The 57671-nt window shown below is 41.0% G+C and carries 65 protein-coding genes and 1 pseudogene (2 of these 66 cut by a window edge); 3 read left to right on the forward strand and 63 right to left on the reverse strand.

What is annotated here, in order from left to right; all coding sequences use genetic code 11:
- From CS562_RS13520 to metH, 21 genes are all read right to left on the reverse strand, one after another.
- Positions 1 to 1189, reverse strand: partial view of an ABC-F family ATP-binding cassette domain-containing protein gene (locus CS562_RS13520; RefSeq protein WP_076289118.1) — the 5' portion only. It extends 362 nt beyond the left edge of the window; 1189 of the gene's 1551 nt are visible here — the first part of the coding sequence; the start codon lies at positions 1187 to 1189; its stop codon lies beyond the left edge, outside the window.
- A 132-nt stretch (positions 1190 to 1321) separates the two neighbouring features.
- The gene (locus CS562_RS13525; protein ID WP_099856297.1) at positions 1322 to 2305 is read right to left on the reverse strand and encodes a hypothetical protein; all 984 of its coding nucleotides are present in this window, start codon (positions 2303 to 2305) and stop codon (positions 1322 to 1324) included.
- Positions 2292 to 2843 (reverse strand): hypothetical protein, encoded by a 552-nt coding sequence (locus tag CS562_RS13530; RefSeq protein WP_099856299.1) that lies wholly within the window; start codon positions 2841 to 2843, stop codon positions 2292 to 2294. The genes CS562_RS13525 and CS562_RS13530 overlap by 14 nt, the downstream gene beginning before the upstream one ends.
- On the reverse strand, positions 2840 to 3238 hold the full coding sequence (locus CS562_RS13535) for a hypothetical protein (RefSeq protein ID WP_099856301.1): 399 nt from the start codon (positions 3236 to 3238) through the stop codon (positions 2840 to 2842). Before CS562_RS13535 ends, CS562_RS13530 begins: the two co-directional genes overlap by 4 nt.
- Positions 3239 to 3254: 16 nt before the next feature.
- Positions 3255 to 3740 carry an ABC transporter permease gene (locus CS562_RS13540; protein WP_076289114.1) on the reverse strand — a complete coding sequence of 162 codons (486 nt, stop codon included), beginning with the start codon at positions 3738 to 3740 and terminating at the stop codon, positions 3255 to 3257.
- Between the two features lie 54 nt (positions 3741 to 3794).
- Positions 3795 to 5861, reverse strand: coding sequence for a hypothetical protein (locus tag CS562_RS13545; RefSeq protein ID WP_099856303.1), 2067 nt, complete (start codon positions 5859 to 5861; stop codon positions 3795 to 3797).
- On the reverse strand, positions 5851 to 7677 hold the full coding sequence (locus CS562_RS13550) for an ATPase, T2SS/T4P/T4SS family (RefSeq protein ID WP_099856305.1): 1827 nt from the start codon (positions 7675 to 7677) through the stop codon (positions 5851 to 5853). Before CS562_RS13550 ends, CS562_RS13545 begins: the two co-directional genes overlap by 11 nt.
- A gap of 6 nt (positions 7678 to 7683) precedes the next feature.
- Positions 7684 to 8514: a CpaE/TadZ family protein gene (locus tag CS562_RS13555; protein WP_099856307.1), complete on the reverse strand. Its 831-nt coding sequence runs from the start codon at positions 8512 to 8514 to the stop codon at positions 7684 to 7686.
- Entirely contained in the window at positions 8511 to 9224 is a 714-nt protein-coding gene (locus tag CS562_RS13560; RefSeq protein WP_076289110.1) for a hypothetical protein, read from the reverse strand. Before CS562_RS13560 ends, CS562_RS13555 begins: the two co-directional genes overlap by 4 nt.
- 69 nt (positions 9225 to 9293) lie before the next feature.
- Positions 9294 to 10316, reverse strand: a complete 1023-nt coding sequence (locus tag CS562_RS13565; RefSeq protein ID WP_099856309.1) for an SAF domain-containing protein — start codon at positions 10314 to 10316, stop codon at positions 9294 to 9296.
- Positions 10317 to 10342: 26 nt separating this feature from the next.
- Entirely contained in the window at positions 10343 to 11821 is a 1479-nt protein-coding gene (locus tag CS562_RS13570) for a serine/threonine protein kinase (RefSeq protein ID WP_099856311.1), read from the reverse strand.
- Positions 11822 to 12000: 179 nt separating this feature from the next.
- The gene (locus CS562_RS13575; protein WP_076289107.1) at positions 12001 to 13050 is read right to left on the reverse strand and encodes a 23S rRNA (cytidine(2498)-2'-O)-methyltransferase RlmM; all 1050 of its coding nucleotides are present in this window, start codon (positions 13048 to 13050) and stop codon (positions 12001 to 12003) included.
- 6 nt (positions 13051 to 13056) lie between these two features.
- Positions 13057 to 13836: an ABC transporter ATP-binding protein gene (locus tag CS562_RS13580; protein WP_076289106.1), complete on the reverse strand. Its 780-nt coding sequence runs from the start codon at positions 13834 to 13836 to the stop codon at positions 13057 to 13059.
- Positions 13833 to 14150 carry a thioredoxin family protein gene (locus CS562_RS13585; protein WP_053780884.1) on the reverse strand — a complete coding sequence of 106 codons (318 nt, stop codon included), beginning with the start codon at positions 14148 to 14150 and terminating at the stop codon, positions 13833 to 13835. The genes CS562_RS13580 and CS562_RS13585 overlap by 4 nt, the downstream gene beginning before the upstream one ends.
- Positions 14150 to 14488 carry a cyclic-phosphate processing receiver domain-containing protein gene (locus tag CS562_RS13590; RefSeq protein WP_076289105.1) on the reverse strand — a complete coding sequence of 113 codons (339 nt, stop codon included), beginning with the start codon at positions 14486 to 14488 and terminating at the stop codon, positions 14150 to 14152. The genes CS562_RS13585 and CS562_RS13590 overlap by 1 nt, the downstream gene beginning before the upstream one ends.
- Before the next feature lie 21 nt (positions 14489 to 14509).
- Positions 14510 to 15358, reverse strand: a complete 849-nt coding sequence (locus CS562_RS13595; protein WP_099856313.1) for a deoxyribonuclease IV — start codon at positions 15356 to 15358, stop codon at positions 14510 to 14512.
- Positions 15348 to 16169 carry an Fpg/Nei family DNA glycosylase gene (locus CS562_RS13600; protein ID WP_099856315.1) on the reverse strand — a complete coding sequence of 274 codons (822 nt, stop codon included), beginning with the start codon at positions 16167 to 16169 and terminating at the stop codon, positions 15348 to 15350. Before CS562_RS13600 ends, CS562_RS13595 begins: the two co-directional genes overlap by 11 nt.
- Positions 16170 to 16176: 7 nt before the next feature.
- Positions 16177 to 16986 carry a TIGR01457 family HAD-type hydrolase gene (locus CS562_RS13605; protein WP_076289102.1) on the reverse strand — a complete coding sequence of 270 codons (810 nt, stop codon included), beginning with the start codon at positions 16984 to 16986 and terminating at the stop codon, positions 16177 to 16179.
- Positions 16987 to 17085: 99 nt separating this feature from the next.
- Positions 17086 to 17214 carry a hypothetical protein gene (locus CS562_RS33430; protein WP_256716804.1) on the reverse strand — a complete coding sequence of 43 codons (129 nt, stop codon included), beginning with the start codon at positions 17212 to 17214 and terminating at the stop codon, positions 17086 to 17088.
- Positions 17215 to 17342: 128 nt separating this feature from the next.
- Positions 17343 to 18281: a ribonuclease Z gene (rnz, locus tag CS562_RS13610; protein ID WP_076289348.1), complete on the reverse strand. Its 939-nt coding sequence runs from the start codon at positions 18279 to 18281 to the stop codon at positions 17343 to 17345.
- 73 nt (positions 18282 to 18354) lie between these two features.
- Positions 18355 to 21795, reverse strand: a complete 3441-nt coding sequence (gene metH, locus CS562_RS13615) for a methionine synthase (RefSeq protein WP_099856317.1) — start codon at positions 21793 to 21795, stop codon at positions 18355 to 18357.
- A 179-nt stretch (positions 21796 to 21974) separates the two neighbouring features.
- Here metH and CS562_RS13620 point away from each other — a divergent pair, with 179 nt between their 5' ends.
- Positions 21975 to 22520: a cupin domain-containing protein gene (locus CS562_RS13620; protein ID WP_090899920.1), complete on the forward strand. Its 546-nt coding sequence runs from the start codon at positions 21975 to 21977 to the stop codon at positions 22518 to 22520.
- Between the two features lie 89 nt (positions 22521 to 22609).
- Here CS562_RS13620 and CS562_RS13625 read toward each other — a convergent pair whose 3' ends face one another.
- The 8 genes from CS562_RS13625 to CS562_RS13660 all read right to left on the reverse strand — a co-directional run bounded on the left by CS562_RS13625 (position 22610) and on the right by CS562_RS13660 (position 29636).
- The gene (locus CS562_RS13625; RefSeq protein WP_099856319.1) at positions 22610 to 23284 is read right to left on the reverse strand and encodes a GntR family transcriptional regulator; all 675 of its coding nucleotides are present in this window, start codon (positions 23282 to 23284) and stop codon (positions 22610 to 22612) included.
- 104 nt (positions 23285 to 23388) lie between these two features.
- On the reverse strand, positions 23389 to 25020 hold the full coding sequence (locus CS562_RS13630; RefSeq protein WP_099856321.1) for an ABC transporter substrate-binding protein: 1632 nt from the start codon (positions 25018 to 25020) through the stop codon (positions 23389 to 23391).
- A gap of 69 nt (positions 25021 to 25089) precedes the next feature.
- Positions 25090 to 25959, reverse strand: a complete 870-nt coding sequence (locus CS562_RS13635) for a carbohydrate ABC transporter permease (protein WP_024630394.1) — start codon at positions 25957 to 25959, stop codon at positions 25090 to 25092.
- 12 nt (positions 25960 to 25971) lie between these two features.
- On the reverse strand, positions 25972 to 26934 hold the full coding sequence (locus CS562_RS13640) for an ABC transporter permease (RefSeq protein ID WP_099856323.1): 963 nt from the start codon (positions 26932 to 26934) through the stop codon (positions 25972 to 25974).
- 544 nt (positions 26935 to 27478) lie between these two features.
- Entirely contained in the window at positions 27479 to 28285 is an 807-nt protein-coding gene (locus tag CS562_RS13645; protein WP_099856325.1) for an HAD family hydrolase, read from the reverse strand.
- A 28-nt stretch (positions 28286 to 28313) separates the two neighbouring features.
- Positions 28314 to 28826, reverse strand: a complete 513-nt coding sequence (locus tag CS562_RS13650; RefSeq protein WP_076289095.1) for a hypothetical protein — start codon at positions 28824 to 28826, stop codon at positions 28314 to 28316.
- Positions 28827 to 28952: 126 nt separating this feature from the next.
- On the reverse strand, positions 28953 to 29162 hold the full coding sequence (locus CS562_RS13655; RefSeq protein ID WP_099856328.1) for a DUF896 domain-containing protein: 210 nt from the start codon (positions 29160 to 29162) through the stop codon (positions 28953 to 28955).
- A 96-nt stretch (positions 29163 to 29258) separates the two neighbouring features.
- Positions 29259 to 29636 (reverse strand): LysM peptidoglycan-binding domain-containing protein, encoded by a 378-nt coding sequence (locus CS562_RS13660; protein WP_099856330.1) that lies wholly within the window; start codon positions 29634 to 29636, stop codon positions 29259 to 29261.
- Between the two features lie 305 nt (positions 29637 to 29941).
- Between CS562_RS13660 and lexA the strand changes: the two genes are divergently transcribed.
- The gene (gene lexA / locus CS562_RS13665; RefSeq protein WP_024630400.1) at positions 29942 to 30568 is read left to right on the forward strand and encodes a transcriptional repressor LexA; all 627 of its coding nucleotides are present in this window, start codon (positions 29942 to 29944) and stop codon (positions 30566 to 30568) included.
- 113 nt (positions 30569 to 30681) lie between these two features.
- Here the strand turns inward: lexA and CS562_RS13670 are convergent, their stop codons facing one another.
- Complete coding sequence (locus CS562_RS13670) at positions 30682 to 31983, reverse strand: aldehyde dehydrogenase (protein ID WP_099856332.1); 1302 nt, start codon at positions 31981 to 31983, stop codon at positions 30682 to 30684.
- 550 nt (positions 31984 to 32533) lie between these two features.
- Here CS562_RS13670 and CS562_RS13675 point away from each other — a divergent pair.
- Positions 32534 to 33193, forward strand: a complete 660-nt coding sequence (locus CS562_RS13675; RefSeq protein ID WP_099856334.1) for a CatB-related O-acetyltransferase — start codon at positions 32534 to 32536, stop codon at positions 33191 to 33193.
- 111 nt (positions 33194 to 33304) lie between these two features.
- Here CS562_RS13675 and glnA read toward each other — a convergent pair whose 3' ends face one another.
- From glnA to thyX, 33 genes and pseudogenes are all read right to left on the reverse strand, one after another.
- Positions 33305 to 34633: a type I glutamate--ammonia ligase gene (gene glnA, locus CS562_RS13680; protein ID WP_076289091.1), complete on the reverse strand. Its 1329-nt coding sequence runs from the start codon at positions 34631 to 34633 to the stop codon at positions 33305 to 33307.
- A gap of 129 nt (positions 34634 to 34762) precedes the next feature.
- On the reverse strand, positions 34763 to 35176 hold the full coding sequence (locus tag CS562_RS13685) for a MerR family transcriptional regulator (protein WP_063563200.1): 414 nt from the start codon (positions 35174 to 35176) through the stop codon (positions 34763 to 34765).
- An 83-nt stretch (positions 35177 to 35259) separates the two neighbouring features.
- Positions 35260 to 36513, reverse strand: coding sequence for a methionine gamma-lyase family protein (locus tag CS562_RS13690; protein WP_099856336.1), 1254 nt, complete (start codon positions 36511 to 36513; stop codon positions 35260 to 35262).
- A gap of 84 nt (positions 36514 to 36597) precedes the next feature.
- A complete protein-coding gene (gene hflX / locus CS562_RS13695; protein ID WP_076289089.1) occupies positions 36598 to 37884 on the reverse strand; it encodes a GTPase HflX in 1287 nt (428 codons plus the stop codon).
- A gap of 119 nt (positions 37885 to 38003) precedes the next feature.
- Positions 38004 to 38420 (reverse strand): annotated as a pseudogene (locus CS562_RS13700) (AAA family ATPase); the annotation flags it as partial.
- Entirely contained in the window at positions 38395 to 40059 is a 1665-nt protein-coding gene (locus CS562_RS13705; protein WP_099856338.1) for a recombinase family protein, read from the reverse strand. The pseudogene CS562_RS13700 and the gene CS562_RS13705, both read right to left, overlap by 26 nt.
- 55 nt (positions 40060 to 40114) lie before the next feature.
- Positions 40115 to 40276: a hypothetical protein gene (locus CS562_RS32910; protein WP_180287122.1), complete on the reverse strand. Its 162-nt coding sequence runs from the start codon at positions 40274 to 40276 to the stop codon at positions 40115 to 40117.
- Entirely contained in the window at positions 40266 to 40841 is a 576-nt protein-coding gene (locus tag CS562_RS13710; protein ID WP_257219480.1) for a Holliday junction resolvase RecU, read from the reverse strand. The genes CS562_RS32910 and CS562_RS13710 overlap by 11 nt, the downstream gene beginning before the upstream one ends.
- Positions 40842 to 40845: 4 nt before the next feature.
- On the reverse strand, positions 40846 to 41049 hold the full coding sequence (locus CS562_RS13715; protein ID WP_099856342.1) for a hypothetical protein: 204 nt from the start codon (positions 41047 to 41049) through the stop codon (positions 40846 to 40848).
- Complete coding sequence (locus CS562_RS33435; protein WP_257219481.1) at positions 41042 to 41176, reverse strand: hypothetical protein; 135 nt, start codon at positions 41174 to 41176, stop codon at positions 41042 to 41044. Before CS562_RS33435 ends, CS562_RS13715 begins: the two co-directional genes overlap by 8 nt.
- Positions 41177 to 44392, reverse strand: coding sequence for a PHP domain-containing protein (locus CS562_RS13720; protein WP_306554179.1), 3216 nt, complete (start codon positions 44390 to 44392; stop codon positions 41177 to 41179). It lies immediately after the preceding gene.
- An 81-nt stretch (positions 44393 to 44473) separates the two neighbouring features.
- Complete coding sequence (locus CS562_RS13725) at positions 44474 to 45454, reverse strand: AAA family ATPase (RefSeq protein ID WP_099856346.1); 981 nt, start codon at positions 45452 to 45454, stop codon at positions 44474 to 44476.
- A gap of 94 nt (positions 45455 to 45548) precedes the next feature.
- A complete protein-coding gene (locus CS562_RS13730; RefSeq protein ID WP_099856348.1) occupies positions 45549 to 45848 on the reverse strand; it encodes a hypothetical protein in 300 nt (99 codons plus the stop codon).
- On the reverse strand, positions 45818 to 46798 hold the full coding sequence (locus tag CS562_RS13735) for a ParM/StbA family protein (protein WP_099856350.1): 981 nt from the start codon (positions 46796 to 46798) through the stop codon (positions 45818 to 45820). Before CS562_RS13735 ends, CS562_RS13730 begins: the two co-directional genes overlap by 31 nt.
- Before the next feature lie 201 nt (positions 46799 to 46999).
- Complete coding sequence (locus CS562_RS13740) at positions 47000 to 47491, reverse strand: hypothetical protein (protein ID WP_099856352.1); 492 nt, start codon at positions 47489 to 47491, stop codon at positions 47000 to 47002.
- A 419-nt stretch (positions 47492 to 47910) separates the two neighbouring features.
- The gene (locus CS562_RS13745) at positions 47911 to 48099 is read right to left on the reverse strand and encodes a hypothetical protein (RefSeq protein WP_099856355.1); all 189 of its coding nucleotides are present in this window, start codon (positions 48097 to 48099) and stop codon (positions 47911 to 47913) included.
- A gap of 35 nt (positions 48100 to 48134) precedes the next feature.
- Positions 48135 to 48623 carry a hypothetical protein gene (locus CS562_RS13750; RefSeq protein WP_099856358.1) on the reverse strand — a complete coding sequence of 163 codons (489 nt, stop codon included), beginning with the start codon at positions 48621 to 48623 and terminating at the stop codon, positions 48135 to 48137.
- Entirely contained in the window at positions 48616 to 48864 is a 249-nt protein-coding gene (locus tag CS562_RS13755; protein WP_099856361.1) for a hypothetical protein, read from the reverse strand. The genes CS562_RS13750 and CS562_RS13755 overlap by 8 nt, the downstream gene beginning before the upstream one ends.
- A 48-nt stretch (positions 48865 to 48912) precedes the next feature.
- Positions 48913 to 49554: a sigma-70 family RNA polymerase sigma factor gene (locus tag CS562_RS13760; RefSeq protein WP_180287123.1), complete on the reverse strand. Its 642-nt coding sequence runs from the start codon at positions 49552 to 49554 to the stop codon at positions 48913 to 48915.
- 182 nt (positions 49555 to 49736) lie between these two features.
- A complete protein-coding gene (locus tag CS562_RS13765) occupies positions 49737 to 51566 on the reverse strand; it encodes a hypothetical protein (RefSeq protein ID WP_099856366.1) in 1830 nt (609 codons plus the stop codon).
- Positions 51567 to 52103, reverse strand: coding sequence for a hypothetical protein (locus CS562_RS13770; protein ID WP_099856368.1), 537 nt, complete (start codon positions 52101 to 52103; stop codon positions 51567 to 51569).
- A complete protein-coding gene (locus tag CS562_RS13775) occupies positions 52100 to 52459 on the reverse strand; it encodes a hypothetical protein (protein WP_099856370.1) in 360 nt (119 codons plus the stop codon). Before CS562_RS13775 ends, CS562_RS13770 begins: the two co-directional genes overlap by 4 nt.
- Positions 52460 to 52513: 54 nt before the next feature.
- The gene (locus CS562_RS13780) at positions 52514 to 52921 is read right to left on the reverse strand and encodes a hypothetical protein (protein WP_099856372.1); all 408 of its coding nucleotides are present in this window, start codon (positions 52919 to 52921) and stop codon (positions 52514 to 52516) included.
- 31 nt (positions 52922 to 52952) lie between these two features.
- Entirely contained in the window at positions 52953 to 53231 is a 279-nt protein-coding gene (locus CS562_RS13785) for a hypothetical protein (RefSeq protein WP_099856374.1), read from the reverse strand.
- Positions 53232 to 53242: 11 nt separating this feature from the next.
- Complete coding sequence (locus CS562_RS13790) at positions 53243 to 53977, reverse strand: hypothetical protein (RefSeq protein WP_099856376.1); 735 nt, start codon at positions 53975 to 53977, stop codon at positions 53243 to 53245.
- A gap of 46 nt (positions 53978 to 54023) precedes the next feature.
- Positions 54024 to 54437: an HNH endonuclease gene (locus tag CS562_RS32600; RefSeq protein WP_125477275.1), complete on the reverse strand. Its 414-nt coding sequence runs from the start codon at positions 54435 to 54437 to the stop codon at positions 54024 to 54026.
- A gap of 222 nt (positions 54438 to 54659) precedes the next feature.
- Complete coding sequence (locus CS562_RS13800) at positions 54660 to 54986, reverse strand: hypothetical protein (RefSeq protein ID WP_099856380.1); 327 nt, start codon at positions 54984 to 54986, stop codon at positions 54660 to 54662.
- Complete coding sequence (locus tag CS562_RS13805; RefSeq protein ID WP_099856382.1) at positions 54983 to 55369, reverse strand: hypothetical protein; 387 nt, start codon at positions 55367 to 55369, stop codon at positions 54983 to 54985. The genes CS562_RS13800 and CS562_RS13805 overlap by 4 nt, the downstream gene beginning before the upstream one ends.
- Positions 55370 to 55574: 205 nt before the next feature.
- Positions 55575 to 55781, reverse strand: a complete 207-nt coding sequence (locus CS562_RS13815; protein WP_099856387.1) for a hypothetical protein — start codon at positions 55779 to 55781, stop codon at positions 55575 to 55577.
- A 51-nt stretch (positions 55782 to 55832) separates the two neighbouring features.
- Positions 55833 to 56204, reverse strand: coding sequence for a hypothetical protein (locus tag CS562_RS13820; protein ID WP_099856389.1), 372 nt, complete (start codon positions 56202 to 56204; stop codon positions 55833 to 55835).
- A 55-nt stretch (positions 56205 to 56259) separates the two neighbouring features.
- Positions 56260 to 56547, reverse strand: coding sequence for a hypothetical protein (locus CS562_RS13825; RefSeq protein ID WP_099856391.1), 288 nt, complete (start codon positions 56545 to 56547; stop codon positions 56260 to 56262).
- 182 nt (positions 56548 to 56729) lie between these two features.
- Positions 56730 to 57230: a CPBP family intramembrane glutamic endopeptidase gene (locus CS562_RS13830; protein WP_099856393.1), complete on the reverse strand. Its 501-nt coding sequence runs from the start codon at positions 57228 to 57230 to the stop codon at positions 56730 to 56732.
- A 113-nt stretch (positions 57231 to 57343) separates the two neighbouring features.
- Positions 57344 to 57671 carry the 3' portion of an FAD-dependent thymidylate synthase gene (gene thyX, locus CS562_RS13835; protein ID WP_099856395.1) on the reverse strand. It continues 446 nt past the right edge of the window, so the window shows 328 of its 774 coding nt (coding positions 447–774); its start codon lies beyond the right edge, outside the window — the gene reads right to left on this strand; it ends in the stop codon at positions 57344 to 57346.

Here is a 57671-nt window from a genome sequence, read left to right on the forward strand (position 1 = left end):
GTACTTCCTGTTCGAAATAGGCTGTTTCCAGATAATCACCCAAGAAAGTCTTACCGCTGATAGGTGGGATTTTCCCCAGAATAGTCTTGAGCAATGTGGATTTACCTACACCGTTACATCCAACAATGGCAATTTTCTCGCCACGCTCAATCGTCATCGTCATTTTAGGCAATAATGCATATGAATATCCAATTTCAAAATCAATACCCTCAAAGACGGTTTTACTACTCGCCCGGGCATCCTTGAATTTGAATGTGGGTTTAGCTGCTTCGTCTGGACGATCAATCCGTTCAATCTTACCGAGCTGCTTCTCACGGCTCTTGGCACGACCGGAAGTAGAAGCGCGGGCTTTGTTCCGCTGAATGAAATCTTCCTGCTTCTTGATAAACTCCTGCTGTTTCTCATAAGCATCAATATGCTGCGCCTTATTCATGTCGGCCATTTCAAGGAATTTGTTATAGTTCGCTGCATAACGCGTCAACTTGGCAAATTCCAGATGATAAATAACATTAACGACCTCATTCATAAACTCCGTATCATGCGAAATCAGAATAAACGCATACGGGTAATCCTTCAGGTAACGCGTCAGCCATTCGATGTGTTCCACATCGAGATAGTTCGTCGGCTCATCTAGCAGAAGTGCAGTTGGTTTCTCCAGTAAGAGCTTGGCAAGCAATACCTTCGTACGTTGACCACCACTAAGCGCGGCCACGTCACGATCCAGCCCAATGGCGGACAAGCCCAGTCCATTTGCCATCTCTTCCACTTTCACATCAATCAGATAAAAATCACCTTGCTCCAATTGCTCCTGAATGTCACCCATTTCTTCCAGCAACAATTCGAGCTTGTCCGGATCGGCGTCTGCCATCTGATCCGTGATGGACATCATTTCTTTTTCCAACTCAAGCAAGGGCAGGAACGCATCCTTAAGCACATCACGAATCGTTTTTCCAGGCGTGAGCTTGGTATGCTGATCCAGATATCCATAACGAACTTTGGGGGTCCATTCAACCTTCCCTTCGTCCTTTAACAATTTCCCGGTAAGGATGTTCATCAGTGTGGACTTGCCTACACCATTTGCACCAACAAGGCCAACACGCTCTCCAGCAAGTAAACGAAAAGATACATTTTTAAATAACGTGCGGTCTCCAAAATTGTGACTCACGTTCTCTACTGACAATAAACTCATAAGATGAGGTTGCTCCTATCTATTGGACATTACTATCGTTCCGAAACCCTATTTTAGCACAGGTGTCGCCTTTTCTGAAAGTAATGTAAACATCTCACGCAACCTCGCTTTTATATTTCAAACAAACTGCCTTTAATTTATGGAACAGTTATACTCAAAATAACCTTGCGCTGCCGCTTGTTTAGCATTTGTAAACACTTCTTCGGCTCTATAGCCATTGTTACATGTGGAAGGATAATAGTATTTAATTCCACTCACCGGATCCACTCCGCCAACGATCGCTGTTTTCTTCACCAGTCTGCCACCACCAATGGCATAATTGTTAATCTTTTGGTTACCTACAGGTATTCCCTGTATAAAAGCCATAAGCCCCGTGTCATTAATCGAATTGTACCAATCTTCCTGAGAAATCAAAGGCATTGTAAAGGTATAGGAAACACCATTCCTTCTTGCAAACTCATTATGCCGGTTAATAACATCTGCCAAATCTTCCTGCACACTTGTCACGATACGACTTCGTCTGATCTGCTCAAACGTCTCGGCATTTTGAAGCAGAGGGATTTGTGTACTGGAGGCGAGTTCTTTCTGGAAACCTTCAACCCACATGCCCAAGCCTGCATCATAGGCATACACATACCCATCAAGTGTGAAGTTAATACTGTTACCATTTGAATCAGAATATGTATAGGGCTTTTTTGGACTCCAAACTTGCCGGATTGAATCTTCAAGATCACCAGTCATCTCATTTTCATTCGCCAAAATGTAGTAACCATCATAATCCAGCACGACCATTGCTGGAATGTAATTAAACATGGCCCGTATAGCAGCAGGATCATCCTGGATCCCCATATTTAGCGCCATTGTTTGGGTAAAGGTAGTCAAGGCAAGCTCTTTGTCCGCTTTTACAAATTTGGTCGAATCATACCCTGCTTCATCGTTTTGCTTCTCATTTTGATGCATCACGGCCCCTGCATCCAGTACAGCAGTCTGAAGTGCCATCTTATATCGATTGCTTAAATATTGAGCCTCCTGGGCATTGTCTGTATTGTGAGAAATAACCCAGAATATAGGTAAAAAGATAAGCACAAACACAATAGAAAGATCAGTAATCTTCATTAAGCACCATACCCCCATATGTGGTAAACACAGCTGCAGCTTGCGCAGACCCGTTTAACCACTCACGAATCAGCATGGCAGGTGTGCGATTGGTGTTTTTGACGGTTACTGTGAAGAAATCCCCCATTGCCAGTGTATATCTGCGCCCAGGATCGTCTAAAGCCAGCACACCAGACGAAGGAAACAGCTTTGCTTTAATCTGGGCTGAATAATAGCCATCCTGCACGGTTTCATAAGTACCAGAAAATGTGCTCTGATCCATCGGATCTGAGTAATGAGGAACATATTTTTTGTGCAAATGTTCCATGGAAATCTCATAGGCATTCCCCGTTCGGGCCATCTGTTCTTCGAACTCTGCATACATGGCAGGGGAAATGTATCCCTTTGTTTTGACTGCATCAACAAAACGGGTAACCGTCTGAACAACGGTCATGCGTGCCATATCATCCTGTCGATCTGCAGTCTCTGCTGCCGGGTATACATAAAGCAAAATCGCTGCCAGCAAAACAGCAAGCAACTTGGATGCAGCATTAATCAAGGTGTACTGGCCTCCTTCCAAAATGCAATTTTCAGCAGTTCGCCAGTTTCACTTCTTATGAACTCAGATCTATACGAAGCTGCAAGTTGCACAGGTATGGTTCCTCTTCTGTTTACAAGGGGATCAATGACATATGCAATCCCGTCCACCTGCACCCTGACCGTTGTCCCTGTCATTTGCCTCACAGTGTGTAACACTTCCGCACCACTATAACGGATTGGCTCGCTTATACGCAGCGTGGTATTCAACCGTCCTTCCATGTCTGTTGTCGTCTGCAGCAAGTGATTCAAAGCGTCTGATAGAACCCGAACATTCTGCTGCCCGTACAGGCAAGCTGTCACAAATAGGACAACCGCCGTACAGAACAACATGAGCTGCTGTGTATTCTGGGACATGTTGAACCAACTCCTGTCAGGATTGCTGGAAAATAAGTCCTCTTACCACATTGGATTTGTCTTTTACGATAATTGCTTTGAATTTACCACTTGGATTGACATATTGATTGTCTTTTTCACTCATGGTCTGGTTGATAACACCCACTTTCTCGTCAGGTTTAATAACAGAACCATAATCTGCATTATTGAGATCCTGGGAGATGTTCAACTGATTACCGTACCATTGTCCTCCTTTATTTTTACCTGTAATAACTTGAATCCCGAACTGGTCTTTGTCCGCATATTTACGCAACGCGTTTGTAACTTGTGATCCGCTAATGGTAGTTCCGTCATACACCGTAAATGCAGCTTGGGACAACTCGGTCTGGATATCTGCAAAATTGTTCTGTGCCGTTTTGGTCGCCTCCTGAGCCGAAATAAACAACAAAACTACAATTGTAATAAGGGCAATGGTCAGAAAGATGCCTGCTGCCACCTTTAAAGCGCTTGATGCATTGTTCATGATAAATCCTCCTATATCGTTTTTAATTTATTTCAGACTGTGACGTAATGGTCGTTACAGTTTCTGAATCTGTTCATAATACATGTTCATTTGCAGGAAACTCATACCTACCAGCGGAATGACCAGATAGAGGAAGATCAGGGCATACATCGGTGTAAACCCGATCATTCTTCCCCATGATGCTTTAACATCAATCATCTTGGTGTATTCCTGCTTCCTTTGTTCAAAATAAAATGCCATCATGCTTTCCAGATCATCAAATGCTTCTCGAATCGAAATTTTCCCAAGTGCAAGTTGCAGCTTATCAACCAGACGCTGAAATTCAGGCAGCCCTGCTTCTTCTTTCAATTGTTCAAGTGCATGCTCCGGGCCATGTTCAAAATGCAACAGACATTTTTGCAGTGGTCTTTTGAAAATAACAGCAAAGCGATTAAGCCATTCCAATATCTCCTCTACAGACATACGGTCCATCTCCCGCAAGATCGATATAACGGTCTGAAACTGATAGATCTCATGCCTCATGTCCATGCTTCTCATCTTGCGCTGGAACATCATGAGCCAGATCGGCATGTGATAACCCGCTATACCTATCATCATTGCAATAATTAACTCCCACCAGTGGAGATATTGCTTGTTGTAACCTTCCAGCTTCTGCAGGATGCGTGCAATAGTTTCAGTCTGTGCATCATGATCCAGTGGAACGGGATTCACGGACTGCAATGCGTTGGAGATCTCATCAAAAGTTGCTCCTCGCTTCATTTCGATGCGTTCGAGTACAGCTTGATCTAAGCTTGTCTTTTCTGTAGCCTGCTTCAACTCGGCCTCTCCCATCGCGCCAAACATCCGGTCATCTCTCACCGGATCATATAAGATATGATTTCGTTCAACCTGATGCAGCAACAAGACACAGCCAATGGTCAGGACAAAACAACTTGCAAATAACATCAGCCTTCGTATAGCCAGCCATTCATATTTCAGTTCCGAGCTACTTTCCCGCATCAGTCTTACGGTTTGACTATAATTGGTACTACCAGGTTTGGCCGCGAACAACATCGCCACCTTACGAACGAACGTCTGCTTGTATAGAAACTGATCCATTCTGGAGTGTTTGCGACCTGTCCGATAGCGGGTTTCATCATATTGCTGAAGTCTTTGCAAAAGCAGGTAGGCAAGTATGATAATGACGTAGATCGATATTTTGGTTACAAACCCGATTTTGCTGCGATAGAATTCATCCATAGTTGGAAAACTTCCTCTGGCCCAACGTTCAATTGGAGCTGTGAAAAGAACGGGAGCCAGAGCGATGAAATTCAACCCTTTTAACAAATAGTCCAATTTGTCCCGCCGTAAAATCTCCAGATGAATTTCCTGCGTCAGATTCCCCAGGCCTTTCAAGTAAATCGAACCCTGTGCTCTGTCTTTATCCCCGAACTCCATCACCATATATGAAATACCGGCGAAACCTTTAAGAAAGCGATTTGGGGCAATCTCGTAATATCGTTCCAAAGCTTCGTTCGGATCTGGAGAAGTCAATGCTTCATAGATCAACAGCACTTGCTCGGCAGCCTCTCCTTTACCTGCTTCCGCCGCTTCATACAGTGCTTCCTCTACCATTCCATGCTGATGATACCGATGTCTCACGTCGGCAAACAGGTCCAGCATCTGTACCAACAGTCGTTTCTCCATACGATTCAGACACATATCCAGTACAAGGCTGTTTAGAACTACAGCACAGAGTACCGACAATATGACAAAGGCGATACCCGGTTGCATTAGGAAAAGGATTACACTGATACTCCCGTATCCTCCGAGGATCATTAAGACCACGCTCATCGTCATTCGTCTTAATGATGGTTCGTCGCCGACATGCCGGAATGAAATTCGTTTCTGTACTTGCAGAATATAGGAAGAGAGAAGCGGCACTTTCATGCCCCAGCGATAAGACTGTAACAGGAACGCTCCCCACCGCAGCGTACGATTTCCGTTTAGCTTAGCGATCCCGATAGATTTACCAGCATTGTCTCCTCCTCTGTGACGTAACAGGTTCAGTATAAGTAGCGTGATTATCAAGCCACCTGCACACATCCCCAGCACCAAGAGAAGAACAAACTTAACGGTCATAGGTATCACCCCAATGTTGCTTGATGAACTGTTCGAACCACGCAGCGTCCTGCAGTGTCATCTGATCCCGCATATCCGTAATGCTTCCTATGGAGATTGGAGCTGTAGCGACGTAATTGCCATCCCTGTACTCGATCACATTGCGAAACGTAAATCCCGCTCGTTCCTCCACGCTATCCCCTTTATTCGCACGTGGCAGACACTCCGTAATTCGTTCGATATATCTTCGTCCCTCTGCGTCCTTTTTCATATGTACATCGAAATTAATGACACTTACTACCTGCTCCTCGGCAATATGTTCATGTTGGAACATACCTGTTTTGAGCAGTGAATTACGGAGGGAGAAAACCAGATCACGAAACGTTTTGGCATGATGAGTAAACAAGGTGAACAGACTGGCAACCTGGGACATCTGAATCATCCATGCGGCTACTTCGTCACTTGCGACCTCACCAAGAATATTTACAGTACCATCGGTCTTTTTCTGTAAATCCAGTCCCTGTTGACCTGAGATGTGCTCCGTTTCCCGGAAACTTAGTATGTTACGCCGACTGTATATACGCCGAAGCTGTAGCTCGAAAGCCATCTCCTGTACACGCAGCGTATACGAAGCGTAAATATGCTTCACCATCGCCATAAGTAGAGTCGTCTTACCTGATCCCTGTGCTCCTGTTACAGCTGTGATTCGACTGCCTTTCATCAAATATTGCAGTAAGGTGATTGGCAGATCTGCGTTGTTACCAGTAATCAACTGTTCCAGTGAAGCATTGGGAATATCGAATTTCCGGACAAAGAATGCCCATGATTCGGCAAAGGGAGGACGTACAACAACGACACGTGATCCGTCCTTCATCTCGTTCACCTTGTATCCATTCGCCTCCGAAAGCTGTCCCGGATAGTTGTATTTATAAATATTTTGACATACCCTCTTCAGTTCACGTATATTGCCAAATGACAGGAAGGACAGATGAATGGACTTACCTTTATAGAAAATCCAGACACTTTCCATTCCACTAAGTGGTTCTTCTAGGGGAGCATCCTCAAGTCCATCCGTGAGCAGATCATTCCACGAAGCTGGCTGCCTTAGCCCCATATCCTGCAGGGCATCCAGCATGCCGCTCACACCACCACTAACGCCATCTATTCGTTGATCTCTTATTTCATCAACCACCGAGAAGCCTTTGTAATGTTGGTAGATCCGTTGAACGATGATATCTGTTTTTTCTCTGAATCCAAGCTCTCTATACTCACATTCAAACACATACCGGATGTCCTCCTCGGAGATATAGTAACTTCCTCCGTCGTCTGTACCCTCACTCAGCCTCAATCTGCCAAGATCATAAGTGTCAATCATGCGTGACAAGGCATCGACACCAAATTGCTGCCGGTATAGATAAAACACGATTTCGAATTGATCTTGGACCGTCAGTAACTCAGTGTCTCCGAAATAAATGACCTCATCGATATTTGACTTATTCAGTCCTATACTGCGAGTAAGCAGATCACCTATCAGATTTTTGACATACGTTTTGTCACTGATGCTTCCTGATACACAACCTTTAAGCGCCTTGCGCATCTCGGCACGCTGATTGATTCTTCGCCGATACTCTTCTTCATGTAATCCGGCATCCGCAAGTTGACTATGACTAAGCTCATGAAGCGAGTTCTTTACTTTCTCTGTCAGCACTTCAATGGTGAAGGATTCACGCTCGGGAGCACGGTTATTTTTTTCACGATGAGAAGCTCTGTACTTGAACCAAACATACGCAAGGCATAACAGCAAAATTAAAATTAACCATAGGGTATTCCAGAGCATCAGAGGTCAGGCTCCCCTTTCCAGCCTCTTTAGTACGGTACGCATCCCTGCCCCGTCCATAACTAGGCGAGCAAGTTCAGCCATACTTGCGGCAAAGCTCCCTTTACGTATATCTTTATTGTTGCTTAGACCTTCCAATTGCAAATACGAGGCCGCATCACGACGATTGAAGGCATCCATAAATCCGGTGGTATAAGGCAACACCGATATCGAGCCTTTGTATCGAAAACGCCGACGAATATTGGTGATGGTTGCACGTGAATGAGGATCATACTTATTCAGCACGATGTGCAGCTTCTGATCACCCATGCTCTCGGGTCTGATTTTTTCAAAAAAATACTCCAGATCCCTCATATTTTGATTCAGGTTCACCACAACATAGTCCGCTTGATCCAGCAGAACCTGATCATTAGTGCCTGCGCGATCTGCATCGAGAAGAACCAGATCATAATATTCATTGGCTACGTGCAGCAACCTTTTTAATGTCTCCACATGCTCTTCTGTTGAACGTTCCAATCTGTTAATTCTGCCAGTCAACAAATCCAAACGGTCATTAAGGAGCGGCTTGGTATAATCCCTCAAATTATGCTTGTTCAAACTTCCGCTGATATGCAGCCGTTCCACAGCATCCCATCCCCCCTCCTCGAATGTAAATACAGATCCTGTGTCCTCTATTTCTTTAGGTGGGAGGGCAGCTTCCGTACTGCTCCCGACTGGACCTGTATTTACAAGCAAAATTCTTGTCCTATATTGAAGGGCCATCGCATAGGCGCCAATTAACGCACTTGAGGTGCTGCCTGTTCCTGCAAAAGGACTCCAAAACGTAATGGTGCTCATGCTCTCATCCTTTCTGCTTCTTTAATGGCCCGGCGACTCTGGACATTTTCCCATCCGGTCAACTGCTCCACTAACCTGCATAGCGATTTTTTATAGTTCCGTGACAATGACCCCAGGCGAATACGGCGATGATGTTCGTTTTCCAGTTTCACTGCTGCAGTCAGTTCATCCCAAGGCAACATCAGCGATTCCCCTGTCCATACAAATGGACTACCTTCCAGATACGCCCACAAATATCGAGCTTCCAGTTTGCAATCAACGGCATTAATCAAAATGCGCTGAAATGGTAGTTCTGCTGGCAGGGACTGTTCTTCAAGCAAACGCTTGAGCCACCCTTTACCTCGTTCCAGATTGTAACGTTCATAGTCACTGACCCAGACACGAGTATCTGCCGTGAGCCATAGGTCACGTGATGCAAAGTGTGATGTTTCCATGTCGTAAAGGACGTAATCATAACTCTCTAATTTCTCGCCATTCGCTTCAAGATGACTCTCAACCGCTGTTGAAGTTACGAACTGACAAGCGATATCAAAACCTTCAAATTCTGTAATACGCAGAGATTGCTGACTTTCCCCAACGCCGTATCCATATTTCTGCTGTAATGTTCCATCAACAAGCAAGACACGTTTTCCGGAGGACGCTAGTATTTTGCAAAGGTACAGCATCAGGTCATTCTTCTCGCATAACCCAGCAAAGATCCATGTTTGCATAGCTATCGAATCCCCTTTTAAGTTCTTTTATGCGTTGTTACATGTATAAAAAATCGTTTCCTCTCCGTCTTACTCCCCACCCGTCAGTAAACTTTTCTGCTCACCCGTACTTGAAGTTGATGCTGAAGAATCATTGCTGGCATTTCCAGTCGCTCCATCGCTACCTGAACCGTCATTCCAGATGACCCCATCAGTAGATGAAGAATTATTCGCTCCAGGGCGACTATTGTATGAAACGGACGACTGCGCAACGTCCTGCTCCACACCTTGGGATGGCGCTGAGATGGATGCGGCGAGTGAGCTTTCTAAAGAACTCCTTACCTGCCGTGCCAACTCCACCTCAGCACGCCGCACAAGATTAGGATCACTCTCCAGCAGTTTTAACACTTCATTGTTGGCAGGGTATGTCGGGATTGCTGGTGTCTGGAACTGTGGTTCTACATAGGTTAGGGCATAGATTGAAGCTTTATGTAAATAGGCATCTACAATTGCACTTGAAAGGGACAGGATCTCCTCCTCCGTCATCGTAATCCATAGCGTAGCTGCATTTAATCTTTCGACTTTCTTTTTAGACAGGAGAATGTAGTCTTGACCCGTTGGAAACTGAATACGAATATCAATGATATCTCCCTTAGCAAGTGAAGACGGTAATAACACAACCTGTAGTTCACGATTTCTTAAATCGGGCGGTGCCGGGGTATCTTCATACACCATTTCAGTTGTAATGGCTGTTCCCTTTTTTAATTCTATTTTCGCCACTTGACCATCCATCTGCTTGGAGCTAGACCACAGATTCCTTGGTGCCTGTGCATCCGGAACGGCTATCAGTTTGATATCCTCGGGCAATATCGGCTCTCCTGCTTCAACATCCCGTATAGTTACCCATCCCTGTGCCCCCGAGTTCCATTGTTGCATCAATTCAGCTTCTTTTTGTTCGTAGGCTGATGAGTAACGGGCCTCCACTTCAGCCCTCGTATCACTCATGGTTTTGACATTGTAAATGACATATGCCCCAAACAATAAACCGATTGCTCCTGCTCCCGTCAATCCAGCGTAAATCAGTTGACGGCTTTGTTTTCTTAATTTAGACAAAAGAGGCTCTCCTTTCGCAATCTCTCCTAATCATGTACTTTTTTTCTTGCAAAGAATGAACGTTTCTTGGGAAGCTGCCCCATCATATGAGTCAGAATATGAGCAAAAACCTTATCCATCTGCGGTTCCCGATCAAAGGGATCGATATGTAAAGGCAGACCGTAGACACTGGAAGTATCCAACGTCTTGCGCATGCGCTGAACGGCATCAGCTGCTGCCAGTGGTAGGCAGTAGATCCATTTGTCTCGCGGGTATCGGTTGTGTGAACGGACAAAAGATCCAATCTCCGCTTGTCTCCATTCGGCACCGGAACCTATAACAATGGGCAAGTCAGCTCTGAGAAACTCTTCAAGCCGGTTCTGATCTTGACCACTGCCCAGATCCATCACAATGAACTGATAGCTGCCTCCTAATAAAGACAGGATGTCTGCACGTCCCGATTGTTTCCAGTAATGTACACCATCCACTGCAAACTGTCTGCCTGCTGGCACGGGTTTACCTGCATGCGCCACTTGTTGAATTCGTGCAAACGATTGGGAACGTGGTGACATCTCGATTATGGCCACTTTGAAGTTCTGCCGCTCCAGATAGTGACTGATGGCTATGGCCGTATGCGTAACCCCAACACCAGATGATGCCCCCGTCAAAGCGATTACTCTTGTCCCTCCGCTTATCGTCACCGTCGTTTCTGTACCAACAGACGCTATTCCCGGTCTGCGCAGCAGCTCCTTACGAACTTCATCAGCCGATTGAAAGCGTTCATTTGGATTCAGTCGCAACAATCTTCTCGCAACAGGAATATAGGTACGCGGAACATCGCTGCGAATGGAACTCTCTACTCCCTGAATCCATTCCGTATAAGTCCCACAAGTCATGAGATATAGCAGCAATGCTCCAAGCCCATAAAGGTCAGAACGCGCATCCGTCTGTCCTGAACCATATTGTTCTGGTGCAGCGAAGCCGGCCGTTCCCAATTTAACCGTATCATCGACTCTTTGTGCTTTATAACTCCGCGCTATACCAAAATCAATCAGTCTGACTTCATGTTCTGGTGTAATCATAATGTTGGATGGTTTCAAATCCCGGTAGATGACAGGTGGGTCCAGACTGTGCAAATAACTTAATACATCCAGTAGCTGAAGCACAAACTCAGTCATATGTTCAAGCGGAATCTTCCCACGACATTGCTTGAAATAGTCACCAAGTGTCAATCCCTCAATGTACTCCATCACAAGATAGGTATACCCGTGCTCATCAGGAACAAAAAAATCTACGATTTGCGGCAATCTGGGATGCCTCAGAGATGTAAGAAGAGCAGCTTCTGACTCCATACTGCCTTCGTATGGCATCGCCGTCACGCTTTCTTTGATCGCCCAGGTTTTGCCTGGCAACTTCAAATCCTCTGCTTCATATACATGGCTCATGCCACCTGAACCTAGAATGGACACAATACGATACCTTCCTCCCAGCAGGCTTCCACGCTCGAGCCTGGCCGGATGTCTCATATAGACTCCTCCTTGTGTGCATAACAAAAAAGGGAAAGCTTCACCGAAGCGTAACAGACCGGATATCCGGACTCTTCACTTCGGGATGCTTTCCCTCAACTTGTTATGGTTAATATTGGTATCATTATAGTATAGGCAATAAGGTATTGTAAAGCATAAATTTTAACGCCTTTAATATCTTAATACTTAATCATATATAGCGTGATTTCTTCACGGTTGTGAAACAACTGTTTGGAACGTTGAATCTGCATCCGGGAGCGCTCAAATGTATCGATGACTTCTTTAATCAACGCAAGCGGCTTCTTATGCAGTAACTTCACTGTCACAACTGCTGTTCCCCCTGATTGAAGGCTGTATAACAGATCCGATATAAGACGGCTCATCAGCTTTGGACTCCAGCTCATATCACATACGAGCAGATCGAATTCTCCTTCGCGGAAACGTACATCACCGGCATTTTTTTTCAAAAAGGTCAATTTGGGCGATTTCAGCAGGGTCGCATCCATCTTGGCCGGATCAACAGCAGTAACTTCAAGCCCTCGCTCTAGCAGGAAAGAGGTCCATCCACCTGGTGCAGCACCGATGTCCAAGGCTTTGTGGAAAGAAGTAAAGTCTATGCCAAATGTCTGCTCCGCTTCAAGCAATTTGAATTTGGCCCGAGAGATTTGGCCCTCTTCCTTCTGAAAACGAACTGCTCCGCCACTCCAGTCCGACAGATTTTGATCCGGTCTTGATACACCGGCATATAACGTATCATCCGAAACAAAGACAGATATAACATGATCCGCATCACGGACAACCCACTCACAACCAAGGTCATCCAGCTTCTCGGTCAAGAGCTGTTTCAATGAAGCAGCGTTCTCCTGCCAGAAGGCACTTTCCGTTTTTCGAACTTGTAATGCAACTTTAGTGCCCGTTAACTCTGTATGGTTCAACACAAATGAAATCAATTTTTCCATAGCTTGCGCTGATTCTTCCGTATTTTCCTGAAATTGAACAGGTTGTATATGACGTAAAAACGTCGGGCTTTCTTCCAAAAGCTTAATCGCTACCTCTTCTTCCGCAATTGGAAGACCGGCAAGCAGAATCTCACCTGGTACGAGTACCGTGCTCTTTACTGCCCCAAACGTACGGCGCAATTCCTCCTGAGCATAGGGCGCAAAGCCATGATTGGCTGTGCAGATAAAACGGGAGAAGTCTCCTTCACCCCAAGATGACTGTGTACTCAAAATGTGTTACCCTCCAGAACGTACGCGAATCCAGGGACGTCCATCTTCCCACTGGATATCAACCGGAACATCGTACGTATGCTTAATTGTATCTTGTGTTAAAACTTCATGTTTGGGCCCTGCCGCAGCAATACGTCCATCGCGGATCAAGGCCACATGTGTGAACAAAGGTACGATCTCTTCAACGTGATGAGTTACATAAACGACAGTGATATTACGCTTACGCAAAAGATCGATTTCGGCCAACATTTTCTCACGTTCATACAGATCTAGTCCGGCACAAGGCTCGTCCATAATCAACAATTTAGGATCTGCCATCAATGAACGAGCCAGCATTACTTTTTTGCGCTCCCCTTGAGAAAGGGTGCCGAGCGGATGATTAGCCAGTTTTGCAAACCCCATTTCATCAAGCAGGTTCAATGCTTTGGCCTTCACGTCATCCGGAATCGTTTGATAGAAACGCAAAAAAGCATAAGCTCCTGTTGCGACCACTTCCCACACCGGATCTCGTGGTGTCAGTTTCTCAATTAATGTCTGACTGATATAACCAATTTCTTTTCGAACTTCCCGCACGTCACATTGACCATACAGGTTGCCCAATACTTCAATGCGCCCCTGACTTGGAAACATATATCCATTCATCATTTCCAGCAGCGTTGTTTTACCTGAACCATTGCGCCCGAGAATCACCCAATGCTCGCCTTCTTTAACATGCAGATGGACGTCATCCAGAATCTGATTGTCTTCCCGTCTAAGAGAGACATGCTCCATCGAGATTACACTCATTTTAGCACCGCCTTTCGGATTTCCCCTAACAGATGCTCGACAGAGTTCATACGATAAACCATTCTGGGCACATCATGTTCTCCATCAAAAAGCATAACCGCAGGCACGCTCGAAATCTGAAACTGCTGTACAAGTTCCGGGATATCGTGAATATTCATCTCGGTCAAAATCCCTTCGGGCAGCAAATGTTCGGCGATCTCAAGCATTCGACGCGCTGCTGCGCAAGTTCCGCATAGCGGGGTATATATAAATACAGCCTGAGGCATGCCTTCCCACACACCACGCATTAACATTTTGGTCGTAATCGGCTTCATCAGCTTTCTTCTCCCGCAGCAACTCGCATCATAACCTCACCTGACATCGGACCATTATGGACGGTAACAGAGTCTGGTTTATTGCTGTACAACAATTCGTACATCTGACGTTTGCCATACATGCTGGACGTGTGCAAATAGATCTGACTTGGAAATAAACCTTCCCGGACGATCGAAGCAGCAACTTCACCGCCATTCGGCGAATCCGGACCCAATTCATAATCCAGGGATAGAATGTCCACGTCACCTTCTCTAAGCAGCATCAGGCACTCTTCTGCATTGGTAGCCAGAACAAACCCTTTCGGACATGCCCGGTAATCATCCAAAAAAACATGCATTACAATCGCTCCTCTCCCCATTTAAAGCCAGGAACGCATGAGCTCAATGTCTCCACGGTGTGTTCCATCTTCGCCTGATTCGGTCTCCAGCACAACTACCGCTTGCTGAAATTCAGGCGCACATAACAGTTCCTGCATCGCTTTTTTCCCTATATAACCCTGTCCAATCCGTGCATGTCTGTCCTTGCATGAACCGGAAGGATATTTCGAATCATTAAAATGAACAGCTGCAAGAGCATCCCAGTATCCCAGCAGTCTGCCTTTCTCCAGCATTGATGCCTCATTGCCTGTCGTCCACATGCCTGAAGCAAAAGCATGACATGTGTCAAAACAAAAAGCAATATGTTCAGGATACCGGCTTAGCTTACGAATCTGTATCAACTCTTCCATCGTCGTACCCATGGGACCATGACCTCCAGCCTGATTTTCAAGCAGAACCTTAGCCTGTCCATTCCAATCTGCTAAAGCGGTATCCAGACAGGATATGAGATTCTGATATCCTTCAAGTGGTTCATTGCTCTTGAGATGTCCAAAGTGAACTACAGTTCCTACTGAACCGCAGGCATCTGCAATATGCAGATCATTTTGTATCGAAGCGATGGTTGCATGAAAACCCGCCTCTCCTCGGGTTTTGCCCAAAGCCGGATTCGTGGGATAGGGTGAGTGGGCAATGGAAGATATCCCCTGCTTCTCACACCAGTCCCGACACTGTTCAGCATCTTTGAGGTCCAATTCTTTCAAGCCAAGGCTACGCGGGTTCTTCGGAAAATATTGAAATGCCGTAGCCCCCATCTCAGTTGCCCGCTTGGCTGCCTGTAGAAATCCACCTCTGGTGCTGACATGTGCCCCGATTCCGCTTTTAGGCCTCATGCTGGCAATCTGGACAGAAGAAAGCCTTCTTGCCCGTAATTTCCACGCGTGCTATCGTTCCCCCACAACGAGGGCAAGTTTCCCCTTCACGATCATACACTCGACACTGCTCGTCAAAACTTCCCGTCTTGGTATCTCCCTGCATCAACGGCATTTCCATATAACCGCCTTCCGAAGCAGCTTCCCGCAACACGGATTGCACAGAATGGTACAAACGTGTTGTGAGTTCAGGCGATGCAGCAATATTTTGCGTCTTGGAGCTTGGTCTCAGACCTGCTGCAAATGCAATCTCATCCGAATAACAATTTCCGATGCCTGCAATAATGTGTTGATTGACCAGTGTAGTTTTAAGTGTACCCCGACGTCCTTTCAATAGGGCAGCAAAACGTTCTGCATTCATGCGCCGATCAAGAGGTTCAGGTCCAAGATCAGACATAGCCTCTTCCGTCTCTTTGGAAGTAAGCAGATGCAGATATCCTAAACGGAGCCCAATAAAGAATAAAGTATATTCTCCAAATTGAATTTCCACTTGAGTGGAGCGATCAGGACGTTCAGCTTCCGTGCCCCAGAAAATCATTCCGCCCAGCATGAGATGTAGCACAAGCCGCTTACCATTAGCCAGATGAAAGATCAGATGTTTGGCCCGGCGCTCTACAAATATGATACGATTGCCTGTCAGTTCACGGGTGAACACATCAGGATCGGTATTAATCGACTTATCACGGTTAACCACCACACCTGTAATCGGCAAATCGAGTATTTTCTCGGACAGCAAGGTCCGGTAGTTTTCCATTTCCGGCAATTCCGGCATCGTACATCTACCCCTTCTTGGATGCTTGGCTTGTCGTCTGCGACAGCCACTCAATCAGTTTATGCAAATCTTCAAACACATGATCAGGACGAACCTTGGTCGCCTGGATGTGGCTATCCATATTGTCCCGTGTCGTTATTCCAGTCAGAACCAGTAGGGTCTCGCAGCCTGCAGCTGCTCCTGCGGCAATATCTGTACGCATATTGTCTCCGATTACAGCAACTTCATCAGACTTTAAGTTCAATCGGCTAATGGCAGACTTCATAATAATACTTGACGGTTTGCCAATGACAGTAGGATGAACTCCAGTTGCTGCTTCTATCGCTGCCCCAATTGTCCCCGCTCCGGGCGTAAGCCCATCATCAGAAGGTAGTTGCAAATCCGGATTGGTCATGACAGATTTAGAGCCGCCATTGATCCAGCGAAGCGCTTTAGTCAATTTATGATAGGAAAATTCACGATCAATTCCTTGTATAACGTATTCAGGTTCATCATCCGTTAGTGTAAGCCCTGCAGCTTCTATCGCTTGCAACAGCCCTTCTTCTCCGATACAAGCCACTTTCGCACCTGGAGACTCTTGGGCCACGTATTCCGCAGCCGCCACCGCAGAAGTACATACCTGTGATGCATCGGCAGGGATACCCATCCCGTTCAGATGATCTGCCACACCTTGCGGTGTACGCGAAGAATTATTAGTCACAAACAAATAAGGCATGCCTTGTTCATTTAATGTCTGAATAAGCTTATCGGCTCCTTCAATACGATGTCTGCCATGATAGAGCGTACCGTCCAGGTCGATCAGATAGGCCTTAATCATATACAGCACTTCCTTTCTTTATTCTATTAATATTTCATGTCATTAATCATTTGCCTCGAACTTCAATGCCACTCTATGTATACAGTACAAAAAAAATGGCTAGCTCGCATCTGCACGCAACACGTCGAACCGAATCGAACACGGACGTTTGGCCCCGCGCGTCTTCTGTACAAGCTTGTCATTTCCTGCGCTTTCCCGGAAAATAATTTGAATCATTTCCCTGCTCATATTGCCCATCCTACACGCTTTCCGGCCAGATTGCAAAAGGGACCTCGGGAGTAACTTCCCCTTAGTCCCGTGCAATTAACGGCTTATTCTCCCGTCGTGTTTGGCTGTACTGTTTCGCGCGTCCATCATTAGGATTCACTCTTACGGTGAACAACTGGAATAAGCTCGTGTTCAATCGCAAGTTTCGTATTCGGGAATATCGATTGCGCTTCCTCCAGTAGTGGCTGCAACTGATCCTCATCTTTGTAACGAGAGCTAAAATGGGTCATGATCAGCTGTCCTGCACCTGCCGCTCTCGCCGCCTCAGCCGCTTGCTTTGATGTACTATGATAGTACTCATGAGCCGTATCAGCTAAATCATGCAGAAACGTTGCTTCGTGTACAAGAACATCCGCATTTAGTGCAAGTGGCTGTACATTGTCACATGGGCGCGTATCGCCCAAGATGGTAATCACCATCCCTCGCTTGGGTGCACCCAACACATCTTCTGGACGAAGGAAGTCCCCATTGTCGAGGGTAATCGTTTCTCCCCGCTTCAAGCGACCAAATAGCGGCCCAGGCTTCAATCCATACTCAGCCAGTTTTGCAGGGTCCAGACTGCCTGGACGATCCTTTTCGGTAATCCGATACCCATAACTGTCGATACGATGTTCCAGCAACGCAGATTCCACAATGAAGCTCTCATCTTCGAAAAGCACTCCGCCTGTATGTTCTACAATGCTTAAATCATAGTTTAGACGTGATTGGCTCAGCTCCATGGTTGTCATGATCATTCGTTCAGTTCCTGGCGGACCATACACCGTTAGCGGTGTAGTGCCACCCTGATATGCTCTGCTGGAGAGCAGACCTGGAAGTCCAAATACATGATCTCCATGTAAATGGGTGATAAATATTTTCTCCAATTTGCTCAATTTAAGCGGAGAACTTAAAATCTGATGCTGGGTTCCTTCCCCGCAGTCAAACAACCACAATGCTCTGCGCTCATCCAACATGCGCAGCCCTATGGAAGTTACATTCCGCTGAAGCGTAGGTACACCAGCGTTAGTTCCCAGGAAATATAGTTCCATCTGGATCGCACCTCTTTCTGCTGCCAGCAAAAAGCCTCCGACAATGCGGAGGGCTTTGCCTGACCTTTTACTTTTAAGCCTTATCCACGTTAAAATACTTCGCTTGCGGATGGCTGAATACCATCGCCGATACGGATGCTTCAGGTTCCATCATGAAACCTTCAGTCAACTCCACACCAATATCCTCAGGCTGTAATAACTTGAACAGTGGCCCTTGGTCTTCCAAATCGGGACAAGCCGGATATCCGAATGATACCCTGATTCCCTGATAGCGTGCTCCATGACGCTGCTTCATGGTCATCTGTGCTGGATCTGGGAATCCCCAGATATCTCTCATCATATGATGAACTCGCTCAGCTAATCCCTCTGCTACTTCAAGCGCTACGGATTGCAGAGCATGTGAGCGAAGATAATCACCTTGCTCCTTCCAAGCTGTCGATAACTCCCGTACACCGTGCCCAGCCGTTACGACCATGAAACCAACGTAATCCATTTGTCCGGATTCCACTGGCTTCAAGAAATCGGACAGGCAGAGGTATGGTTCAACTTTTTGACGAGGGAACGTGAATGTATGCAAGATATTACTTGTATTCTCTGGGTCATAGATGATAACGCTGTTACCGCTGGACTGAGCCGGGAAGAAACGATACATCGCATGCGCCTGAATAATCCCGTCACGAACAGCTTCCTGCATAATCTCATCCACTACCGCTTTTAGGTCTGTGGCTTTCTGATCACCCGAAGCAAGCAACTGCTCTACTGAGCCACGCAAACCAAGATGGTGACCTAGCAACATCTGCATGTTCACATACGGTAATATGTGTGATAGCGGATAGTTCCGCATCACATGTCGCTCCAGATCCGGTGGAACGAGAACCGGGTTGTCTATTGCGATATCCGAACGCTCTACCCGTGTAAGCTCGGGAAGTGAGGTAACGTTTTCTGCACCAGCTGCGTCCGCCTCTTTCTCAGCGTCCATCTCCAGCTGCATCGCTTCGCGAGTGCTTGGGTTCATGAGCTTGTTAGCCAAATCCAGACCGTCCATCGCATCTTTTGCATATACAACCATGCCGTTATATTCCGGGCGTATACGATTCTTGGTGAATTTGCGTGTCAATGCTGCTCCACCAACCATAATAGGTACATCAATTCCTGCTGTACGTAAGTCCTGAGCGGTAAGAATCATCTGTTGTGCCGATTTTACCAACAGACCGGATAGACCGATCGCATCGACTTTCTCTTCTCTGTATGCCTCGATAATTCGCTCTGGTGGTACTTTTATACCCAAATTAATGATCCGGTAACCGTTATTGGAAAGGATGATCTCCACCAGGTTTTTGCCGATGTCATGCACATCGCCTTTGACCGTTGCTAGAATAATCTTTCCCTTAACTGACGTCTCATTCTTCTCCATGAACTGTTCCAAATAAGCTACCGAAGCCTTCATAACTTCCGCGCTCTGAAGCACTTCTGCTACGATCAGCTCATTATTGTTAAACAGCCGTCCTACTTCTTCCATGCCCCGCATCAACGGGCCATTGATTACTTCAAGGGCTGTATATTTGGCGAGTGCCTGCTCCAGATCGGGCAGCAAACCTTCTTTGCTTCCTTCAACAACATACGATGCGAGACGTTCTTCCAACGACAGGTTCGAAATCTTTTCTTTTTTCTCAACCTTTTTGTTACGGAACGCCGCTACGAAAGCAGCCAGTGTTTCGTCATTTGTATTATATAACAGCTCTTCTGAGAGTCTTCGCTCTTCTTCCGGGATGGATGCATAACGCTCCAGCTTCTCGGTGTTAACGATGGCATAATCGAGACCTGCTTTGGTACACTCATATAAAAATACAGAGTTCAGCACTTCACGCCCAGCTTCAGGCAATCCAAATGAAATGTTACTGATCCCCAGTATTGTATGACATTCAGGCATCGCTTCTTTAATGACACGAATACCTTCAATTGTTTCTTTGGCCGAACCGATATACTGTTCATCGCCCGTCCCTACTGGAAACACCAGGGTATCAAAAATCAGGTCTTCGGCTTTTAACCCGTACTTGTTCACCAGCAAATCGTAAGACCGCTTGGCTACCTCCAGCTTGTCCTCACGACTAATGGCCTGACCGCGTTCATCAATCGTTCCGACAACGACAGCACCGCCGTATTTATGCAAGAGCGGAGTGACCAGCTCGAACTTTTCCTCGCCGTCCTCAAGGTTAATGGAGTTAATTATCGCTTTACCCTGAGAGTATTGCAGTGCAAGGTCGATGACGGCTGCATCTGTCGTATCGATCATAAGTGGCACCTTTACTTTTTTGACAACAAGTTCAAGGAATTTCTCCATGTCTTCGGCTTCTTCACGGTCCGGATCTTGAACACAAACGTCGACAACATGTGCCCCATTTTTCACCTGAGCCCGAGCAATTTCTGAAGCTTCTTCATATTTCCCTTCAACAATAAGACGCTTGAATTTCCGTGATCCAAGTACGTTCGTACGTTCCCCAACCATATAAGGGCGATTGTCCTGTTCAACGTAGACTGGATCTATTCCTGACAACGCTGGTGGATGTGTTCCGTTCATTTCTCTGGGAGGGTACTTGGCAAGTGTATCCCGCATTGCCCGAATATGTGCAGGTGTTGTTCCACAGCAGCCACCCGCGATGTTCAACCAGCCCTGTTCGGCAAAAGCACCGATCTTCTGAGCAAGCGAATCCGGCGATTCATGGTAATTACCGTTTTCATCCGGAAGACCTGCATTTGGATAACAACTTACCGCAACTGAAGCCATGCCGGAAAGAGAGCGAATATGGTCACGCATGAATTCCGGACCTGTAGCACAGTTTAGTCCCACTGAAATTGGGTTAAGGTGTTCTAAGGATATATAAAAAGACTCAATGTTCTGACCAGCGAGGGTTGTACCCATCGGTTCGATCGTTCCTGAGATCATCAGAGGAAGCTTGATACCACTTTGCTCGAATGCCTGTTGAATTCCAATGCTACCTGCTTTTACATTGAGCGTATCTTGTGAGGTTTCGAGCAGCAGCGCATCAACGCCTCCCTCAATTAAAGCAAGCGCTTGCTCAAAATAGCTGTCAATGAGCTCTTGAAAAGTAACTCCACCTGTTACTGACAGCGTTTTGGTTGTAGGTCCCATAGCACCTACCACATAACGTGGAGACTCCGGTGTCGAAAATCGATCCACGGCTGCTTTTGCAATTCTGGCTGCTTCGAGATTAATTTCACGTGCACGGTCCTGAATGTCATATTCAGCAAGTACAACAGATGTTGCACCAAACGTATTTGTTTCAATTAAGTCAGCACCGGCTTCCAGATATTCCTCATGAATACGCTGGATTAGCTCTGGACGTGTAAGTACAAGCATTTCATTACATCCATCCAGGTCTTCTCCGCCAAAATCTGCGCCTGTGAGATCAACTTGTTGAATCATGGTCCCCATTGCACCGTCGAGGATCAATATTCGTTGTTTTAATGCATCATGTAGGCTAAGCTTGTCCAATATCGTCACCTCCGCAAAACGTTAAATCTTAGTTTAACAGAAACTAACTTAATGTGAAAGATCGGGTTTGATCAGTTCCCTGGCGGTTTTTGTTGAAGTTCGAATCAATTTGTGAATCGACAAAAATAGAGGAATCCGATATAATAGCGATTAAACCAAGTGGAAAAGAGGGAAAGAACATGGCTGAAATTGTAATCCGAAATACGAACGAACGTATCACTGGAGACGAAAATGTTCGAAATTTCTTAAACAAATATGATGTATTATTTGAAAAATGGGACGCGTCCAAATTAAACACGGATCTGCAAAATAACTTTGGACTCACCGATGAACAAAAAGAAGAAGTCCTAAAAACTTATGACTATGAAATCAGAGACTTGGCAGCACGTCGCGGGTACCAAATCTGGGATGTCATTACGCTATCTGAACAAACACCAGATATTGAAGAGAAGCTTGCTAAATTCGAAGAGATTCATACTCATGCTGAAGATGAAATCCGAGCTATTGTAGCCGGCAAAGGAATCTTTGTCATCAAAGCAACAGATGATGTAGGTTACTTTAATGTAGAATTGTCTCCTGGAGACGTTATCTCAGTACCTGAGAACACCCCACACTTCTTCACATTGATGGAGAACAAACAAATCATTGCCGTACGTCTGTTTATTGAAAAAGATGGCTGGATCGCAGATCCATACCCGGATCCAACGTTTATCAAACAAGCCTAATAAGCAAATCTTATTATTTGCTCAACAAACCCCTGTTCATTTCGAACAGGGGTTTCTGCATATTCAAATAGTATACAACATTCGATGTTTTATATAAAATAATGCGGATATTTTGCCTTCATCTTCTCTTGTTCAACAACAACTAATCTGAGATGAGCTTCCATCACCTTAACTGCTCGATCAGTCTCACGTTCCGTGATAAGTCTATATATTTCCTTATGTTGTGAAATAATAACTTCAGCATCGGAATCTTCAGACAAACGTAATAAACGAAGGCGGTTAAAGGGAATATTAAGCTGCTGCAGCATTTTCCAAGTTCTCATTTTTCCAGTGCCTTGAAATAATATCTGATGAAACTCTTCGTCCAGTTCAAAAAGCCGATAGAAATTATTTTTCCCTATACATACTTCCTGCATGGCGATATTGGTTTCAAGTCTGAATCTGAACTCTTCCGGAAAAGAAGCACAAGCAAGAGTGACAATTTCTTTCTCCATCTTCTCTCTCATAAACCGGCCTTCTTCAACGTGCTCCAGATTAATATGGGAGACAATGGTTCCGCTCTGTGGAATAATATCCAGTAATTCTTCCTCGGCAAGCTTCATGAATGCTTCTCGGACCGGCGTTCTGCTTACTTGCAATTCATCTGCTATTTCCTTCTCGGAAATCTTTGTACCAGGCTCAAGTTCAAGGTGCAGAATCCGTTCCTTTATCAGATTGTATGAATAAGCCCGGGTCGAACCTCTAATCTTTTGATTAAGTGACATTCCTTAACCTCTTCCTCTCAGCCATATTCATCCATCTTAGCACAATTTGCCGTTCCACTAAAATTCCCTTAATGAAACGGCAATGTGCAAATTTCAGTTCAGAACTATTGTTGCTTGTTTTCTTTATATTTCTTATACGTGTCATTGGAAAGCTGCATATACTGAGGCAAGCCTTGGCTCTCCAGCTCTTTTACAAATGCATCAAACTCAGAAAGTTTACGTTCTCCCAAAATGAATTTAAGCGTATTTTGATCCGAGAAATCTTTAAGCGGTGTGCTAAGCAGTGTCACCTGTTCACGATCGATATCCGAGTAAGGAATTGGAGGCTCCGCAGGAACTACTTCTTTGATATCTTTCATGTCTTGCTGGAATTTCAATTCTTCCTCACTAAACATGGAGTGCAACAAATCTGTTGTTCCTCCATAAGCAAACACACCACCAGAGAATCCGTAATCAATACGCAAGTCCTTCGTGCCTTTTGGGTTCAATCCATTATAGTTCACATCTTCGGCCAACTTACGAACACCATCCTGTTTGGTGAAGGTTTCGCCTTCTACACCCCATTTAGCAAATTCTTGACCTTCATCACTATAGTATAACCAATCAATAAATTGCATGGTTGCTTTGAAATTCTCGTTGTCCTTAATTTTACCGGAAATCATGACACCGTTTTCAAGTCTGGAGCCAGACATCAATTGACCTTTTGGACCACCAGGAACTGTAATTTTGGCGATGGAGAAATTTCCTTCTCCCAACGTTTTGTTCATGTCATTACGATGAAGCACTACCGTTTGCGAGTTACCATTAATAATAAAGGATTTTCCAGAAACAAATTTTTGAATAGCCTGGTCATCGTCCTGGGTGAAGCTTTCTTTATCCAGCAGCCCCTCCGATACAAGCTTGTTAAAGTAAGTTAACATTTCCTTGTATTCCGGCGTAGTCGAAGTGTATACAAATTCATCCTGATCTTCTTTATACGTTAAACCATTGCCAAATCCCCACCCAGCTTTCGTTCCAAAACTGGTAGCAGCAATATTCAATGTACTGTTAAATTGGAAACGATCTGAGAACGGAACGGAATCGGGATAGATTTCTTTCAGCTTTTTGGCGGCATCATACAATTCATCCCATGTCTTTGGAATGGCAATGTTATTTTTCTCAAAAATATCAGTTCTCACAATGAGGGTATAGTCTGGCCAAACCTCTTCATGTAAACCTGGAAGTACATAATATTTCCCATCCTCTTGTCGAAGGCCCTCAAGTTCATCCTGAAGTCCCCATTTCTCTACTTTATCTTTAAAGTTAGGCATCAAATCAACATAGTCGCTCACTGGCAAAATCGCACCAGAGGATACAAAAGCAGATTCTTCACCCGGATAGGTTTTCGGAATAACCAGTGGGGCATCTCCAGAGCTGATCAGAAGGGATCTTTTCTGGGAATAGTCACTCATCGGAACGATGGTAGGCTCCAGCGTTACTCCGGTTTTTTCCGTGATTTTTTGGAACAGGAGCCAATCTTTTTTGTACGGGTATGCTGGCTGGTCGCTGTACAGAATAGATAGATTAAATGGTTCAGCCGCTTTGAAAGTCTCTCCTACACCATAGGATTCCATGGCCCCCTTAGATTCTGGTTCAACTTTCTCTCCACCAGCTCCGCTGCTACATGCTGCCAGAACGACACTCATCATTGTTGCCAATACCATCTTGCCTACAAGCTTACGTGGTCTATGTTTCATTTAATTCTCCCCCTGCATGTGGTTTAGATTAGCCTTACAATCAAGATGTTGAACTATATTGGGCTAGGATTACTGTTTAACAGATCCCAACATGATACCGGTTACAAAGTATCTTTGAACAAATGGATAAATCGTTAAAATAGGCAAAATGGTGAGTACCATCGTGACCGATTTGATGTTTGCAGAAATTTGAGTCAGATTATCCGCTGAAGCACCAGCCGAAGCACCACCCGTTGCACCTGCAATCATGTTGCGCAAGTAGATCGTAACGGGAAACAGTTCCTTTTTGTCGAGATACAGGAAGGCAGGAAACCAGGAATTCCAATGTCCCACAGCGTAAAACAGAACCATCGTTGCCATGACAGCTTTACTTAGCGGTAGAATGATCCGCAACAAAATGCCATACGTATTCAAACCGTCAATAGCTGCCGCTTCCTCAAGCTCTTCAGGCATGTTTTCGAAAAATGATTTCATAATTAACATGTTATAAATGCTGATTGCCCCAGGCACAACCAATGCCCACATCGTGTTATTGAAGCCCAGAGAGTTAATCAGGACATAGTTAGGAATCAAGCCGCCACTGAAAAACATCGTGAATACGGCGAACATCGTCAAAAATTTTCGTCCCATTAATCTTTTCTTGGATAAGGCATAAGCGAAAATGGTCGTCATGAACATGGAAATCAAAGTACCTACAACGGTATATATAATTGTGTTTTTGTAGTTGGTCCAGAACATGCTATCACGAGAGATGGTCTTGTAGGTTTCCACATTAAATCCTCTTGGGATAATGCTTACCTTGCCTGAATTGATATAAGCCTCGCTGCTGAAAGACTGGGCCACGACATTCAGAAACGGATAGAGCGTGATGAATACCACAAGCAGCAAAAAGATGGCATTGAAAACTTTAAATACTTTGTATGATTTTGATTCCAGCATATTGCTCCTCCTTTACCACAAGCTTCGTTGTGTCAGTCTGCGTGAAATGGCATTAACCGAGAATACCAGGATCAGTCCAATAATGGATTCGAACAAACCAATGGCGGTAGCATAGCTAAAATTGCTGGACTGCAAACCTACCCGGTACAGATAAGTAGAAATCACGTCAGATGTCTCGTAGATCAGCGGATTGTAAAGGAGCAAGATTTTCTCAAATCCAACCGCAAGGAAATTACCCATGTTCAAAATCAACAATGTAACGATCGTTGGCAAAATGCCTGGTATGGTTATATGGAGGGTTTGCTTCCAACGGTTCGCACCATCGATCCGCGCAGCCTCATACAAAGAATCATCAATTGTTGTTAATGCAGCCAAATATAGAATGGCTCCCCACCCCATACCTTGCCAAACCTCAGAGGTGATATAGATTGTTCTGAACCATTCCGCACGTTGCATGAAAGGAATGCTCTCTCCAGTAAAGAATGATACCATTCCGTTAATAGAGCCATTAACTGCCGTTAATTGCAGAATCATTCCGGCAACGATAACGATGGACAAGAAGTGCGGAAGATACGATGCGGTCTGCACAAACTTTTTGAAACGTTTGCTTTTCACCTCATTCAGCAGCAATGCAAAAATGATCGGAACTGGGAAGGTGAAAAGTAACGCAAGTCCACCGAGCATAAGTGTGTTCCCAAATACTTTCCAAAAGGTTGGGTCTTGAATGAACATCTGAAAATATCTGAATCCAACCCACGTCTCTCCAAAAATACTGCCTCCCGGTACAAATCGTCTAAATGCGATTACGTTACCGAGCATGGGCCCATATTTGAAAATAATAAGATAGATAATTGGAAGAATTAACAGTGAGTACAGCTGCCAATCTTTGCGAAGCAGAGCTGTAATAGTTCTCAACCTGCTTTCTTTACGTAAAGATGTCATCGTTAGCGTGGTTTTAGCGGTTTCCGACTCCATATGTTATTTCACTCCGATCCTTAGCTTAATAAAATAAAAGCGTTTTCGATCAATGCTTATCATCTCTTCTTTTTGTAGAAGACAAGTAATCAGATGCACTTCACCCCCACCTGCAGAATAAACCAAACCAATGTAAGCGATATCAATTTTGAAAATCACTAGAGGCACATTTCGGTCAAGATGCTTCCCCTTATTTTCTTACTAACCACTTCATGTTGCCTTTCACGACTAGATAGTTTACTTCGATTATGTGAAGCGCTTACAAACGATGTGAAAATTATAGCGAATAACTCCCGCTTCCACTTCATTCAAGTAAGTCAACAGATATTCGCTGTATTCATTCGCATACTAGTCATACTAGTATGTTAGTTATATTCTAAATCAGTAGTTCTATAATTTCAATAACTTTTAGTAAAAAAAATTATATTTTGTTATTATGGTATAGTTCAAACTGTCCCAAAACAAAAAAACATTGTTAGGTTTTATGGATAAAATACATCTCACAAAACCTAACAATGTTTGAGTAGTGCACTAAAAATACGATTTATGATGCACTTATTGAGAATTCAGCAATGATTCGTTCCAATTCGGATAAATGCTTGATTTGATGGTCAGGCACATACGATTCGGTGTTCTCTTTATTCTCGCGGTTAATCCAAACAGATTGAATACCTGCAGACAACGCTCCACGGATATCAGTTGTAAGCTTATCTCCAACCATCATACTTTCCTCAGGTTGAACTCCCAGCTTACTCAATGCGTGTTCGAAGATCGAAGGATCAGGTTTTCCTTTACCGAACGTACCCGAGATAATAATTTCATCGAATAAAGGAGCCAATTCAGGAACGCCATCAAGTTTCTCTTGTTGTAAAGCAGGACAGCCGTTGGTTAAAAGCAAAAGCTTAAACTTCCCTTGCAGATGACTCAATGTTTCCATCGTTTCTTCATAGACATGGGGTCTTGATCTCCGCTCAGCCCCAAATTGTGAGGCAAGTCGTTCCGCCAGATCTTCACGATCAACACCCAATTTTAACAAGCCGCGACGCCATGACTCTTTACGATATGCGGGTGCAAGTTGCTCCAACTGGCGAAACTCCGGCTGATCGCCACCTGTGAAGTTAGCCCAAAGACCTTCAAACGGGTTAATCCCAATCATTTTGGTAAACGAAAAAGTTTCATAAGATTCATACAGATTACGTGCCTCATTACGAACAGCCTCTTCAAGGTCTTCGGGTTTAATACCCGTCTCTTGAGCTGCAATCAGGCAAGTCTCATGGAAGGCTTCTCGAACACTGCGCTCATCCCACAGTAAAGTATCATCTAGGTCGAACAAAATCGCTTTTAACGCCATTTCGGTCATCTTCCCCTTTATGCAATAATTACTTTTTCTCGTATGTTTCCACGGTGATCTGATGTGCTTTGGCGAATTTCAGAAGACGTTCAGTGATTGCATCGGTATCATAACGATTAAGTAGTTTGGTAAATACCCATCTCTTACCTCGTGCATTATGCTCAATTACAACCGTACCTGGCTCAATTCTGAATTTCACGATATCATCGACTCCAATTGAACGCTCGCGGTTCCCTTTTGTCGTCAAAATCCGATTACTTCCTATTTTGACATAAGGGCGACGGAGCATGAAGATGACTGCCAAAAATACGTACAGCAACATGGTCACCCAGTCCCAAGTGGTCATCGGAGCTTTGACAAGAAATGTACTCATAAAGAGGTACAGGAAAGCTAGTCCGATCAGAAAAATAGGAAACAGAAGGCTGCGTCCTTTAAATACGTCCTCACCTGGTGTACCGGAAATCGGTTTACCGCTTTTTTTGCGTTGCTGATTCAACTGCTTAGAATTTTTCCGAACCGTTCTCTCGAACGAACGCGACATGAGAATCCCCCTTAGATGTTCTTTGTATCGGCTTACATAACTGCAAACCAACATTTCCCCCTATAATTTGCAACCTCTAGATAACAGGAAGAAACCTAAATATCATATTGATATCATTAGGTTTCCTTAATGTTTGAGTTTGCCTTGGTGGCCTTGATCGTTCTCATCATCTACAATTTCAATCGAATCCAGTTGCTGTCTGAAATTGCTCCGAATGTTACTCAAATAGATTTCTCTAAGCTTGGCACGCTCTGCGAGCTCTTCCTCTGTCAATCCAGTGGATTTTTGCTTACGGGCCAATTCATTAATACGTGCTACCAGACTATCTATATCCAAGCTTGTCCCCTCCAAAAATACAAAGTCTTATTAACTTTGACATGATAAGGGCAGCTTGTCAAGCTGACATGCATTAGCGCGTGTGGATATGCAGTCTTATTCTGTGAATTGAGGCAGTATTAAGACTTGCCCCACTTGTATTGAAGTTGACTGAAGTTGATTCACTTTCTTAATTGCTTCTATATATACACGTGTATCCATTGTTTCAGGTTTGTGATCTAATGATATACTCCATAGTGTATCTCCTTGTGAAACTGCCATCTTCCCTCCAGGCAATAAATCTTTCTCATTGCCAGCGAACACAGTGAGTACTGTACTGCATCCAACCAGTATAATTAAGCTTACGATTATTAATTTCAAGACCCAAGTTGGGACATTACCTTTTGCAAAAACCTTCTTAAAATTCCTTATGTTAGTTTCAACCACTTCTGAACGCACCGGTTCGTAAATGCTTTGATAAGTAGAATATCTCATTAAATATCGACCTCCAAACGTTTGTTCCTATCCGTTGAAATCAATATAACACGAACACTTGTTTTGTACAATAACTTTTTAGAACAATTGTTCGCTTTTTTTGTTGCATCCTACATTCCAATATCTTTCTTCTATTGAAAAGGGAACTGTCATTTGCAGTATTTGATTAGACCAAAAGAAAATTTTCATCTTAATTCGCAAAAAAACATTGATTTTATGGCATTTTATTTAGAACTTATGTTTGTACGAACGGAGGTTCTATGTTATAATTTTCCCAAACGTTACTAAAATGGGGTTGATACGGTATGTCGAAGATATCCAGCAGGCAACAGGCTATTCTGGAGTTTATACGCAATGAAGTCCGGTTGAAGGGGTATCCTCCTTCCGTACGCGAAATTGGTGAAGCCGTTGGATTGGCTTCCAGCTCTACAGTACATGGACATCTGGATCGTTTGGAGAAGAAAGGTCTGATTAGACGTGACCCAACCAAACCAAGAGCCATTGAACTTCTCAGCCAGGAAGAGTCAGAGCATTCACATCAGTTTGCTCACAGCGTTGCTCGCATTCCTGTCGTGGGTAAAGTTACTGCAGGGGTTCCGATCACAGCAACAGAAAATATCGAAGATTACTTCCCTCTTCCCACGCATTATGTAGGCGAACAGAAAGTATTCATGCTTTCTGTCGTAGGAGACAGTATGGTAGAAGCAGGCATTGTTAACGGAGACTATGTTATCGTACGTCAGCAGCAAACTGCAGATAACGGCGATATCGTAGTAGCCATGACTGAAGACGATGAAGCAACGGTAAAAACGTTCTACAAAGAGAAAGATCATATTCGTCTTCAACCGGAAAATTCGACTTTTGAACCGTTGCGTTTGAAACACGTTAGCATCCTGGGCAAAGTCATCGGCCTTTTCCGTGATATTCATTAATATGTATTCTAGTTGTACAGAAGTCTCACAATAAGATACTTAAAGAGGTTGTCCCGTTCAACGGGACAACCTCTTTTTTTCTTATACAATTTATATTGTTCTACGTTAGTCGATTATTCGCTGCGTTTAAGAATGCTTTTATAATGAGAGAACACTTCAAAACTCTGTTGACCATGGTAAGAACCCATTCCACTTTCCCCTACGCCGCCAAACGGTAGATAATGTGATGTCATATGAGACAAGGTATCATTAATACAACCACCACCAAAAGAAACTTGATTCAGAACCTGATTCTGCAGATCCTCATCCTGAGTGAAGATATATAATGCCAGTGGTTTTGGACGACGAACAATCTCATCTAGCATGGGATCGAGGTCGGTATACTTAAATACAGGAAGAATTGGACCAAAGATCTCTTCTTGCATCACTGGGGATTTCCAATCCAATTCCCCCAGTACTGTTGGTTCAATGAGCAGCTGATCACGTTCAGAACGCCCACCGATCATCGCTTTGCCATCTTGGAGCAAAACGGATAAACGATCAAAGTTACGTGCATTGACAATGTGCGGAAAATCAGCATTTTTCATCACGTCATCTCCAAATTTATCCTGAATTTCTGCAGCGATCAATTCAAGTAATCTGTCATGTACGTGCTCGTGTACAAGCAAATAATCCGGTGCAACACAGGTTTGCCCAGCATTCAGGAATTTACCGCGAACAATGCGCTGAGCCGCCAGCTTCAAATCTGCATCCTGATGAACAATGACCGGACTTTTACCGCCTAGTTCTAACGTAACTGGAGTCAAATGCTCAGCAGCTGCCTTCATAACAATGCGACCAACACCTGTACTGCCTGTAAAGAAAATATAATCAAACTTTTCTTTCAACAATGCCGTACTCGTCTCAACTTCCCCTTCCATAACTGCCATGTACTCACTAGGAAATATCTCATGAATCAAATCATAAGTTAGACGTGACACGGCTGGGGTTAATTCAGACGGCTTAATAATGGCACAGTTACCCGCAGCAATGGCTCCAATTAGAGGGCCGAAAGCCAGTTGGAACGGATAGTTCCATGGTGCAATAATAAGAGCAACTCCATAAGGTTCAGGATAAATGAAGCTTGTGCCATCGGGTATAGCAGAATTTGTAGGTACAGGTTTTGGTGTAGCCCATTCCTCCAAATGTTCCAATGCAAAATCCAGTTCACCCAACACGATCCGAATCTCAGAGCCATAAGCCTCTGTTTCAGATTTATTTAGATCCGCACGAAGTGCGTCAAGAATACGTTGCTGATACTTCTCAATTCCCTGTCTCAATTGCTGAAGAGCACGAATACGGTACTCAATAGACTTCGTTTGTCCTGTATAAAAAAATGTCCGCTGTGCGGCAACCAGTTGCTTCTCTTGTTCCATATTAACATCTCCAATTAATTGTTCAAAATTTAATTTCTAAAAACATAAATGAATTATAACGCAAATATATGAAACTATCAACATATAGATACTGTAAATACAGAGCAAACAATTTAAACATACTCTCGCTTCAACGATATGATCATATCTTAATTAACCATTCTATTTCTTATTGACTACATAAAAAGCCTCAACACTAATATGCCAATATTTTATGCTACGAATGCCAGCTTCCTCTTTACATTCTTATTCCCGTTCCCGTTTTAGTCAAATATGATGTATCCATCCTTCCAAATGATGGGCACGTGTTTTGTCTATATTTTCTCTCCCTGAATTTTTTCTTCATTATATACACTTTGAGGGAGAATCCACACTGACATCTCTTTATTAGAATAAGATTGACAAAAAAGGAGGTCATTGTTATAATCGCCCTCATATCTTAAGGAAGGATGATTCAGATGATTCGTCGTCTAAAAAAACTAAAGAATGTGGCTACCGCATCACGCTTCTAAGTTACTCAGAAATAAAACTTAGAAGCGAGGAAACTAAAATGAATATAAACCAATTTAATCACTGGTCTGAAATTAAGTATTTAAAGGATATTGTAACCAATCCATTAATCGAAGTCGGCGATTACTCTTATTACTCCGGTTATTATGATAACAATTCATCTTTTGAAGACGGATGCGTGAGATATTTATGGGGAGATGACAAATCCAGGATCTTATTCAACCCCATTGAGGACTTTGGATGGCAAATAGATCGATTGATTATTGGTAATTATGTATGTATCGCAGCCGGTGTTTTTATTCTTATGGGAGGAAATAACAATCATCATGCGGAGTGGATCACTGTTTATCCGTTCGCTGATCAAATTAGCCATTCCTTCTCACCCAAGGGAGATACCATTATAGAAAGCGATGCATGGATCGGCATGAATGCAATGATTATGCCTGGTGTTACCATTGGTGAAGGTGCGATTGTTGCAGCAGGCTCAGTTGTAACAAAAGATGTCGCCCCTTACACGATAGTTGGTGGCAATCCTGCAAAAGAAGTTAGGAAGCGTTTCTCAGAAGAAGAAATCATGAAGTTAAAAGAAATGCGCTGGTTTGATTGGAAAAGAGAATCAATTGAAGCAGTCACTCACTTACTTTCTAGTTCTTCAATTAACGAGTTATATGAGCACTACTTATCAGAAATTAAGGACTGAGTTCCTATAGATATAAAGCTAGGTAGAATATTATTCTACCTAGCTTTTTTATATCTCCCGCCAAAAAAAAAGAAAAACCCCTCAGCGCTAAAGCGCCAAGGGATTCAGCTATTAGTACAACGTGATATATTGATCGCGTTCCCATTGGTGGACTTGTGTACGGTACATGTCCCACTCAATTTCTTTCAGCTCGTAGAAGTGAGCCAGGGCGTGGTCGCCGAGAGCATCACAGATAACTTCGCTGCGGATCAATTCGTTCAATGCTTCTTTCAGGTCAGCCGGCAAGCTTGGAATGCCTTCTTCCACACGCTCTTCTTCTGACATGATGTAGATGTTACGGTCAATCGGAGCAGGTAAGGAAAGCTCACGTTTGATTCCGTCCAGACCTGCTTTCAATAAAACAGCCAAAGCCAAGTATGGGTTAGCAGCCGGATCCGGATTACGAACCTCAACACGTGTACTCAGACCACGGGAAGCTGGAATACGGATCATTGGGCTACGGTTACTGGCGGACCATGCTACATAACAAGGGGCTTCATAACCTGGTACAAGACGTTTGTATGAGTTCACAGTTGGGTTCGTAATTGCTGCAAACGCACGCGCATGCTTCAAAGTTCCAGCCATGAAGTGACGTGCAGTTTTGCTCAGACCCAGCTCGTCAGACTCGTCTACAAATGCGTTCACTTTGCCTTGGAACAAGGATTGGTTACAGTGCATACCAGAACCGTTCATACCAAACAGCGGTTTCGGCATAAAGGTAGCATGTAGACCATGCTGACGTGCAATCGTTTTAACAACGAGTTTGAACGTTTGAATCTGGTCTGCTGCTTTTAGAGCATCAGCATATTTAAAGTCGATCTCATGCTGACCTGGAGCTACCTCATGGTGGGAAGCTTCGATCTCAAAGCCCATTTCTTCAAGTGTGATAACGATGTCACGACGACAGTTTTCACCAAGATCGGTAGGCGCAAGGTCGAAATATCCACCTTGGTCATTCAGTTCGTTAGTCGGGTTTCCTTTTTCGTCTGTTTTGAACAAGAAGAACTCTGGTTCAGGACCGACGTTGAAGGAAGTGAATCCCATTTCTTCGGCTTCTTTCAGGTTTCGTTTCAAGATGCCACGCGGATCCCCTGGAAACGGATTACCATCCGGAAGATATACGTCGCAAATCAGTCGAGCAACACGGTTCTCGGCTACCCAAGGGAAAATGAGCCAAGAATCAAGATCAGGATAGAGGTACATATCAGATTCTTCGATACGCACGTAACCTTCAATGGAAGAACCATCAAACATCATTTTATTGTCCAGAGCCTTGGTTAGTTGGCTCACAGGAATTTCAACGTTTTTGATTGATCCAAGCAGATCGGTAAATTGCAAACGAATGAATCGTACATTTTCTTCTTTTGAGATGCGTAGTATGTCTTCTTTAGTAAAACTCACGATACCCTCTCCCTTTCTTCTCTGCGTATTTGGCTTGCCTGTTATATTTGTACATTAGAATATTGCACGGGTCAAGGAGTCCTCCTACCCAAAAGCAGGATTTCCCCTGACCTACGAGGTTATACGAACTTATTTTTTATTAAAGAATCGGGAAAGCTCTCCCTGGATGAGAGATACTTGTCCAGGTCTCTTACCTGACACCAGTTGTTGTTTAAGCAGACGATGCAGTTGGGAGTCCGACAGCTCTCTGCGTTTTACTTCCGTATCGGCTGTAATAACCGTTGCTTCTTCTGACTCTTTGGATACAGGATTCATCACTTGTTTAATGCCCGCGATGTTAACTCCTTTTTCAATCAGAGCCTTGATTTCCAGCAATCGTTCTACGTCATTGAAAGAGAACAAACGCTGATTACCTGACGTTCTCGCAGGAACAATCAAACTGTGCTGCTCATAATAACGAATCTGACGCGCGGACAGATCTGTAAGTTTCATTACAATACCTATCGGGAATAAGGCCATATTTCTGCGAATTTCGTCACCCATCATTCATCAACCTTCCAGTCATCTATTCTTCACTCTATTGTACATTTAGTTATTACCAAGTGTCAATGATGTGTTAGATAAACTCACAATAATTTACGTTCTTTCATCGTTTGTAATGCCATCAAAACGCCATATTTAACATGAGAGTATGTTAAACCACCCTGCATATAGCCAATATAAGGCTCACGGATAGGCGCATCTGCAGATAATTCAAGGCTTCCACCCTGTATAAACGTACCTGCCGCCATGATGACAGGATGCTCGTAACCCGGCATATCCCACGGTTCAGGAACAACATGGCTATCTACCGCAGCAGCCCGCTGTATTCCTTGTACAAAGGCAATTAAATGTTCGGCCGAACTGAATTGAACAGCCTGAATCAGATCTGTACGCATCTCGTTCCATGCCGGTTTGGTTACAAATCCAGATGCAGCAAACATCGCCGCAGCGAATGTGCTGCCTTTAATGGCCTGTCCCACAATTGTCGGAGCCATGTAAAGTCCTTGGTAGATGCCACGAGTTGTTCCCAACATCGCGCCAACTTCACCGCCAATTCCAGGAGCAGTCAAACGATAGGCAGCCAATTGTACGTACTTTTCCTTCCCGCATATGTATCCACCGGTTTCCGCCAGACCTCCACCGGGATTTTTAATCAGTGAACCTGCCATCAGATCTACCCCGATTTCAGTTGGTTCACGTTCCTCCGTGAATTCACCATAACAGTTATCCACAAATACGATGACATCTTCCTTGATCGCCTTTACACGTGCAACCATATCAGCGATTTCTTCAATACAGAAGGAAGATCTCCAATCATATCCTCTGGAGCGTTGAATACCAATGACTTTTGTCGCTGCATTGATACTTTTCTCTACTGCCGTCCAATCTACTCCTCCATCTTCTAACAGAGCCGTCTCTTGATACCCAATGCCGAAATCCCGTAACGATCCTGTCCCATCACCAGGCTTGCCAATGACCTTATGCAATGTGTCATAGGGCTTACCCGTAATGTACAATAACTCGTCACCTGGACGGAGCACACCGAACAAAGCTGTAGCAATCGTATGGGTACCAGACGCAAAATGGGGACGCACCAGTGCCGCCTCTGCACCAAACACATCGGCATATACTTCATCAAGCACCTCACGCCCCCGATCGTTATACGCGTAACCCGTTGAACCCGCAAAGTGAAAATCGCTGACTTTTCTACGTTGAAAAGCATTGATTACTTTCCATTGGTTATGATCGGTGATCCGGTCAATCTGTTGCAATTGCCCCGCAATCTGACTTTCAACTTGTCGTTGAAGTTCAATAATCTCTGAATCAAAGCTTGCCATCTTACTTCATTCCCCTTCATAGCACGAATCTGACGTCAAACATCAATTATCGTGTCAACTTATCATACAAATATGTCATCGATGTTACAGTTGTATGAAATCTTCAAGTAAATAACCGAATTTCTCATATTCGCCTTTTTGCAGTTCCACTTCATAAATTACATCATTATCTTCAAATGTGGTCTCAACCACATCACCAATTTTGTAAAGTACAGATGTAAGATCCCCACGCTCAGCCGGAATACGGAAGCGTTTCGTGTCACCAGTCAATTCAGCCTGGATAAGCTCCCGAATTTTCTGCAAGTCATCGGCATCCAGAGCGCTCACTTTGATATGCTCTTTATCCAAAGGAAGCATTTCAAGTTGCTCCGGTGTACAAGCATCCTTTTTGTTATACAATACCAATTGAGGCTTGTCCCCTGAACCCAGTTGCTGCAAAATGGTGTGTACCGTTTTCATCTGATCTTCACGCATTGCAGACGATGCATCGACCACATGTAATATAAGGTCCGCTTCATTCACTTCCTCCAGCGTTGCACGGAAAGCCGCAATCAGATCATGAGGAAGGTTCTGTATAAACCCAACCGTATCAGTGAGTACGATTTCTTTACCACTTGGCAGTTCCATCGTCCGAGAGGTTGGATCCAGTGTGGCAAACAGCTGGTCTTGAATATACACATCTGCCGCCGTTAATTGTTTAAGCAAGGTGGATTTACCCGCATTCGTATAACCTACAAGGGCTACCTGAACGATCCCTGTCTTTTTGCGACGCTCCCGGTGCAGCTTGCGATGACGTGTCACTTCTTCCAAATGACGCTTCAAGTCATCTATGCGGCCACGAATATGTCTACGATCCGTCTCTAGTTTACTTTCACCTGGACCCCGCGTTCCAATTCCGCCACCAAGTCTGGACAAATTCTTCCCGTGACCCGACAAACGTGGTAACAAATAGCTCAACTGAGCCAATTCAACCTGAATAATACCTTCTCTCGTGTTGGCGCGCTGCGCAAAGATATCCAGAATCAGCTGGGTGCGATCAATAATTTTGAGATCCAACGCTTCTTCCAGGTTACGCACCTGAGCACCGGACAGCTCCTGGTCAAAAATAGCTGTTGTTGCTCCCATTTCCTCAGCCACTGCACGAAGTTCTTCCACTTTCCCCTTACCAATGAACCATTTGGTGTCCCGGGTTTTCAGGTTCTGTGACAATACACTCAGCACTTCTACGCCTGCCGTCTCCGCGAGTTTTACCAACTCCTCAAGGGAGTACTCCGGGTTAATACCTGAACGTTTGACCTCATCGGTAACCAGACTCACCAATACGGCGCGATCCTTCTTTACCATATCTGTATCATGTGTGCCATTTGTCATCGTGTATATTCACTCCTTCTATTACGTTTCCGCATATATTCTGTGCCACCATGGTTCCATGGCATGCTTTAAGCCGAACCGGTTAACCCGGCCGGCTGCTTTAAAAACTATATTATCGCTTACTTTTGATCAAACTTCAAATCCTCTGTGCGGATAGTCATCAGCTCCAGTTTTCCCGGATTCCCCTGGGTATACTGTTCCAATAGTCGAACTGCCTGATGGCGAATCGATCGTTCAATGGCATTTCGGACATATCGGGCGTTGCTAAACGCATGAAGAGACTCATTTTTTTCCTGAAGCAGATGCTGCTTTAGTTTGAGTATGGTCTGTGGCATGAGAATATAGTCACGTTCCTTGGCCATAATTTCGGAGATTTGAATCAATTGATCAATGCTATAGTCTGGAAATTCAACCTGGATCGGAAAACGGGAAGGTAATCCGGGATTCGTCTGTAGAAAAAAATCAATTTCTTCCGAGTAACCCGCCAAAATGAGGATAAATTGATTCTTATTATCCTCCATTGACTTGGCGATTGATAGAATCCAAATAAGAATTAGTAGAGTCACTTTCATACTGTTTATCATCTGAGACGAACTTATAGACAATTTCTAGTTTTTTATTGTCATGTAGTACCACTTTATCAACGAAGACACGCAATATTTTTCTCTTATCTTCCATTTTTAAATTGTTTTTTATTATCTTTTGATATTTACTCAGTATTGAAACGGCTACATTGATATTCTCGTCACTCTCTTGAGCAATATGAATGTTGTAAGATATTGCAGCAAGTTCCTTGTTAAGAGCTTCAATCTCATCTTCAACTGGCTTAATTTTGTTTGCTAACTCATCTTTAGATTTGATAAATCCATCAGCATAAAGGTCAATATATCTAGCTTTTGAGGCATCTTTCTCTCTTATTAACTTATTTAAATTATCTCGATTCTTTTGCAATTCAGTAATTTTTGATGCATCAGAAGCCCTTTCTAAAATTTTATCGATCAACTCTTTGGGGTTATTGATGATCTTAAGTACTTCACTCCATATTATAGTATCAATCATATCCACACGCCAGTTGTCTCCTCTACATGTTGAGTTAGACTGACCAGTTTCAATACTATAGGATTTCTTAGCCTTTCTTGTACATGTGTAATACTTAAGAGTGCCGCTTTGAGTTTTAGTTGTTATTCCTGATGATACTGCCGCTCCACATCTTCCACATTTAGCGATACTTCTTAATAAGTAGTCTTCTGATGGCTTGCCGCTGTTCTTATTATTGTCATCAAGACATTTCTGTAGTTTCTTATATCGAACCTCATCTATGTACTGTGGAATGATGATCTCCTGCCACTCATCCCTAGGTTTTGGAATTTGTTTCTTCTTTCCAGATACCTGCACTACTTCCGTCTTTCCATAATAATAAATTCCTTTGTATGTTTCGTTTCTTAATATACGGCTGATTGTTGCTTGATACCAAATATCCCCCTTTGGAGCTAAGTATTTTTTTATGGCTAGATACTCTGCAACCTCTGAGCAAGTTGAACCTTCCAAGATCATTTTTACCATGATCGAGTATCCTTCTTTTTCAGTTTTGTTCTCAATTAATGTATTCAGGTCTTTATCGTAATCGTAACCATAGATTTTGTTCATTCCGGGAATCTTGTTATCAGCAACCATAGCTCTTCTTCCACGCTTAGTGTTAGCAAGAATCTTAGCTTTGTTGTATTGAGCAATAGAACCTTGAATATTGTAATTCAACATTGACTCTGCATTGCCTTTTTGTAAGTCAAACTCAACGAAATGAAGATCGCATCCAAGTTCCCATATCTTATGTGTGATTTGTTGTTGTAAATGAAGATGTCTACTTAGTCTGTCTGGATGCAAGAAAATTACTTTGCTCCCTAAGCCCTTTTCTAATAGAAACAATATGTAGTTGAGCATAGGTCTATTAGGATTGTCTCCTGATTCTGCTTCTTCTCTGAGTACAATAATTTCATCTTTACTAATATCAAACTTTGTTTTTGCTTCATTAACACATATCTCAATCTGCGATTCTAAAGAATAGTTGTCTATCTGTATTTCTGATGATACACGGGTATAAACAATAGCCTTGATCTTTCCGATCAAGGCCTCAATTTCACTACGATTTAGCTTTTCCATATCCTTTAAAACAATCATATAACATCACCTTGTTTTATTATTTTTATTCTTATAATTATAACACTAATTTATTTTAATGACCATCTTCATCTGAGTATTTATTGAGAATATCTTCAATCCAACTCATAAGCCTACCTTCAATCTCTTCTTTAGATTGGGCATAATCGTTCTTATCTATATAACTGTCTACAACAGTGTATTCAGCCATTCTCTTTTCTCTGAGTTTAATGTTCAATTGTGACTCCTTTCAACTTGGTTCCATATGTATTAATCGCATCCTCTATAAAATCTTTTAAGTGGTAATGCCATCTCGTTCTAGGTTTAAATCCTTTAATCTCGATTCCTATCTCTTCGCATATTGCAATTGAAATACTACTTTTATTTACTTTGCTTCTATATGTATGTTCCTTGATTTGATTCTGAGCTATGTTTTGATACTTCAAAAATTCTTCTATATGTATAAAGTACACTTTGTTATCAGGCTCTCTGAAATTCATAATAAACCCTGATATGACACCTTCATATGCATTTGCTTCATTTAGTTTATCAATCTGATGTTGTTTGATTACACTTTCTTGAAAGCTAATTGATTTATCTTTTGTAGACTTCAGTTCTAGTGTGAATAAGTGACTTTTCGCAAACATCATACAGTCATAGTCATTCTTTGTTACTCTAACTCGTGAACGAAGATCTACAGGTATAAGAGTGTCTTTCAAACGAACAAAGAACACCTTCTCCGCCCCTTGTGCTGCTGACTTTTGAAAGTCCTCTTCAAACAACTTACCTTGATTTGTAGCCAATAAATCATTCCTCTCCTGCAATTAATCGTTTAGCGTCTACTGCCTTAAACAAACAATCATATGTATCATGCACACAAACCCCATACACATCTAAAATTTCTTCCCCAATATTGATAGTTTCCCCACCAAAACAAGTCGAATATTGAATTATCTTTTCTTGTGGATCAGGGAAGTGGATATAGTAATAATCACTATCGAATCTATCCATTTGTTTTCTCAATTTTCTCATTCAACAACTGATTAAGAACCGTTCCTACAACCTCTGTGTATTCATCCTCAGTCAACTTACGTCCAATAATCCGTTCAATCTTTGATTTGCTAAGCTTGTTTTCCATTTAAGTATTCTCCTTATTCTTATACTTATTGTAGCCAGTGATCCAAGTTTCTGACTGATTTGTTTCAATGAAATTTCCATTCCCATCAGGCACAGATTTCATTTTTTTCTTAAACTCAGTAATCTCAATTAAATCACCGATATCTATTCTTAAATCTCTATCCTTAACATTGAATGTCTTTTTGCTCATTTTGAAGATACGGGTTTCTCCTTTTTGAACACCGTACAATGTCAATTTTGGAGAATACTTTGTATCAATATCCGTTACTACACACCATCCAGAACTTGTATCAGGATATTTGACATCTGCATAACCCATGTGCTCAATCTGAAACATAACTGTTTCATTTGGAAGAATTGCTGGTACTTCTTGATTCTTTAATTCAATTTCAATTTTCTTTAATTCTATGAGTCGTTGTTCTATTGTTTTTTCTACATATGTTTTTTTATATTTATACTTACCATCTGAGAATTCCTTGAACAAGACAGAAAGATACCCATTGTTACCAAACATACCGAAATAATTAAGCATAATGAGTATTTTTAATTGTCTAGCATTAACTGAAGTTTTTAGATTTATATCAACTAATAAGTCTACAAAGCTTTCATATGTATTTTTGCCAATCTCAAATAGTTCTTCGGCTACTTTTACATTCATGAACTTAATTCCTGATAGATCGGCATAGATTGAATTTCTCTTCTCATCTGCCACAAAACTTCTATTATCAGTCCCAAACTTTATGCCACCATCTTTAATTCCGAATCCTTTCTGCATTTCTTCTTTAAGAAGACCAACCTTATCTTTGTTTTTTTTCTCTGAAAAATGCCTCAATAATGATTCATAGAAATAGATCGGATGGTGACTTTTTAGATATGCACAATATACGGAATCAAGTGCATAACTGTACGCATGTGACGCATTAAAACCGTATCCACTTGAATCCTCTATAATCTTCCACACTTTATCACTCATATCAAATGCTTCTTGTTGAGATACTGATTCTCTCTCAAGTATCTTGTCACTGAATCCTTTTAGGAATCGTTCTTTTAAAGGCTTTACTACCGCTGGCTTCTTCTTACTAATTGCCTTGATAATTCCGTATGTTTCATCTGAGGGGAATCCCGCATAAGCAAGTGTAGCCATGGTCTGTTCTTGATATAGTACAAATGAGTTCTTCATTTCTTCCGTTTGAATGAGATCATCGAAACTGCTAATTCCATAAGCGAAAGGTTTTCGTGTTTCAAAGGTATGGTACATGGACTTAAATGATGGTCTGATAGCTGCTATAAAAGCTGTCAACTCAGATATGTTTTTAGGCTGATATTTCATTGCTTTTTGAGTGGTTGAATATTTCTCAACCTGATTTACACCTACTGTTAGACCTTTAGCATAGATATCCCAGACCTTATCGTTATCTTTAATGACGTTAAGAAGTTCTGTCTCTGAGTGTACGGGTAGTCCTATGCGTTTATATGTATCATGTGTAGTTTTAACCACATCAACCTTAAGCAAATCATTCTTAAGGAATTTTTTTCGTTCAGCAATATCGCCGTCAATTAAAGCTGCTATGACTTCTTTCTTTGTTGACTCACTTTTGATTCTGATTAAACCAATTTCTTCCTTGATATTTCCTTGGTATATTAGGTGTCCACATGGATGAGGTTTTTTGTCCGAAATGATTCCGGTGTATTTTTCACTTTCTTTGATTAGATGATGATACTTTTTATCAACATAATCATAAACATCGATCAAATCTTGCTCATCATCTTCTGCATATTTCAAATCATTTTCGTATTCCTCAAGCTGTTTTGAAACTTCGTTTGCAATCTCAAAATCAAGATTCTGAGATTTAGCATACATTTTAAATCCAGACTTTCTTTTGAAAGTACCGTATGCAATCATTGGGTATGAGTGACCTTCACCTAGTACTTTGGTTTGAGCAGCAATAAATACTTCTGGGTTTCCTAAGTTCAAATCAAGATCGGGTAGGGATTTCGTTTCTAGGATACGGCTTTCGCTCATAAATCTTTCAGGGTAGAGATGTACAGGAGCAGATATTCTATCTACTTTTGAGAATCCTAGCAATGTATTTGTATAGAACGAAACCCCAGACCCACGGCCTGTAGAGGTAATGATTCCGCCCATATCAACAGCTTCTTCTACTATCTTATGATCAATCAAGAAATAATCAGACATTTTTGTGTTTATTACTACCGAACCTTCTTTTCTAATCTCATCTATGTATTTAGCATGTTTCTCTTTTGGGATACTTTCTTTCGCTTCTCTCCATTTTTCATTCAATAGCTGCTTATATTTATGATCTCGTTGTTCTTGTGTTAACTCTGGATATAATGTGGGGAGTTTAATTTCATTGCTAAACACCTTAATTAAATCAGAGTCATAATCATCAAAATCCATGAAAGTTAAGGTGTTCTTAATTGCTTTATCAATCTGTTCTTCATTTAGAATTCCTTGTTCTATAAACCGTCTTTTGAGTGTTTCTCCATCAGGGTAATCCATGAACCATCCATCTTCATTTTCATAAACAATACCTTTTGCTTCTAAAACCGCATCACGGTCTTTTGCCTGTTCGGGATAAATGAAGTGACTATCACATCCTGCAATCAACTCGATATTATGTTTCGCAGATAAATCTAGAATTTTTCTATGAAGCGTTTTCTGTGTGTCTGTGTGATGTGCTTGCACTTCAAGCATAAAGTTTTTACCGAAATAAGAATTTAAATCGAGAGCAATCTTTTCAATATCTTCATATTGCCAGAAAGCTATACAAGCACTGGTGACAAATACTTCATTAGGATCGAGCGTAGAAATCAAATCTAAATCAATTCGAGGCTTATAATAGTATCCCGTCTCGTTGGCTTCAGATAAGATACGATTAATGTCACGCCTTCCCTTCTCTGATTTGGCAAATAAACACATATGTCCATTGGTATTATCCTTCTCAAATCGATCCTTAACCCAGTATGCTTCAGTTCCAAAGATGAACTTCAAGCCTTCTTTTTTAGCGACATCATAGGTATCAAAGTACCTTCCTTGAAATCCATGTTCCATACTGGAGAGAATTTTATGGTCAAGTTCCTTTGATCTTCTTACATAATCATCTATCTTGACTGAACAGTCAGGAGTAAAAATATTTGAGTAGTCCCTGTGATTGTGATAGTTGCAAAATACACAAATGGTTATCGACCTCCTTATTCTTGATCAAATATTGATTTTATAGTGATTTCAGATGTGTGTTTACATAATCATCACCTCCTTTAAGTCTCATTAGAGACTCTACACAGTATAAATTCCTTCTACTTTTTTGGATTCGGTTAAATTGGATGTAATATCTCGCATTGTAATTTCCATTAAATTTTGGCGAGTCATCTTTTCTCGTCTCTTCATCAATCTCACAGCCTGATGACGAATTGCTTTCTCGATTACATTGCGAACATATCTAGCGTTACTGAAATGAATCCTTAAGTCCTTTTCCTCTTGAATAATGTACTTAAGTTTATCTGCTGCATCATTTGTAAAAGTATAATCTTTTTCTGATGCCATTTTTAAAGCAATCAACATTAATTCATCTGTAGAGTAGTCATCAAAGTTGATCTGAATAGGAAACCTAGAGGGTAATCCCGTATTGATCTGAAGAAAGTCGTCCATCTCTATGGGATATCCAGCTAATATGATGATCAGGTCATCACTTTTGTCCTCCATAACTTTCACAAGCGTGTCTATAGCCTCTTTACCAAAATCTTTTTCTCCACCACGGGCAAGACTATACGCCTCATCGATGAAAAGTATCCCGCCCATAGCCTTTTTAACAAGGTCGCGAGTCTTCAAGGCTGTATGACCAATGTACTCCCCAACTAAATCGGCACGTTCAACCTCAATCAAGTGGCCTTTACTGAGTACACCCATTTTGTTAAGCATTTTAGAGATAATTCTTGCCACTGTAGTTTTTCCAGTTCCGGGATTACCCTTAAATATCATGTGATATACTTGCTTACTATTCTTTAACCCCTCTTCACTACGATACTTATTTATTTGGATCAAAGAATAAATTTCGTAAATGAGATCCTTTACCTTATCCAGCCCAATCATTTCGCCCATCTCACTAAAAATGTCTGCTGCGGATTCATTATGATTACTTGTTAATGACTTCTCCTCACTTTGCTCTAATGGTGCTTTTAGTCCATCATCAGCATTGAATACAATATTGATCCTTGAATCATTAACAGTAATTCTTCTGACGCTCTCGTCCACAGTCATCACCTCGTTAAGACAGTATATGCGACTGTGTAAGTGCAAAATGCACATCTGATTTTATTGATTATAATCTATGTATAGTAGGCCGAAGCCTACATTAAGAAGTAAGAAATTCATTCAGTTTAGCATCTAAGTCGTCATTGTCTTCAGTATTATCTAAACTTACATCTTCCATGATTACTTGGTCTTGCTTGTCTAATTCAGTTATTGTAGTTTCACTAAATAACTGTACCCCTTTAATCATTGGCTCTCTCCCTGTATGACCAAATAAAAGTTGCCTTAGCGCTTCCCTAACTATATCAGCCTCATCATAATAGATTGGAAGTTTATCCATAGCCAATCGAATATCATCATCTTTAAGTGGTCTTAGGCGCGCAATAACATGTTGCTTCCCCACAATCGCACACCCACTTTCTCATTCCCGTTGACCTGATCGAGTTGACCATAAAGAGATTTTTCTTCAAGTTTCAGATATTCATATATGTAACGTGCAGCTCCACCACCAATCATATACATATCAAAATTGATGTTTAAACCTTCAATTTCATTCTGAATCTGTATTGCCAATGCTTTAAATGCTTTTGCAACTAAGTGACGAATATCTTTTCCTTCATATGTACCACTGATCACATATTTATCTAATTCATAAATAGCAGGGGCAGTTCCAACTAATTCTTGTAGATACTTTCTTAGTAATTTATATGCTTTTTCTACACCCAAGAATAAGCTAGTTGATTCCTTCATTATCTCTAGACCATCTAATCCGAGTAAATTCAATGTATAGAATCCTAGGTCCACAACAAGAATCTTTTTCTTTGCATCACCTTTGTTTTGGATTTTTCCTGATTCATTTAACAGGTGATTCATCGCAATACCATAACCCTGAGGAACTATTTTATATTTATCGATGTTGAGTTTAACTTTATTGAAGCTACTACGACCTTTCTTTATCTCGAAAGGATTTGAGTCAGCCAACCTTACAATCATCTCTTCCATTTCAGACATCTGATTAAAGTAAAACAGTATTGGTAATCCAGTAATGAGATTGAATTTTTTACTTCCGTTTAAATATCCCAATCCAGTTTTAAGAATAATCTCAGATGTCATTGCTTCGCTCTTTTGTTTATTAAGTGTGAAGTATTTTATTTCACTCTGTCTTAGAGCTAGATCTCCCACAAACATTGTGTCCTCATAGAAAAAATCATTGGGTTTAATATTCGTATCAAACATTGGCTGTGCTTCTCCAGCAATGGATGGTTGGACAAATAGTTTCTTATTCTTTTTTCCTTTTGCCCAACTAAATCCAAGATCAAACACACTTATATCTTCGGTCAATATAGAAGACATGGTATAACCTCCTTATCAATGTAAATACAAAGCGGTTAATCTGAGTACGGCTGTCTCAATTCAACTACAATGTAATACAAACTTATAAATCGATTATATCATCAAATGTGTTAAAAGTACATATTTTTATTCTTAATGTATATTTTAAAATCTTCTTTATTACAGACTCACCGTAGGTATCTCAGTAAAATTGATGTTTCATCAGGAATTGCTCTTCATAAAAGCCTTATGTTTCAAGGATAATTCAGTTAGCCATTCTTCATTATTGCATCTTTCTGTTCGTGTATCCAAGGCAAGGTCAATCATTGAACGTATTTGATCTCCATTAAGGTCAACATCATCAACTTCTATATCACAATAGAAATTCACATTTTCATGATACTTGCCGGGATTATCGATACTATTCAATTTGTTTTCTATGTATAGTTCTAAATTTACTTTTGCTTCTGGATATTCTTTCTTAATCATACCAACTGCTTCATGATATGTGAGTCTCCTTAAGTGGTCTCCATCAAATTGAAAGTTAAGAATGAAACTATTAAAGTGAAGCCGTCTTAGCGTGTAGTCGTATGTTACAGTTTTCTGATCGAAGATGTATTCTATTTTTAATGGCTTATCTTTAAATGTTGGATAGAATACTCTTAAATGTTTATCAAAAAGTTTAAACAATTCTTTATCGTTTAGTTTGATCATATGTATTTACCTTCCTATTAATATGGATCGTTCTCGGTCTGGTAATATTCTATGCCGTAGTTTAGCTGCCACTCTACAAGTTTAACTATGTATTTGTCGTACTTCTCTTTCTCAATCAATCCCTTGTCAAATCTACTATTTAAAATCTTTGTGTAGCTTTGAATCTGAATAACGCATCACTCCTGTTCTCTATTTTACTTTTAAAGGTGTGTAACAAACTGAACAAATAATCCATGTACATGTGTCTAAGCAATTTGAAAACTGATACCACTTAGATGGCTCAAACCATTCCTTAGTGGATGTGAATTTAGGTGTAGCTTCACAGTTACTGCAATATAGAGAATCGGTGTTGCTATGTATTCTTGCAGATGGTTTATATCCCAAAATTCCTATGTATTTTTTTAATTGGTTATCCACCCTTATTTTACAATTCTTAAAAATGGGTCAAGTTGATCTTTATAATACCCCTTTAATTCTCCATCATTAAACATCAACGAGTACATTATTTTTCCATTGGGATGCAGAAATGAATCTATAAGATCTCCCACTTCACCATGTTTATTATCGATGATGTAATTCACAATGTACTTAGTTACTCTTGCTCTCATTGTCTCCTCCTACTATTATCAGCAATATTCATCTTTTACAAAGAATCATTCAATTCTTTTAGTTGATTAATTACATCACGCATGTACCAATACAAGTCACTTATTTCCTCAGACTTGTACCCATCAAGAAAAATCCAATAACACTCATTCTCATACGCCACATTGACAGCTCTAACACTATAGATTTTATGCCATCCGAGATGCTTTTCCTTTAATCCACCATTTTGTTCTATGTATTGTTTAAACGCTTCATTAAACTGTTCATAACATTCAATAGCTTGAGTCATATTCTCAAATCCCATGTATCCCTCGACTCCGACATGATACCGATCTTTGTCTGAGTACCAAACCTTGTCTTTCCAAACACTAAAGTCGTCACCTTGCCAATCAAACACTTCCTCTGCGTGTCCATTGCTTGCTGCTTCATCGAACTTTCCCTGTCTGTAAGCTTCGTTATAATAACTTTGTCTGATTGGTTCCATTTCTTCTGAGTAGAAAAGTTCTTTTAGTTCCGAATTATCCATTCACATCTTCCTCTCCGAAGTATTCTTTAATCGCCTTATCAATATAACTTTTTCCAATATTTAATGCATAATGCCTATTGAATACTGTTTGGTATACTAGAGGACATATTTTCTTTTTGATTTTTACATTGTGACTATGAAATAATCCGATTCCTTCAATCCACTCTGAATTATTTTTATATGTGATTTTATATGTAATTTCATCATGCACATAGTACTTAATGATTTTATTTCTGCTCAAGATGTTCCTCTTTTCTATGTAAAATATAAGTTTCATTCAAACTATGTATTATGCAAATGCTGGAGCTAATTTCTTCACACTACTTTTAAAATATTGATGCGCGGCCTGTCTCGATACATTCATTTCTCTGCCAATATCAGAAATACTCATACCATCGAAAAAATACTTACGAGACACAATCTTCTCTTTTGGGGTTAATATACGTTCAATCTGTCCACTTAGTACATTGTCAAACATGGAGTCTTCAACAGCAATCAAGTCAAGATGACTATCATCTGCCAATATTTCTGACAATAATTTTTCGCTGCCTCCTGAGTTTGTCTTGTAAAGATTGTTATCCATACTAATGCTGCTATATTTGCTACGACACTTCATACCTTTTGCTCTGGCATTTGCTGAGAACTCTCTTACTACCACCTTTGCTAAATAAGTGGAGAATTTAATATTCTTAGTGTGGTCATATGTCTCATAAGCTTTTATTAGTCCAACCATCCCCATACTAACTAACTCATCTGGTTCTTCAAGTGAGCCGCTAGTTAACGTCTTGTTAGCCAATTTGACTACAAAATGCATGTTGTTTTTGATAATTTTGTCTTTTAATTCTTTGTCTCCTGTCTCTTTTGCTAGTTTAATCATTTCTTCATTGTTAAAATTTGCGATACGCTTCTCCAGTTTGATGCTTATTTTCATTGTCTCCACCATTGACTACATATTTAATGTAGAATCTTTCTTTTGTATTGTTGATTTAAATGACACTTCAAAGTAAAATTAATCCTGCAAGGGTAAATTAGATGGTGAATCGTATGAAGAGTCGTTCCTTAATTGGAGCGATTTCTTTTTTTCTTCTTAAAACAAGTGTTTTATTAAAACTGCTATGCCAGCGCCAAACCATTAATCAGACAGTCATACAAGTCATTCGGTCTTTCTACGCCATCAAAATTCATAAGACTAACCGCACGAACAATTTCTTTCAAGTTACCTAAGAGAAATCTATAGTCACTAATATCTAAATTCTCATCGCTACTCTCTCGAAGTTTGCTATCATCTATTACCGATCTGTCTATGTATACTTTATTGTTTATGTAGTCATGTACCGCTACAAATTCGTCTTCAATTTTTTCAATCGTATGGTTTAATACCTCAATTTGAGTTTGCTTTAGCACCATTACGTCACCTATGGCGAAGATATTTCTACTGAATCCGATCATCCGACTAATCATGTCCAATAACATTAGGGCTCGGCTTTCTTTTTTGCTCAGCTCAGTATTTGAGATGGATGCTTTAATCAAAGTGCTCTCAGTTAGTTCTGAAATGTGTACAATGTTTTGTTCCTTCCCCAATGTTTCTAAAATTCCACTTTCTAACTTATTCCTAGACACAATTACCTTGAGTTTGTAATGCTCTGCAATTTTAAATTTCTTTTCATGTTCAACTATTTGATCGAATGATAACCAGAACACTGGTTCAGAGTCAAAGTCAATCTGTCGTCCTTTTCTTTCTTCGATTTTATCCTCATCAATTTTAGGTTCACTTCGTCCACCAGACGACCCTTCACTTCCATACCAAGTAGAAATACCATCAGCTTCAGGTGCTTGTCGTTTTACCTCTTGCGTGAATTCTATTTCTTTATGATTCGATTCGGACTGTTTGGCAGCTTCTGATTTAATGAAAACCTCATATTGGTTGACGCTTCTGATCTCTGGATTCTTCCTTTTAGCCAAAGCTATCTTACTTAAGTATTTGGAATCATTTTCATTTTCTGTATCAAACACAAGGAATGACATCTCATTTTTCAATTTATCTTTGTCTGCATTCCATGAGATAGCATCGATATGTTTTTCAATGTGTCTCTGTTCCCCTTGTAGGAAACTGTTATTAGCAAGCTCTTTGGTATATTCAGATATTTCCTTTAAAAATAATATGTATTTGTCATCTCTAATGATGTCTTTGCGATCTGGAGAGGTTAGATTTAAGGTTTTATCATTGATGTGAAGATCGCCTTTAACATAATAGTAGTTATCAAGTTTCGTCACCAACCTACCTTTATAAAACACTTTTAATTCTTGACTGAATCCTGAGTTCAATGCAATCCAACCTTGAATATTATCTGATTCAATTACACTAGAAAACACACTGCCATCTGTATCAGTCAAATTCTTTTTCGGTTGAAGTTTATCATCACAATAGATATCTAACTCATGTATGTATTTTCCCAACAACTCAATTCGCTCTCGAATTAGAGATGGTGCTACTTCTGTAAAGTCAAAATTATTTAGTATCAATTTGAAACCTTCATATGTATTGTCTGTCTCAGTTACCTCTATGTCTGTTTCGTTATTCTGAATCATCTCGCCAACATTAAATACAATATGCTTGTTTCCCGTAAACACTTCAATATGATCGCTCACAGTAATGTTGCTGAAGAATCCCATTCCAAACGGCGACTCTGATTTTTGAATATCTTCATCCCACTCTGACTCAGCGATTGAAAATAGGGCTTGTGGATTGGCTAGTGCTTGACCATTATTTTCAATCGTAACTTTCTTGTTGTAGTAGTCTATTGTTACATGAACCTCAGTAGCTTTGGCTCGTTGAGCGTTCTGAATATCTTCATCAAGGAATGACAGCTTGTCCTTGAATGTACTCTGTCGTAGCAGTTTTAATTGGTTAATTACATTAACCTTTACTTGAACATTACTCAATTAATTGTCCTCCTTTTTGGGAGAAAACATATCAACCGCATCCACAACATCTAATTCATATTTTTCATTTTTGTAAAGTTGAGCTACACCTTCATTCATTAAAATACTCTTTTCCCACATGAGTAGTTTAGCGTTGTCTTTTTGTAATCCCTTAATCATATTATCGTTGCTATACATCTTACTCCTAATTGACTCGACAACTAAACCAGCACTCTTTTTAGCGTTTCTATTGACCAGATACTTTTCACCCCGATATCCCCTAGGAATATGAAGTTTGTCTGTTTCATCATAAAGACAAAACTCTTCCTTCGTTACTTCTTTGGCATCATCTACCATCATTACAAAACTCATTCGATCCTCAATACCATTTACCAGATACCATTGTTCATTATTATCAAACTCCTTCGTAATGCTGTTACTCCAATATGTATCGAAAGCCCACATAAGTCCATTCTCACTCATAGCCGTATGCACAATTCCATGCCTACAACCTGTGCTGCTATTATCAATCCTATAAATCGCTTTTTCTTGAATCATTTCATCTCTCCTAATTTGATTGTAGGATTTAACACTGTCAACAAATCTTCAATCTTAACATGCGAATATCTAGCGGCTTCATATCTTGCTGCTCTCCAAGTGTCTTCATCTATTTCTTTGTCCCTAAACTCTGCAACTATCTTATTCATGAAACGTTTAGCATTTCGATTTATATCAGTGTACTCAACTGTACTCAATGGTATCGCACTCTGAGTTTTCTCATTGAATCCAGAGCAGATTCGTCTATCATAAACTTCAGTCTGATAATAATATTCAAGCCACTTAACAAATGCATGTTCATAGTGCACTTGGCTTGGTGAAGCGAATATCTCATAATATTCACGATGAAAGTCCATGATTCGATCTCCTTTCTCTGTAAAACAGGTATTTTAACTAGAACAATCACATATTTAGTTGATAGTTTTAATTTTGACTGACTCAAGTTCTTTAACTTGGTTGCTCCAATACTCAACTTTATACTTAGCATATTCAAGTTCATATTCTTCTCGAAGTTTTTCCTCTTCTTCTTCAATATTCTCAAGGTAATCAATCATTTTTTGAATGTCGCCAACACCACTATGTATCCAGTAACCATCGTAGACTTCTTTAATCTCATACGCTACTTCAAGGGGTGTCATGTCTCTATAATTGATACAATCTTTTTCAATATCAACCAAAAATGACTTCCAAAGATCTTTAGCGTCATCTCTTCCAATTACAAAATAATAACGAGCACTTTCTTCTGATGACCCAAGTGTGTATCTGCCTTGTTGACAAGTTACTGTTACGAAATTCTTTTTTGGTTCTTGAATAGTCATAGTTTAATATTCTCCCTTTTATGTCAATTATCTAATCTTCAATATCATCTTTCATCGCTTCCCATAGAGCATCAACTAATTCTTTTCCTTCGTAGTGCCTATCAGTATGAAAAGTACACACATTCCATTTCCCATCTATAATACTTCTGCCAACTGTTACTTCGTCCAAATAGTCAATCATCTTACCAATATCCATCTTCCTATGGTGATAATTAGCCCAATCTTTACGAGGGACAATTTCATTAAAAAATGAGTAGAATTGTTCTTCGGTCACTTCTTTGGCTTGCTTGGGCGTTATATGATATTTCATATGTGTCTCCATTAGTTATCCCATGGGATTCTGATTGCATATTTGTTTTCACCGTAATATGTAGTTGTCCATTTTTGTTTTGAGCACCACTCATTCAGATACTTTTGCAATTCATCTTTTCCTTCAATATTATCTAATGCATCCTCATGTAAATCTTCGGACTCACGATCTAAGATGTCGTCAGCATCAAGAGAAAGACTTGCTGAACGAGTACCCCACACATAGACTGGTTTCGGCTCATCTGGTTCATGATTATCTTCCCATGTCTCAATGAATTCATCAAAACTTGCAAAGTAACCATCGCTGTATGGATAGTCGTCTGATTGATACATCCCCATATTCTTGGCAATATCATTAGTCGGATCTAATTTAATTGCTTTATCCCACAATTCTTGTTCTCTTACTGCTCTTTGAACATCTTTTTCATGTAATGCATCTGGGCAATCACAATCATTAAACCGTGATAGTTTTTCATTGCAAAATTCACACAAATTCACTACTCCTGAATAGCAGTGTCTACAGCTAATTATGTATTGATTATCGTAAGGAAAGAGTTTGCTTTTGTCTGGATCATCGGATAATCCGTATATTTTGTTTGTAATTTCTAATCCAGTTCCTTTACAATCATCACACGGTTTCTGGTGTTTCTGTAAGTCCTTTTTTAGTCCATTTTTTAAAACTTTAGATAAATATGATAATGCATCAACTGTTACTGTGACTGGTTTTTCAAATAATGATTCTGTCAAAATGATTCCTCCAATTTTCTTTATTTATGTTATTCCCAGTTTGGTTTTATGTATTTGCATGATCATAGTCAATCCAGCTAATAATTTTTCTATACCTAGTTTCGCTAAAAAAGTATTTCTCCTTAACATACCAATCATAAAAACTGTGCTTCTTTTTAGAAGAGTTGCACGAAATACATCCGGGTACACAATTACTAATATCATTTTCACCATCGGATTCAAAGTGATCTCTATGTAATTGTTGTCCATATAACTCCTTGTGTTCGTCATCGCTCATCCCGCAATAGGAGCAAGAGTATCCAAAATATTTCTTACAAGCTTGCCACTCGCTAGATGATAATTTAAAATCCTTATCCTTTCTTTTCTCTCTGTAAGATTTGATTTTATCCTTATTTGCTTGCTGCCATTCTTTTTGTTTACCTTCGCCTCTTCGGCGTTTCTGAATTTCATAGTTTTGCAATTTTCGTCTATGTGTTGAATCTATCCTGTTAATTACAGCTAAGTATTCATCATAATGCTCTAGATTTCTTTTTCTTGATCGTTTTACGGTGCACTGTTTGCATTCTGGATAATAATAAACATAATCTCCTCTAGTTTTACTGCTGTTAATTCTTGAATAAAAATCAGTTAGTGGTTTTACTGTGTGACAGGTTTTACATTCCTTCTCTAGATTTTCTATGCTTTATTCTCCTTTCTCTTCTTCATCGTCTTGTTTTAAAAATGTTTCAAGCCACTTAATGTCACGTAATAATGCCTTCTTTTGATTGTCGATTATTCTCTGAGCAACTTCAAATTCAATTACGCCCTGATGTGCCAAGTTCGACGTGTTTTTAATTAGTTGAACAGTGTCATCGATGGTTTTGGCGTAATCAACTACATATCGAATTGAATCTCTTGATGGTGAAAGTGAAGCATCAACCTTTCTTCTCTCCTCCTCTGAGTTGTGAATAGCTTTCATCCATGCTTCAGTTTGATCCACTACTCTATTTTTCTTATTTGATTTTGTCATTGCATATCCTCCCTAAAGTTATTGTATCTACTTTTCAGTAAACCTTTACCCTTCAATCTGAGAGCATTGTTGCTTGGCTTAACAAACTCTTTCATACGGATCTTGCTACCATGCTTGTCGTATTCCCAACCGTATTTACCAGTACCTTCACATTTCGGGCAATCATATGAGTTCCATGGGTCGTAAGGATATCCATACTCTACGCGGCGTTTACCATCACATTCTTTGCAATCTGGAAGATCAAACAGGAGAAGGTTTGGATCATCTTCCTCTGTATCAGCAACCAACCAATTGCAATATTCCCGTATATATTTTTTAGTTTTTCGTGACACTTTATTGCATGATTTAGAAGAGTAGTTAAAATGTTTCTTCTTTATTTTCATAGCACACCTTCAAAAAATAAATCATGGTGTATTTCTCCCCACTTATCAGTACCTCGTAGTAATTTCGCTGAACATCTTACTCTCTTTTTAGTCTTTCGAGAGCAACCATGAATAGACTTGTGTTTTCTTAGAAAAATCCAATCCTTACTTTTCATTTGACCCTTACCACCAAACACCGTCCTCATACTTCTCTCTCCTTATGACTTTAGATTTTCTTTGACTTGTTGCTTAAACTAATCACTGCTTCCCATTCACCCTTACGTTCTTCATCTGTCATCCCGTTGTTATTCATTGAAGCATAGTGTACTCCGATCCATTTGACGTTAAGTTTCTCTGGAGAATATCTCTTCCCTTGATTCGATCTCACCGTGAATCCATTTGCACTGTACTGAGCTGCTTGCAGTAAGTTCATATCAGTTATATCTCCTCATTTTTGATAATTTCATTCGCTTTTATATGTATTTTAGACAAGAATTTCTTCGACTCTAATCCCCCATCCATCTCGATAGGACTCATTTTCGTCATCAATTCTTCCAACATTCTTTACAATTTTGCTTATTTTGCTTTCCATTTGCGTAGCACTTAAAGATTGATGTAAACGCTGAATTTTTGCTAATTCATGTTTAATAACTCTTCTCTCTCTTAAAACTTTTTGAAGTTCCTTATATTTCTTAAATCCTGCGGAAGCGTTAAAATAATTCGTCTCAATATCATGATAAATATTTGACACTTTTTTATCATATTCAGACTGTAGCGCTATTAAGGACTCATAATCTTCTTTCATTTTATTGATGGTTTCAATAAGAACATTTCCGTATTTAACTGCCAAGCACATTGCTAACAACCCCTTGTTATATGTATTATTAATTCTGATAAAAGACGGCTTTCATTTAAATGATTGCTTTTCCAGCTTTCCAATCATAGGCATTTTTTACCGATTTCCTTATATCAACACATTTACTCAAGTCCTTGTACATATCCACTACAGTATTGTTCTGAATAATGAAACAGTTATGGTAATATTGAACGTGCCTCTCTTTTTCAGTTCTCTTGATCGTTTGTCCCAGCACAATACTTCTTTCGATTTTGTACTCCACTTCACTGAATGAATCACATTTCATGTAACTCAAAGGACAGAGTTCTGCATACTTCTCAACAACATTATTTTTAATTTTCATATGTATTTTACCTCTTATTTTTATTATTTTTGATACTTTTCATCTATGTATGTATAACAGTATTCTTGTTCTTCATCATATCTACCTAATTCATAGCACATGTTTTTGTGTGCCTCTCTGATTCCTTCAAACGCTTTACTCCAAAACAGATATTGAATCAATTTGTCGATCATATGTATTTACTATCCTCCCATCGACATCAATAAGATTGTTATGTAATTATAAATTGAATGGCTCACTATTGTTACTAAGATATTTTCACTTTTCTTATAATGCCACGACCATACAAGTCCCAGCCAAATATACCCTAAAGATAAGGAAAAATTAAAGTGAGGAATCGCAAAGATCAATGAACTAGTTAGAGCTGCAATTATGAACCCAAATCTTTTATCTAACCATCCAAACATAAATTTTCTACATATTAGCTCCTCAATTAAAGGACTAAACAATATACTGTAGACATAAACAATTGGCAAACTAATAATTGTTGTAGCAGTATCATTTGAACTTGCCAAAGACGCTATAATGTTAAATCCTATAAATGATAATGCTGTAGCATAAAGAGCGTGTCTCCAAAAATTCAAAGTGACGATATCTTTAATTTTCTCATGCGTGACCCAATGTCTGTGGTTTCTGATAATTACAACTAGTAACACTGTTGGCAGTAGCAGCAATACTTTCATTTATACTGATCAATTCTCCTCTCATATCACATCTCCTTAAATAAGAAAAAGTACAGGTTTTTAACCTGTACTCATCTTATCACATATTATATTGTTTGTACATATCTTTATTCTTAATAATCAAAATATTTATTTAGCCATGAGTCTACTGATAAGATTGAATCCTTAATTCCCTCAGCTAAATCAGCAACTTCCCACTGAGCACCTTTGCCATGCTTACGTTTGTTGTAAAACTCAAGTATAGTGCGCAGATTACCAGTCAATACAATGTTCGTAGCAGCGGCGTTAGGCAGTACCATTCTTGCATCTTCTGCTGGTACTCCTGCTTTTCGTAGTCGGTCATATGTATATTGAGCATCCTGCATTGCTTCCTCAAATAAATCCGCAGCCGAACAATTTACATATACTTCGTGTTCGTCATTAGTTGGAGCAATCTTTCCG

This window comes from Paenibacillus sp. LK1, assembly GCF_002750415.1.
Lineage (GTDB): Bacteria > Bacillota > Bacilli > Paenibacillales > Paenibacillaceae > Paenibacillus > Paenibacillus taichungensis.

What these genes read in the sequence shown, in the direction of transcription:
- CS562_RS13525 (WP_099856297.1), bottom strand. Translation starts at nt 2,305, where the DNA reads ATGAAGATTACTGATCTTTCTATTGTGTTTGTGCTTATCTTTTTACCT.
- CS562_RS13535 (WP_099856301.1), bottom strand. Translation starts at nt 3,238, where the DNA reads ATGTCCCAGAATACACAGCAGCTCATGTTGTTCTGTACGGCGGTTGTC.
- CS562_RS13540 (WP_076289114.1), bottom strand. Translation starts at nt 3,740, where the DNA reads ATGAACAATGCATCAAGCGCTTTAAAGGTGGCAGCAGGCATCTTTCTG.
- CS562_RS13545 (WP_099856303.1), bottom strand. Translation starts at nt 5,861, where the DNA reads ATGACCGTTAAGTTTGTTCTTCTCTTGGTGCTGGGGATGTGTGCAGGT.
- CS562_RS13550 (WP_099856305.1), bottom strand. Translation starts at nt 7,677, where the DNA reads ATGCTCTGGAATACCCTATGGTTAATTTTAATTTTGCTGTTATGCCTT.
- CS562_RS13555 (WP_099856307.1), bottom strand. Translation starts at nt 8,514, where the DNA reads ATGAGCACCATTACGTTTTGGAGTCCTTTTGCAGGAACAGGCAGCACC.
- CS562_RS13560 (WP_076289110.1), bottom strand. Translation starts at nt 9,224, where the DNA reads ATGCAAACATGGATCTTTGCTGGGTTATGCGAGAAGAATGACCTGATG.
- CS562_RS13570 (WP_099856311.1), bottom strand. Translation starts at nt 11,821, where the DNA reads ATGAGACATCCGGCCAGGCTCGAGCGTGGAAGCCTGCTGGGAGGAAGG.
- CS562_RS13580 (WP_076289106.1), bottom strand. Translation starts at nt 13,836, where the DNA reads ATGAGTGTAATCTCGATGGAGCATGTCTCTCTTAGACGGGAAGACAAT.
- CS562_RS13585 (WP_053780884.1), bottom strand. Translation starts at nt 14,150, where the DNA reads ATGAAGCCGATTACGACCAAAATGTTAATGCGTGGTGTGTGGGAAGGC.
- CS562_RS13590 (WP_076289105.1), bottom strand. Translation starts at nt 14,488, where the DNA reads ATGCATGTTTTTTTGGATGATTACCGGGCATGTCCGAAAGGGTTTGTT.
- CS562_RS13595 (WP_099856313.1), bottom strand. Translation starts at nt 15,358, where the DNA reads ATGAGGCCTAAAAGCGGAATCGGGGCACATGTCAGCACCAGAGGTGGA.
- CS562_RS13600 (WP_099856315.1), bottom strand. Translation starts at nt 16,169, where the DNA reads ATGCCGGAATTGCCGGAAATGGAAAACTACCGGACCTTGCTGTCCGAG.
- CS562_RS13605 (WP_076289102.1), bottom strand. Translation starts at nt 16,986, where the DNA reads ATGATTAAGGCCTATCTGATCGACCTGGACGGTACGCTCTATCATGGC.
- CS562_RS33430 (WP_256716804.1), bottom strand. Translation starts at nt 17,214, where the DNA reads ATGAGCAGGGAAATGATTCAAATTATTTTCCGGGAAAGCGCAGGAAAT.
- rnz (WP_076289348.1), bottom strand. Translation starts at nt 18,281, where the DNA reads ATGGAACTATATTTCCTGGGAACTAACGCTGGTGTACCTACGCTTCAG.
- CS562_RS13620 (WP_090899920.1), top strand. Translation starts at nt 21,975, where the DNA reads ATGGCTGAAATTGTAATCCGAAATACGAACGAACGTATCACTGGAGAC.
- CS562_RS13625 (WP_099856319.1), bottom strand. Translation starts at nt 23,284, where the DNA reads ATGTCACTTAATCAAAAGATTAGAGGTTCGACCCGGGCTTATTCATAC.
- CS562_RS13630 (WP_099856321.1), bottom strand. Translation starts at nt 25,020, where the DNA reads ATGAAACATAGACCACGTAAGCTTGTAGGCAAGATGGTATTGGCAACA.
- CS562_RS13635 (WP_024630394.1), bottom strand. Translation starts at nt 25,959, where the DNA reads ATGCTGGAATCAAAATCATACAAAGTATTTAAAGTTTTCAATGCCATC.
- CS562_RS13640 (WP_099856323.1), bottom strand. Translation starts at nt 26,934, where the DNA reads ATGGAGTCGGAAACCGCTAAAACCACGCTAACGATGACATCTTTACGT.
- CS562_RS13645 (WP_099856325.1), bottom strand. Translation starts at nt 28,285, where the DNA reads ATGGCGTTAAAAGCGATTTTGTTCGACCTAGATGATACTTTACTGTGG.
- CS562_RS13650 (WP_076289095.1), bottom strand. Translation starts at nt 28,826, where the DNA reads ATGTCGCGTTCGTTCGAGAGAACGGTTCGGAAAAATTCTAAGCAGTTG.
- CS562_RS13660 (WP_099856330.1), bottom strand. Translation starts at nt 29,636, where the DNA reads ATGAGATATTCTACTTATCAAAGCATTTACGAACCGGTGCGTTCAGAA.
- lexA (WP_024630400.1), top strand. Translation starts at nt 29,942, where the DNA reads ATGTCGAAGATATCCAGCAGGCAACAGGCTATTCTGGAGTTTATACGC.
- CS562_RS13670 (WP_099856332.1), bottom strand. Translation starts at nt 31,983, where the DNA reads ATGGAACAAGAGAAGCAACTGGTTGCCGCACAGCGGACATTTTTTTAT.
- CS562_RS13675 (WP_099856334.1), top strand. Translation starts at nt 32,534, where the DNA reads ATGAATATAAACCAATTTAATCACTGGTCTGAAATTAAGTATTTAAAG.
- CS562_RS13685 (WP_063563200.1), bottom strand. Translation starts at nt 35,176, where the DNA reads ATGGGTGACGAAATTCGCAGAAATATGGCCTTATTCCCGATAGGTATT.
- CS562_RS13690 (WP_099856336.1), bottom strand. Translation starts at nt 36,513, where the DNA reads ATGGCAAGCTTTGATTCAGAGATTATTGAACTTCAACGACAAGTTGAA.
- hflX (WP_076289089.1), bottom strand. Translation starts at nt 37,884, where the DNA reads ATGACAAATGGCACACATGATACAGATATGGTAAAGAAGGATCGCGCC.
- CS562_RS13705 (WP_099856338.1), bottom strand. Translation starts at nt 40,059, where the DNA reads ATGATTGTTTTAAAGGATATGGAAAAGCTAAATCGTAGTGAAATTGAG.
- CS562_RS13715 (WP_099856342.1), bottom strand. Translation starts at nt 41,049, where the DNA reads ATGGATAGATTCGATAGTGATTATTACTATATCCACTTCCCTGATCCA.
- CS562_RS33435 (WP_257219481.1), bottom strand. Translation starts at nt 41,176, where the DNA reads ATGGAAAACAAGCTTAGCAAATCAAAGATTGAACGGATTATTGGACGT.
- CS562_RS13725 (WP_099856346.1), bottom strand. Translation starts at nt 45,454, where the DNA reads ATGACTGTGGACGAGAGCGTCAGAAGAATTACTGTTAATGATTCAAGG.
- CS562_RS13735 (WP_099856350.1), bottom strand. Translation starts at nt 46,798, where the DNA reads ATGTCTTCTATATTGACCGAAGATATAAGTGTGTTTGATCTTGGATTT.
- CS562_RS13740 (WP_099856352.1), bottom strand. Translation starts at nt 47,491, where the DNA reads ATGATCAAACTAAACGATAAAGAATTGTTTAAACTTTTTGATAAACAT.
- CS562_RS13745 (WP_099856355.1), bottom strand. Translation starts at nt 48,099, where the DNA reads ATGAGAGCAAGAGTAACTAAGTACATTGTGAATTACATCATCGATAAT.
- CS562_RS13750 (WP_099856358.1), bottom strand. Translation starts at nt 48,623, where the DNA reads ATGGATAATTCGGAACTAAAAGAACTTTTCTACTCAGAAGAAATGGAA.
- CS562_RS13760 (WP_180287123.1), bottom strand. Translation starts at nt 49,554, where the DNA reads ATGAAAATAAGCATCAAACTGGAGAAGCGTATCGCAAATTTTAACAAT.
- CS562_RS13770 (WP_099856368.1), bottom strand. Translation starts at nt 52,103, where the DNA reads ATGATTCAAGAAAAAGCGATTTATAGGATTGATAATAGCAGCACAGGT.
- CS562_RS13775 (WP_099856370.1), bottom strand. Translation starts at nt 52,459, where the DNA reads ATGGACTTTCATCGTGAATATTATGAGATATTCGCTTCACCAAGCCAA.
- CS562_RS13780 (WP_099856372.1), bottom strand. Translation starts at nt 52,921, where the DNA reads ATGACTATTCAAGAACCAAAAAAGAATTTCGTAACAGTAACTTGTCAA.
- CS562_RS13785 (WP_099856374.1), bottom strand. Translation starts at nt 53,231, where the DNA reads ATGAAATATCATATAACGCCCAAGCAAGCCAAAGAAGTGACCGAAGAA.
- CS562_RS13800 (WP_099856380.1), bottom strand. Translation starts at nt 54,986, where the DNA reads ATGACAAAATCAAATAAGAAAAATAGAGTAGTGGATCAAACTGAAGCA.
- CS562_RS13805 (WP_099856382.1), bottom strand. Translation starts at nt 55,369, where the DNA reads ATGAAAATAAAGAAGAAACATTTTAACTACTCTTCTAAATCATGCAAT.
- CS562_RS13815 (WP_099856387.1), bottom strand. Translation starts at nt 55,781, where the DNA reads ATGAACTTACTGCAAGCAGCTCAGTACAGTGCAAATGGATTCACGGTG.
- CS562_RS13820 (WP_099856389.1), bottom strand. Translation starts at nt 56,204, where the DNA reads ATGTGCTTGGCAGTTAAATACGGAAATGTTCTTATTGAAACCATCAAT.
- CS562_RS13825 (WP_099856391.1), bottom strand. Translation starts at nt 56,547, where the DNA reads ATGAAAATTAAAAATAATGTTGTTGAGAAGTATGCAGAACTCTGTCCT.
- CS562_RS13830 (WP_099856393.1), bottom strand. Translation starts at nt 57,230, where the DNA reads ATGAAAGTATTGCTGCTACTGCCAACAGTGTTACTAGTTGTAATTATC.